The sequence below is a fragment of the Streptomyces sp. GESEQ-4 genome (assembly GCF_017948455.1).
Taxonomy (GTDB): Bacteria; Actinomycetota; Actinomycetes; order Streptomycetales; family Streptomycetaceae; genus Streptomyces.
In genome coordinates this window covers 114,308-159,042 of the sequence record NZ_JAFFSU010000019.1, presented here as the reverse complement: position 1 = coordinate 159,042, position 44,735 = coordinate 114,308, and the positions used below count along the sequence as shown (strand labels likewise).

Sequence of the window (44,735 nt, the reverse complement as noted above, 5' to 3'; positions counted from 1 at the left end):
GGTGGGGGTGGATCGTGGGGGGGGCGGTTGTGGTGGCGGGGGGGGGGGGGGGGGGGCGGTGCCGGGGGAGTCGCAAGGTGGAGAGCGCGGCGGATGTCACGTCGGGCGTCTTCAGTGAGCCCCTTGAGTCAGATGAGTCGGACGATGACTCGGAGGCGTACGACCTGCTGCCCGCCGAGGTCGATCCGCAACCGGCGTCGGACGATGACGAGGGCGGCCAGGAGGAGCTGGGGAAGGTGGCGCCGCCCGCGCAGTCACCGGAGGCCTGAACTCGCCCCCGCCGCCCCTACCCGTCCCATCCCTGGGGGCTGCGCCCCCAGACCCCCGCTTCGGCCCTGAACGGGCCTTGTCCTCAAACGCCGGACGGGCTGGAATGTGCGCACCGGTGCCGAGGAGTGCGTGCCCCCGGCGGGTGGGTGGGGGTTGGGGATGGCCGTTCTCGTCGTCAAGCGCCGGGCGGGCTGGAATGCGCGCACCGGTGCCGAGAAGCGATGCGCCCCCGACGGGCCGGACCGCGCTCCCGGCGTCGAGAAACGAGCGCGCCCACCGGGTGGGTGGGGGTTCGGGATGGCCGCTCTCGGCCTCCAGCCCTACCGGCCAGTTGTCGCTGTCACCGGCGCCTCCTCAGGCCTCAGGAAGCCGTCCCGAAGCCGCCCCCTCGAAGCGGCGGTTTCCCTCTCAGTTCTCCGTGCCCAGAACCCCCCGCAGCTCCTCCGGCAGGAGCTGGCTGCAGGACTGCTTGGCCTCGTTGGTGAGGGAGTCGCTGACGCAGGTGTAGTAGTCGCGGTAGACGAGCTGGGCGGTGAAGGTCGCGGCGACGAGGGCGATGGCGAGGGAGGAGGTGACGAGGCCGGTCACCGCGGCCGTGGTCTGGGGGCGGGCGTTGCCGCCGGCGGGGGCCGGGGTGTCCGGGTCGGCGGTGCGGGGCTTGGTCCGCAGAGCGGTGATTCCCCAGTACAGGGAGAGGGCGCCCAGCAGCAGGGCGACGTACGGCCAGCTGAAGAGGGCGAAGAAGAAGGCCCACATGCCGGAGAGGAGCGAATAGCGAGCGCGGCGCTGGGCCGGGTCCGCCGGGTCCCAGCGGAGGTTCGTGCCGGGGCCGCTGCCGCCGGGGCTGCCTTCCGGGTCGCCGCCGCCCTGATCGCCCCGGCCGCCCGTACGGTCGCCGAAGCCGCCCGAGGAGCGGCCGGGCTGGCGGTCGCTCCACTGGCTGCCCCACGGAGAGCGCGAGCCGTCCTCACGGTCACCGTCTCCGGAGGAGTCCTCGCCCGACGGGCGCCGCGGCTGCCACGGGCGGTCCGGCGTGCCCTCCGGCGGCGGCGCGAACGGGTTGTCCTCACCCGCCGAGCCGCCCTGCCCTTCGCCGTTCGGCTGGCCCGAGGGCGCGTCGGGCGGCGAGGCGGGGCGCTCCCGCAGAACCAGCACGGCGCTGCGCTCCCCTCCCTGCACCGACTGCTGGGGGAGCGTGAGGAGTCGCAGGCTGCGGTCCGGCATCAAGTGAGCGTCTTCCCCTTGGTGATAACGACGTGCTGACATCGACGTGCTGACAACAACATGCTGAACAACGACGTGCTGAACAACTGCTGAACGGGTCCGCGTGAGCGGTCCCTCCGTAAAACGCACCACCTACCGCCCGCGTTCCCCGGTCCGCTCCTCGCAGACGCTACCTTCCGGCCACGCCCCCGTCCCATGGGGGCCGCCCGGTGTGCCGGTATCGTTGCTGACGGTCGGCCGCTTCGTAGACTTCCCCGTATCCGGGGGCGCGAAGCATTCGTATGAACGTACATAGCCACTGACGTGCATCGTGTCGTGCATACCACCGGCCGTACGGAAAACGCTCCCCCGAGAAAGGGCCCCACCGTGGCCGCCAAGCCCGTGGCCAAGCGCCTTGTCGTGCTGGTCTCCGGATCCGGTACGAATCTGCAGGCGCTGCTCGATGCCATCGCCGAGACCGGCGTCGAGGCGTACGGCGCCGAGGTCGTCGCCGTCGGGGCCGACCGCGAGGGCATCGAGGGGCTGGCGCGGGCCGAGCGTGCCGGGCTGGCGACCTTTGTGCGGAAGGTCAAGGACTACGGGACCCGTGAGGAGTGGGACGCGGCGCTCACCGAGGCCGTGGCCGCGTACGAGCCCGACCTCGTCGTGTCGGCCGGGTTCATGAAGATCCTGGGGAAGGAATTCCTCGCGCGCTTCGGCGGGCGGACCGTCAACACGCACCCCGCCCTCCTCCCCAGTTTCCCCGGCGCCCACGGCGTCCGCGACACCCTCGCGTACGGCGCCAAGGTCACCGGCTGCACCGTCCACTTCGTCGACGACGGCGTCGACACCGGGCCGATCATCGCTCAGGGCGTGGTCGAGGTCCGGGACGAGGACGACGAGAGCGCTCTGCACGAGCGCATCAAGGAAGTCGAGCGAAGAATGCTCGTCGAGGTCGTGGGGCGGCTCGCCCGCAACGGCTATCGCATTGAGGGACGAAAGGTAGTTATCCCGTGACCGCCGAAGTGACCACGGAAGGCACACAGCGCCCGATCAAGCGTGCGCTCATCAGCGTCTACGACAAGACCGGGCTCGAAGACCTCGCCCGCGGGCTGCACGAGGCCGGGGTCGCACTCGTCTCCACCGGTTCCACGGCCGGCCGGATCGCCGCCGCAGGCGTGCCGGTCACCAAGGTCGAGGAACTCACCGGGTTCCCCGAGTGCCTGGACGGCCGGGTCAAGACGCTGCACCCGCGCGTGCACGCCGGGATCCTCGCCGATCTCCGGCTCGAGGACCATCGCAACCAGCTGACCGAGCTGGGAGTCGAGCCCTTCGATCTCGTCGTCGTGAACCTCTACCCCTTCACCGAGACCGTGGCCTCGGGCGCCTCGCCCGACGAGTGCGTCGAGCAGATCGACATCGGCGGTCCCTCCATGGTCCGGGCCGCCGCCAAGAACCACCCCTCCGTGGCGGTAGTCGTCAGCCCCGACCGCTACGGCGACGTGCTCAAGGCGGTCGCGGACGGCGGCTTCGACCTCACCGCGCGCAAGCGGCTCGCGGCAGAAGCGTTCCGGCACACCGCCGAGTACGACGTGGCGGTCGCGGGCTGGTTCGCGGGCGACTACGCAGGTGACGGTACGGAGTTCCCGGGCTTCATCGGCGTCACGTACGAGCGCAAGAACGTGCTGCGGTACGGCGAGAACCCGCACCAGCCCGCCGCCCTCTACACGGGAGGCTGCGGCGGTCTCGCCGAGGCGGAGCAGTTGCACGGCAAGGAGATGTCGTACAACAACTTCACCGACACCGATGCCGCGCGCCGGGCCGCGTACGACCACAGCGAGCCCTGCGTCGCGATCATCAAGCACGCCAACCCGTGCGGCATCGCGATCGGCGCGGACGTCGCCGAGGCGCACCGTAAGGCGCACGCCTGTGATCCGCTGTCCGCCTTCGGTGGTGTGATCGCCGTCAACCGTCCGGTGTCCGTGGCGATGGCCGAGCAGGTGGCCGAGATCTTCACCGAGGTCATCGTCGCCCCGGACTACGAGGACGGCGCGGTCGAGATTCTCGCCCGCAAGAAGAACATCCGCGTCCTTCGCTGCCCCGAAGGCCCGCAGCCCCCGGCCGAGTTCAAGCCGATCGACGGCGGCGGTCTCGCCCAGGTCAAGGACGTACTCCAGGCCGAGGGCGACGACCCCGCGAACTGGACCCTGGCGACCGGCGAGGCCCTGTCCGCCGACGAGTTGGCGGACCTCGCCTTCGCCTGGCGGGCCTGCCGGGCCGTGAAGTCCAACGCCATCCTGCTCGCCAAGGACGGCGCTTCGGTCGGCGTGGGGATGGGGCAGGTGAACCGGGTCGACTCCTGCAAGCTGGCCGTTGAGCGCGCCGGGGCCGAGCGGGCCCACGGTTCGTTCGTCGCGTCGGACGCGTTCTTCCCGTTCCCCGACAACATCGATGTCCTGAGCGCCGCCGGCGTCAAGGCCATCGTCCAGCCCGGCGGGTCCGTCCGTGACGAGCAGGTCGTGGAGGCCGCGCAGAAGGCCGGCATCACGATGTACTTCACGGGGACGCGGCACTTCTTCCACTGACGGACGAGTGCCGGCGGCGCTGCGCGGATCGATCGCTACGTCGAACTGCGCAGCGCGCCCCAGGTATTGGGCCCGACCTCGCCATCGACGGCCAGGCCCTTGTCGCTCTGGAACTGCTTGACCGCGGCCAGGGTGCCGTCGCCGAACTGGCCGTCCACGCCCGCGCTGCCGACGCTGTAGCCGCGCTTTTCCAGCATGCACTGCACCTGTGTGACGCGGCGGTTCTTGTCGCCGTACTGCGTCAGGTCGGTGCCGGAGTAGTGCGTGCACTGGGTGATCCACGGTGGATCGGCGGGCTTGGTGGGGGTCTTGGTCGGAGCGGCGCCGTTGTCGCCGCTGCTCCCGCCGCCGCTTCCATCGCCGGGAGCGGCGGTGACGGTGAGAGTGGGTTGTGCGCCGCCCGTGGTGCCGCCGGCTCCGGACGCTTCGCCGCCGCTGCTGTCGGCTGCTCCGCCCATGCCCTGTTGGTCCTCGCCCTCCTCCTTCTCCTTCCCGGACTCCTTCTCGGAGGGGGAGGGCGAGGGCGAGGTGGGAGAGGCTGACGTCGGCTCGTCGTCGAAGGCCGTGCTGCTGGAGGTCGTCGGGGAGGCGGAGGTCGGTTCGTCGCGCTCGGAGCGGGTGAGCAGGAAGGCACTGACGGCCACGGCGACGACGGCGACGCCCGCGACGACGGCGAGGTACGGCTTCCGTCGTGATCGGCGCGGGCTGTTCTCGCCGTTCCCGGTGGCGAGCGGGGTCTGTGGGAACGCGCCGTGCCCGTCCGGAGGCGTCGCAGGTCCGAAGGCGGGGCCGGGAGCAGGGGCGGGGGCGCGTTCCGCAGGGGCGCGGAAGTGGAGGGTCTGCTCGGCGGAGACCTGTTCCAGCACCTCGCAGGCCCGTTGCCGGGAGAGCAGCCGGCCGCCCAGGGGCTCCGGCCAGGAGTGTGCGTGGCCGTGCCCAGCGGCAGTGGCCGCGTCGAGCAGCTGCCGGGGGGTGGGCCGTCCGGCCGGGTCCTTGGCGAGACAGGCCGACAGGAGTTCCGCCAACGCGGGGTCCGCTGCCGCGAGTTCGGCCATGACGTCCGGCTTCGGCTCCTCGAAGGCGACCCGGTGCATCACGTCCACGCCGGTTCCGTCGCCGAAGGGGGCGTTGCCGGTGGTGGCGTACGTAAGGCTCCCCGCGAGCGAGAAGACATCGGAGGCGGTGTCGCAGCGGCCCTCGCGCAGATACTCGGGCGCCATGTAGGCCGGGGTGCCGACCCGGGCGCCGGTCGTGGTGATGGCGCTGCTGTCCGCGGCCTGCGAGATGCCGAAGTCGATGACATGTGCGCCCTGGAGGGACAGGAGCACGTTGGACGGCTTGAGATCACGGTGTACGACCCCGGCGGCGGTCATCGCCGACAGGGCCTGCCCGAGATCGGCGACCAGCCGCCACACCGCGGCCGGCCCCAGCACACCGCACTCGCGGACGGCTTCGGCGAGGTTGAGGCCGGGCAGGTACTGCGTGGCCATCCACAGCAGCGAGTCGTCGAACCCGGTGCCGAGCAGGTCCGGCGTGCGCGGAGTGTGCACCTGGGCATGCACGGAGGCCTCGCGCTCGAAACGACGCCGGAACCGAGGGTCTTCGGCGTACTCGGGCCGGATCACCTTGACGGCGGCGAGCCCCGGGCCGTCGTCGGCGGGGCGGGCCAGATAGACGTGGCCCATACCGCCGCTGCCGAGCAGCCCGAGCGGGACGTACGGTCCGACACGTCCGGGATCGGCGGCTCGCAGCGGCCTCGCACCCGCCTGTTGCAGCGCGGTGTCGCCGGCCGCGGGTGTGTACGGCGACTCGGGTGGCTGGTCTGTCATGGGTCCCCCGACCGTTTTGCCTGGCGCAACGTTCCCTTGTGTCACGCCAGTTGACGGTCGAGAGACTACCGTTCCGCACGTGCATGACGTGCATGGAGTGAAATCCGTGCGGGTGTCAGCAGTTGGCGTACGTGTAGGACGCGGGCTTCCAGCCGACGTTCGGGATGTTGATCCGGTAGACGCCGGTCGAGCTTCGGTAGAGGAAGAACGCGTTCGCGTCGCCGGTGTAGCGCAGCTTCGTCCGGTACGCGGAGCTGTCGTAGTCGGTCGACACGTACTCGATGTTCTTGTCGACCGCGCCGAAGGTATCGTTGCCGACCTTGCCGTCGATGGCCTCGAGCTCCAGCGTGCGCTGCAGGCTGATGGTGGCGGACCTCGTGTCGGAGCCGAACCGGCAGTCGATGTCGGCTTGGCGAAACGGGTCGCCGTTGCTCTTCTTGGCGCCCTCCGCCCACAGAACCCACTGCCAGAGAGCCGTGGCGTTGGTGTGGGCGTACGAACTGGTGGTCAGTGTCCCCTCGTCGCCGAAGTCGTCCTGGAACTGGTAGGCGCCGGAGACGTAGCCGTCGGAGGCGTTGGCGGAGGCGGGTGCCGCGCTGACGGCGAGCGCCCCGGTGACCACGGCGGCGATCACGGCGCTCAGTCCCGCCCGTCGGGTGGGGATCAGCATCATGTCTCTCCCTTTACGGCAGGGTGTCGCAGTGGCCGGTGGTGCTCTGCCACTTCAGCTTGTCGCGGGTGTTGGGGCCGTAGACGCCGTCGTCCTCAAGGCCCAGACGGGCCTGCACGATCTCCAGCTCTTCCTCGGTGATCCGTCCGAAGTGGCCGTCGACCTCCACATTGGTCCGCTTGTGGCAGTGCCGAAGCGCCTTCTGGATCGCCTCCACGTGGGAGCCGGAGGCACCGCGCGCGGTGATGCAGTTGACGGTGCTGCCGTAGGCGGGGATGTTGGCCAGCTCGTGGCCGTTTCCGCCGTTGATGAAACGGCCGAGCGTCTTGTTGCACCAGGAGGTGGCGGCGTTGGCCTGGCCGGCGGTACCGGCCACACCGAGACCGGCCAGCAGCATCGCGCCGGACGCCACACCCGCCTTGGCGCGCAGCATGCGGGACTTCTTCATGGTCTCCTCGTTTCCCGTCAGATCCGCGCGCAGCGCGTCGTGGTGCCGCGGGTGAACTCCCACTTCAGGTGGGTGCGGCTGTCCTTGCCGTAGATGCCGTCGCCCTCGATCTCCTCGGTGCGCTGGGCGGCTGCGAGGGCGTTCTTCGTGTTGGTGCCGAAGATCCCGTCGACCTTCAGATTGAAGTCCAGGTCGTCGCTGTAACAGATGTTCAGCGAGCGCTGGAGCATGGCGACGGAGGCGCTCTGCGCACCGCTGCCCATCGTGCAGTCCATGTTGGCCGTCAGACCGGCGACGGCGCCTGCTGTCGTGCGGGTGCCGCGGAAGTGCTTCATGTGTGATCCCCCGTTCCTTGCCTTGCGGTGCCTCGCGTTGTGGCGTGGCCATGGTGGGCGAGGGCGGCGGCTGGGAGGTACCTGAATAGTTCCAGGTACCGCGGGCGACGGATGTTCTCCAGGCTGATGCCTGTTCGTTTACTGAAACGGGGAGGACTAATGACACTGAGCCGAGTCAAGTACGGGGCGGCCATGGCTGTCGCTGCGGTGACTGTGACGATGTTCGCGGCCGCGCCCGCGACCGCCGCCGACAGCAAGACCTGGACGCGGTACTGCGGCGGTGACACCCGTACGTACACCGCGAAGGTCAGCGATCACGAGGCCACCACCAAGAGGAACAGTGGTGATTGCGCCGGCCTCGCCTACGTGCGGATCAAGGTGCAGGGGAGCTGGGGCACCTGGGCCAGCAGCAGTGGGACGGCCAAGAGGCTCAGCCCCGTGTACGAGATCGAGGCCTCGCAGCACAAGGACTGCAATTGCAGTACCGCCAACATCTACACCCTTTATCCGTAAGACTCATCCGGTCCCGGACCGAACGGGCGCTTCCCTGGCGGGAGGCGCCCGTTCGTCATGTGTGCAGTTCGCACCACACCGTCTTGCCGGCCGGTGTCAGCCACACGCCCCAGCGCCGGGTCATCGCGTCGAGGAGCAGGAGGCCGCGACCGGTCTCGTCGTCCTCGCTGGGATGGCGCGCGATGAGCCACGCGTGCGGGTCCGGGTCGGTGACCTCCAGGCGGGTACGGCCGTCCGGAGTGAGGAGCAGGCGGACGGTCACCGGGGTGCCCTCGCCGACGTGGTTGATCACGTTGGTCAGCAGCTCGCTGACGCAGAGCTGGAGTTCGGGGCAGGGTGCGCCCAGGTGCTCGCGTACGGCGCGGCGGACCTCCGGTACGGCCTTGGGGAGGGCGAGCAGTTCGAGGGCGAGGGGTTCGTTCACTGGCCGGCCGCCTTGCGCAGGGCGGTGATCAGGGCGCGGGCGGTGGCCTGGTTGCAGTTGCCGAGTGCGATGAGGGGGCGCGTGGGGACCCCTCCCGGAGCCGGATCCCTACGCTCGCGACATGTGCTCAGGACCGCAGGCAATCCGGCGCGGTGCCGGAACAGGTCTGCTGCGCCGCATGGCGGTGGCAGCGGCGGCGCTGCTGATCGTGACCTGTTGCGACAGCGGAGGCAGGGACGACGACACCAAGCCGCGCTCGGCACGCTGGCAACTCGACTACGCCACTACGTCCACCCGTGACACGAGCGTGACCGACATCGCTGCCGCGTCCCGGGACGAGGGCTGGGCCGTGGGCCAGGACATACCGGACGACGGCTTCGGCGAGTTCTTCCTGCTGCACCGCCACGGCACCGCCTGGAAACGTGCCGAGATGCCGCTGCAGCCGGTGAAGGGGGCGGAGTTCGACAACGACTACATGCACCTGGACGCCTCCAGCCCCGACAACGTATGGCTGTTTGCCAGTCAGATCACGGACAGCGTCGGCGGGTCCGTAGGAGAGCCGACGGCAGCGCGCTGGGACGGCCGCAGGTGGCGTACGACCTCCGTCGACTTCAGAGTGTGGGACGTCGCCGTCCTGGCGCCCGACGACGTGTGGGCGCTGGACGCGAACCGCGCGGTCGGGCTGCACCATTGGGACGGCGAGCGCTGGACCGTCCACGATCTGCCCGGCGAGGCCGTGGCACTGTCCGCGACCGGCCCGGACGACATCTGGGCGGTGGGCTCCCACGACGACCGACCTGCGACCATGCACTTCGACGGGAAGAAGTGGCGGTCGGTCCCCACGCCCGAGCTCCGTCTTCCCAGGCCGGTGGACGGGGACGCGTCGCTGTCCGACGTCGTGGCCGTTTCCCGGGACGACGTCTGGGCGTTCGGTTCGCCCGAGTACTGGACGGACGGCGCCGAGGTACGCGAGATGGCGTTCGCCCTGCACTGGGACGGCAAGCGCTGGCGGAAGGCCCCGAAGGCCATCGACACCACGCTGCGCAGCCAACCCGAACTCGGGACGTCGGGGACCCCTGACGGTGCGGGTGGGTTCGTCCTGAGCGGCGGGCTCCACCACACCGACGACGGCACACTGCACACGATCAAGCAGCCGAAGCCGGTCGCCGGCCGCTCCGGAAAGATCACCAAGGCGGACCGGCACCAGCGCTTCCAAATAAGCGACCTCCAACTCGTCCCCGGCACTCACGAGATCTGGGCGTCCGGCAATGTGAGCGTCGAGCTCAGCGACGGCACGACCTTCCTGCGCGGCGTCATCGCCTCCTACTCCACCGGCGGCTGACCCCGAGGGCCGACCCACCGTCCAGGCAACGCCACCAACCTCATGCGACAGCACATCCAGCTCACCCGTTCGTTGGTGCCTTCCGCAGCGCGCTCCACGTCATTGCCCCCACGGCCCCGTCCGCGTCCAGCCCCGCCCGCTTCTGGAAGGTCACCACGGCCCCATGGGTCAGGGGGCCGAAGTCGCCGTCCACCTCGCCGACTTCGGTGATGCCGTGCAGATGCCGGAGCAGGCACTGGAGTTCTCTGACCTGACTGCCGCCGTCGCCCTGCGCGATGGTGAAGTCCCATGTGCTGTTCCAGCCCGCGGTATAGCCGTTGCCGTACCTGGTGTCCTCGTACACCGTGGGCTTCGAGCAGCTGGGCGGCGCCGCGGCGGCCGGGACGTCGACCTGCAGGCCGTACGTCACTGCCGTCGGGCCGAGTACTGCCGCTGCCACGACCGCCCCGACCAGTACCGGACGCCGCCACCGGCGCGGCCGCAGTCGGGGCAGCCGGGCCGAGCGGGCCGTGCCGGCCGCCTCCTCCACCCGGCGCAGCAGCGTGGCGGTATCGGGGACGCGACTGATGCGCTCCGCGTGCGTGGAAGCCAGACAGTCCTGGACGATCTCCCGCCAGCCGTCGGGGAGTTCGGGTGAGAGGCGCAGCTCCCCGGTGCCGCGTGCGTAGCGCATCGCCGCGTCGGTGCGTGCCTCCGTGCTGCCGCCCGGCAGTGCGAAGGAGCTTGCAAGGACGACGTGGGCGAGGACGCCGAAGGCCCAGATGTCCGCGGAGGGGCGGATCTGTGTGCCGCGCTCGTCGATCTCGGGCCAGAGGAGTTCCGGTGGGGTGTAGTCCGGTGTGGCGAACGCCGGCGCATAGGCGTGGGTGCCTTCCATTTCGGCGGCCGTGTTGAAGTCGGCCAGCCGTACCGAACCGTCCTTCATCAGCAGGACGTTGGCCGGCTTCAGGTCGCCGTGCACCCAGCCGGCGTGATGCAGCTGGTGCAGACCCTCGCAGATCTGCGCGAGCAGGGCGGGTCCCGCCTCCGGCTTCGGTGCCTGCTCCAGTACCGCGTCCAGCGATCTCTCGGCCCGCTCCAGGACCAGCACGGTGGCGCCGTCCAGCTCCGGGTGTTCCGGGGCGTCGACCGTCATCGTGTCGTACATGCGGATCAAGCGAGGTGCGCGCAGCTTCCGCAGCAACTCCACCTCCCGATCGGCCAGTTCGCGCAGGTGGTGCAGCTGACGCGGAGTGCGGGTGCCGGTGGGAAGGAACTTGAGCGCCGCCTCGCGGGGCAGCTGCGGATTCCGCCCCCCGGCGAGCCGGGCCGCGTAGACGGTGGCGAACGCACCGGAAGCAAGCGGTTCACGCACCTCCCAGTGGCCGACCCGGTACCCCATCGGGACGGTGACGATGGACGACTGCCTGGTCATCGGACCACCTCGCGCGGGGCCACGCTGAGCATGGCGAGGTCGTCCTCGCGGACGAGGTCGAAGCGGAGGGCGAGCGAGACCAGCGACTCCTTCTTGCCGTTGACGCGCTGGCCGGGCTCGGCGGTGTCGGGGCCGGGGCGCAGGCGCAGTTTCAGGGCGAGGTAGTCGATGTTCCAGTAGACGGACGAGCGGCTGACCGTCGGCCAGGTGGGACGCAGGCGTTCCACCAGCTGCTCCACCGCCGGCAGCGGGACGTGCAGTTCGCCGCGCAGGCGGGGTTCGCACAGGGCGGCCAGCACCGCGAAGTAGCGCTTGGTGCGGTCGAGGGCGAACGCCGGGGCGGTCAGGGCTCCGGACAGATCTTGGCGGGTCACGCTGCGGAAGGAGTGGCGCGGCGCCCAGACGTCGAACGCGAGCAGATCTCCTGCGGCGGGCAGGACCACGCGCGAGAACTCGAACGGCACAGGCGCGTCCAGCCGGCCCGGCGTGACCTTGATGTGCTCGCCCGCGCCCTCCGGGTTCTCCACCACGTACGTCTGGTCCTCGCTGAGGTTGCTCAGCAGCCAGAAGTTCCGGAGCGCCTCGATCTCCCCCGCGACCCGGGGCACCCCTTCATGTGCGAGGGTGAGGCCGTCGTCGCTCTCGGCCCTGCCGAACGTGATGCGCTCGCCCGTAGCGATCCTGACCTGGTCGTTCACATGGCCGCACTCCGGCGGCACGACGATGACGCTGTGCATGGACATGGACTCGTCCCCCGATTCCATGAGGGGCGATCGCGACACGGGCGCAGGCGGAAATAAACATGCGCCTCATGCCCGTTGAGCCCCCGTTTATTACGTCTTGATCTCCGCTGCCTACGATCTCCCAGCCGACCGTGCCGAACCAATGCTGTTGCGCTGTAGAGCAAAAGCCGAGCTCAACGGGGGAAGCGACATGCTCCGCATTCATTTCGACGATGCCGATCTGGCGAGGACCACACTCGCCGCGGCGCCTGATCCGCTCTCGGAGATCGCCGCGAGTCTGCACCGATTGCAGTCACGGAGAGGGCGGTGGGCCTTCGCCGGGTGGTACCGGACGGCACGGCAGCAGCTGCGGGAGAAGGGGCTGGAGCGTGTCCTGCGGAGCGTTCTCCTGCCCATGTATCCAAGGGCCGCGTACTTTCCGGACTTTCTGACTCCCGCCGAGGCGGGGGGCGACCTGGATGCCGGACTGGAATCAATTCTGGCCACGCCTCCGCAACAGGTCCTGGATGAGATGGCCATCCTCGACCGGACCGTCGGAGCCCCCGCGTGGGCCGGACAACTGGCCGGGCCGGCAGCGCGCAAGGAGTTCGCGGGGATGCTGCGCGCGTACTACGGCGCGGTCATCGCCCCGTACGAGGAACAGGCACAGGCCCGGATCGAGGCTGAACGGGCGGCGCGGGCCCGTGGGCTCCTGGACGGCGGAGTCGACGGCATGCTCGCGGGACTCGGGCCCATGCTGCGCTGGCGCCCTCCCGTCCTGGAGGTCGTCTACCCCAAGCAGGTCGAGGACCGGGACCTGTATCTGAACGGACGTGGGCTGACCCTCGTCCCCTCGTACTTCAACTGGGGTGAGCCGGTCGCTTTCGCCGATCCGGAACTGCCGCCCGTGCTCCGGTACTCGCTGCTGCATGAGCCGAGCTCTCCGGATACCCCACACGGAGCCGACGCTTTCGACGCGCCCTTGACCTCCCTCCTCGGGCGTGCCCGTGCGGTCGCCCTGCGCGCCGCGTCCACCGGTGCCACGACCGGCGAGATCGCCCGCGCCGCCGGAGTCTCGGCATCCTCCGCCAGCAGACACGCCACCGTGTTGCGCGACGCGGGCCTCATCACCACCATCCGGATCGGGCCGACCGTGCTGCACACCCTCACGCCCGCGGGGGCCTCCCTGCTGCGCGCCGCCACACAGCGGACGTCCGGCTGATCGCAGGGCGGCAAGGCGCACCATGACGTAGAACGGCCTCCGGCCCTCCCCCGAGGGGACCGGAGGCCGCAGGGCGAAGTCCGCTACGGTTCGGCCGCGCCCCAAAGGGGCGCGGGGAACTGCGCGACCAGCCACGATGGCGCCGCGGTCGAACGACGGCACATCACGGCACACCCAGCGGAGCGCTTACGTGGTGACGCGGTAGGCGCTGACCCACGGGCCGATGTCGCCGTAGCCGGTGTCGTCGATGGTGATCGACCACCCGGTGCAGTCGGCGTGCTCCCACAGCTCCACCCTGGCGCTGCTCTCGGTGCGGGCGGATCGGATGTTGTCGTTCCAGTTGTCGCCGACGTAGGTGCACGCCCCCGTTTCTCCGGAGAACCAGCCGTCCAGACCCTCGAAGCTGTCCTCGGCGAAGGCGTGCCAGCTGGCGGCCGCCAGACGGGCATCGCCGGTGGACGAGTCGGACGACGCGTCGGCGGATGCGGTGCCGGCGCCGGCCGACAGCAGCCCGACCGCGGCGAGCGCGGCGGCAGCGGCGGTCACCCGCTTGAACCCGATTGACTTCTTCATGGTGTGTCCTTCCCTGAGACGTTCACCCACCCCCGTAGGCGGACGTCCTCACCCTCGCGCGGCAGGGACAGGGAGAGGTACCTCGGAACTCTCAGGGTCACTTCTTGCCCGGCGGCGTGTACTCCTTGAGGTAGTGGGCGACGCGGGCGGCGTAGTCGCGGTACTTCGGGGGAACACCGCCCGCGTTGTTCACCACCTTGGTCGACGTCCGGTAGGCGGCGGCCAGCAGGACCTGGCGGTCGCCGGACAGGCCGGACGGCTTGAGGCGGGGTTCCATGAAGCAGAGATAGCGGCCCACGGCCGGGATCGACTCGGCGGGGGTGAGGGGAGGTCTGGGGGTCTCCTTCGGCGGGACGCCGTCCGCGTTGATCCACCAGCGCAGGATGCTGGGTGTCCAGCGGGCGATGCCGTACTCGCCCTCCCCGCCCGCGCTCGGATCGGAGAGGTTCGGGTCGAAGTTGCTCTCCGCCTTCAGCACCGCGGCGATCAGCGCCGGGGTGACCTCCGGCTGCACGCAGTCGTGGGCGGAGTCGACGATCAGGCGGCGGTAGGCGACCGGGACGCCTTTGTCCGTACGGAGTTCCGCGGCGCCGTAGGTGGCGGCCGTGACCTTCTGGGGCTCGTCGTCCGGGGTATCGCCCCCGTCCGCCCAGCTGCTGATGCCGTAACCGAGCGCCGCCACGCCGACGGTGGCGATCGCGGCGGCCAGGGCGGTCGTACGGCGGGAGCGGCGGCCGGGGTGGAGGGCGCGGGGCAGGCGGGGGGAGCGGGTGGTGCCCGCGGCGGTCTCGACGCGGCGCAGCAACGCGTCCGTGCCGATCCGGTCGGCGTGTGTCCGGGTCAGGCATTCCCGCACGATCTCCCGCCAGGAATCCGGGAGTTGGGGCGACAGACGCAGTTCGTCGGTGCCGCGGGCGTAGGCGGCGGCCGCGTCGCGGCGGGCCGTCGGGGTGCCGCCGGGCAGCGGGAAGGAGCCGGTCAGGACCAGATGTGCCAGCACACCGAAGGCCCAGACGTCGGCCGACGGGCGGATACGGCGGCCCCGTTCGCCGATCTCCGACCAGAGCAGCTCGGGTGGGGTGTAGTCGGGGGTGGAGAAGGCGGGCGTGTACGCGTGCGTGCCCTCCAGCTCCGCCGCCATGTTGAAGTCGGCGAGGCGGGCCGAACCGTCCCGCATCAGCAGGACGTTGGCCGGCTTCAGATCTCCGTGCACCCATCCGGCGTGGTGCAACTGCGCCAGGCCCTCGCAGATCTGCGCCAGCAGGGCGGGCCCGGCGGCCGGGCGGGGGTCCGCCGCGAGCAGGGCCGACAGCGACCCCTCCGCCTTCTCCAGTACGAGGACGGTGGCGCCGTCGAGCGCGGGTACGGCCGGATCGTCGACGGTGAAGGTGTCGTACATCCGGATCAGCCGCGGCTGCTTCAGCCTGCGGTGCAACTCGACCTCGCGCTCGATCAGTTCGCGCAGATGGGCGAGTTGGCGCGGGGTGCCGGTGCCGGTGGGCAGGAACTTCAGGGCGGCCGTGCGGGGCAGATCGGCACCGGTGTCGGGGCCGGCCCGCCGCGCCTCGTAGACACTCCCGAACGCCCCCGTCGCGATCGGCGCCCGCACCTCCCACGGGCCCGCCCGGTAGCCCTTCGGCACCGGCACGGCGTACGGCTCGGTCACGGAGCCACCCGGCCGGGGGACGGGGCGGACAGGACCACGAGGTCGTCCTCGCGGACGAGGTCGAAGCGGAGGGCGAGGGAGACCAGGGACTCCTTCTTGCCGTTGAGGCGCGGGCCCGTGTCCGCCGTGTCCGGGCCGGGCTTCAGGCGCAGCTTCACGGCCAGGTAGTCGATGTTCCACTGCACCGAAGTGCGGGACGCAGCGGGCCAGTTGGGGCGCAGTCGTTCGACGACCTGGTCCATCGTGGGCAGCGGGGCGTGCGGTTCGCCGCGCAGGCGGGGTTCGCACAGGGCCGCGAGGACCGCGAAGTAGCGCTTGGTGCGGTCGACGGAGAACGCCGGGGCGGTGGTCGCGCCGTCCAGGCCTCCCGCGGTGCTGAGGTAGTCGTGGCGCGGCGCCCACACCTCGACCGGCAGCAGATCGCCGGCCGCGGGCAGCACGATCCGCGAGAACTCGAAGGGGACGGGCGCGTCCAGTCGCCCGGGTCCCACCTTGATGTGCTCGCCGGCGCCCTCCGGGTTCTCCACGACGTACGTCTGACGCGAACTGAGGTTGCTCAGCACCCAGAAGGCGCCCTGCGCGGCGATGGCGCCCGCTCTGCGCGAAACGCCGTCGTGGGCGATCTCCAGGTCGTTGTCGGCGCCGCGCCCGAAGGTGAGCCGTTCACCCGGGGCGAGTCGGAGCTGAGGGCGGTCGGGCTGGTCCGCCGCGCTCGGCGGCGGTACCACGATGATGCTGTACAAGGTGCGTCTCCCCGTGCCTGGCGGCTACGGGTTCAGAGTAGGGCGACGCGGCAGGGCCGTGCCTTCCCCTGGACGGGTGAGGCACGGCCCTGCCACATGATTGGCGCGAAAGCGTCAGTTCTGAAGGCGTCAGTCCAAGGCGTCAGTTCTGGACGACCATCGTGCCGGCCGCCTTGTCGTGCCAGCCCTGCTGGCGGCCCGACTTGTCCCAGAACGGGGACAGGTAGACCACGAGCTGGCCGATACCGCAGGCGAAGCTGCCGACGAGCGGGATGATCCAGCGGATGAAGGAGGAGCCAAGGCCGGGCTTCTGGCCGGTGTCGGCCTTCAGCACGCGGATGCCGACGGCGAGCTTGCCCAGGGTGGCGCCCATCAGGCCGACCATCAGCCACTCGTAGAGCAGGCTCGCGATGGCCAGCACGCCGAACACCGCGCCCAGCGACGCCACGATGTCCGAGGAGGCGTCGTTGATGCAGCTGTTGTAGTCGACCGCGTTCGGGTCGCAGTCCTGGGCGGCGCCGACGGAACCGGCGATACCCGCGAACGTGAGGATGCCGTAGAGCACGCCGATGATCAGGGCGTCGAGCAGGCGCGCACCGAACCGGCGGCCCATCGACGCGACCTGCGGATAACCCGGACCGCCGGGAGCACCCGGCATACCGGCGCCGCCCGGGTACTGGGGGTAGCCGTAGCCGCCCTGCGGAGGGACACCGCCGTGCGGTGCCTGCGGGTAGCCCTGCGGCGCCTGCGGTGCCTGGGGATAGCCGTAGCCGGGCTGACCCTGCTGGGGATAACCGTACCCGGGCTGCTGCTGCGGCTGTTGCGGCTGCTGAGGCTGCTGCGGGTTCTGTGGCTGACCGTAGGGATTGTTGGGCGAGCCGAAACTCATCTGGGTTCCTCCGTTGCGCAGGGTGGGGACGGTGCGGAGGCGCGGAGGAACATCAGATCTGAGCGGCTTGCCCCCCAACACGGACCGCGATATGGCGCCGCTCATCGTTCTTTATGGATGACTTATTTGTCCAGCCGTGTTCGCTGTGTGTTGTGCAAGTGCAACATCCACGAGCGGCCGGACCGGCGGCGGACGGGACCCGGATTGGAACCAGGGCCCGGTCATCCGGGAGGATGGAGCCATGACCGCCCAGATTCTCGATGGCAAGGCCACCGCAGCCGCGATCAAGTCCGACCTGACCGCCCGCGTGGCGGCGCTGAAGGAGGAGGGCGTCACGCCCGGCCTCGGCACGATCCTGGTCGGGGAGGACCCCGGCAGCCAGAAGTACGTCGCCGGCAAGCACCGCGACTGTGCCCAGGTCGGCATCGCCTCCATCCAGCGCGAGCTGCCCGCGACGGCGACGCAGGAGGAGATCGAGGCGGTGGTGCGGGAGCTGAACGAGGACCCCGCCTGCACCGGTTACATCGTCCAGCTGCCCCTGCCCAGGGGCATCGACGAGAACCGCATCCTGGAACTGATGGACCCGGACAAGGACGCGGACGGGCTCCACCCGATGAACCTCGGCCGGCTGGTGCTCAACGAGCCCGCGCCGCTGCCCTGCACCCCCAACGGCGTGCTCACCCTGCTGCGCCGCTACGGCGTGGAGATCAAGGGCGCCGAGGTCGTGGTCGTCGGCCGCGGTGTCACCATCGGCCGCCCGATGCCGCTGCTGCTGACCCGGCGCAGCGAGAACGCGACCGTGACCCAGTGCCACACGGGCACGCGGGACCTGTCGGCGCATCTGCGGAACGCCGACATCATCGTCGCCGCCGCCGGTTCCGCCCATCTGATCCGCCCCGAGGACGTCAAGCCTGGCGCCGCCGTTCTCGACGTCGGTGTCTCGCGCAGCGCCGAGGGCAAGATCGTCGGCGATGTCCACCCGGACGTCGCGAAGGTCGCCGGCTGGATCTCCCCCAACCCCGGCGGTGTCGGCCCGATGACCCGGGCGCAGTTGCTGGTCAACGTGGTCGAGGCGGCGGAGCGCAGTGTCGGCTGACGGCGACGAGGTGGAGAACGCGACGTCTGCCGGCGCCGGCGAGACGGTCGACGATCTCGAGGTGCGGGACGCGGTCAGCGCGCCCGATGCCGAGGGCAGGCCGCGGCGGGTCACTCGCCGGTTTCCGCTGTTCACGAGGGATACGGCACGTCCGGAAGGCGGGGGTCGCGCCGCGCCCGGGGACGCGCCGGCGCCGGCCCGGCAGTGGCCGATGCTGGCGGTGCTGTCGTTGGTGGGGGTGGGGCTGCTGGTGACGGCGCTCGATGCGTTTCGTATCGGCACGATGCTGATTGGCGTTGCTCTGTTGGGTGGGGCCGTGCTGCGGTTCGTGCTGCCGGGGGTGGGGATGCTGGCGGTTCGGTCGCGGTTCACGGATATCGCCACGTATGGGGGGTTGGGGCTGGCGATTGTGCTGCTGGCGTTGATGGTGCAGCCGAATCCTTGGCTGGAGATTCCGTTCTTGAAGGACACGCTGCATTTCACTGTGGATACGTAGGTTGTCGGTTCGCTGCGGGTGTGTGGGGGCTGGTCGCGCCCACGCGGCGGAGCCGCATATCGATACAGCCCCGCGCCCCTTCGGGGTGCTGCAGGAGGTGAGCGATGGGCGGGTGGCAGCCGTTGCCTGATGATCTGCCGCCGGAGGTACGGCACTTCGTGGAGCAGTTGCGGCAGGTGAAGGACCGGACCGGCCTCAGCCTGGTCGCGCTCGGTGCGCGTACCGCGTACAGCAAGTCCTCCTGGCACCGCTACCTCAACGCCACGCAGCCGCCGCCCCGGCAGGCCGTGGTCGCCCTGTGCCGGGTCGCGGGCGTGGACGCGGAGCGCCTGGGCGTGCGCTGGGAGATGGCGGTGGAGGCCTGGCCGCGACCGACGGGAACGCAGAAGGGCGACGGGGGCGAGGAGTACGAGGACGACCCCACGCGTCCGTGGTGGGACACACCGGACGAGGTGCCGGCCGCGGATCCGTCCCGTCGGCTGCTGGTGGTGGCCGCCGTGCTCGTACTGGTTCTGTTGGTGCTGACGGTGATCGGCGTCGTCGTCTTCGGATAGGGCCAGGTGTGCCGCCCGCGTGCCGGGTGAGGTCGGGCAGAGAGCTTCACCGGTGGGAGACTGGACCACGGTCCGGTGGGCGTGCGACGGTGCATGCCCTCGGCCCCGACGCACCCGTGCGCCCCCCACCCCGGGAACTGAGATCCTGACTGGGCGCATCCCTGTGGGTAGCCAGAACGGGGACTCGGCAGAGGGCACCTAGCGCGGGGGCACGAAACAGCACGAACCGGGGGGAAGAGGGGGGTAGCAATGCCTCGTTGGAGGGCCTTGCCGGATGAACTCGATCCGCAGGTCAGGGAGTTCGCGAGCCAGTTGCGGAGGCTGGTGGACCGCAGCGGCCTGAGCGTCGCCGCGGTGGCCGACCGCACGGGCTACAGCAAGACGTCCTGGGAGCGTTATCTCAACGGCCGGCTGCTCGCGCCCAAGGGTGCGATCGTGGCGCTGGCCGAGGTGACCGGGACCAATCCCATCCATCTGACGACCATGTGGGAGCTGGCCGAGCGTGCGTGGAGCCGTTCGGAGATGCGTCACGACATGACCATGGAGGCGATCCGGATCTCCCAGGCGCGTGCCGCGCTCGGCGAGTTCGGGGCGCCGCCCGCCAACGCGAAGAGCGGCAAGACGGCCCGTAAGAGCGGCAGCGCGACGGCGATGCCGGGGATCGCGGGCCCGGCGGGGGTGGCACCGACGGTGCCGCCGCAGCCGACGGGGTCGGAAGTGCGGGACGCGGAGCCCGGTATACCCGGGACGTCCGGTCGCGCGGGTGGGGGTAACTCGTGGGGGATGGCCGGGTATGCGGGGCCTTCGCAGGTTGGGGGCGCGCGAGCGGGGGGCGTGGGCGGGGGTGCGGGCGTGCCTGCGGGTGCTGCCGTGCCGGGAGCCGGTGTGCCGGGTGCTGCCGTGCCGGGGGCGTTCGGTGAGCCGCCGCAGGGGACTCGTCCGGGGGACGGTTCGCCGTCCGGCGGGGCGTCGGGGAAGCGCAAGGTGACGATGTTCCTCGCGGCGGTCGTCGGGGTGCTCGTCGTGGCCGCCGGCGCGTTCTTCTTCATGGAGCGCGGCGCCGACAAGCCCAAGGACACCGCCAAATCGCCCTCGCCGTCCGCCAGCTCCGGTCCCGTGCTGCCCGCCGGGGTCAAGTGCAGTGGCGCCGACTGCACGGGCAAGGACGCGGAGGCCATGGGGTGCAGTGGGGACCTGGTGACCACCGCGAAGACGGCGACTGTCGGTACGACCGTCGTCGAGGTGCGGTACAGCGAGACCTGCGGCGCGGCGTGGGGACGTATCACCGCGGCCGCGCAGGGCGATGAGGTGCAGGTGACGGTGGGGCAGGCCGAGCAGACGGGGTCCATCACCGCCGCCGGGGACGCGATCGCGTACACGCCGATGGTGGCCGTCAAGGATGCGGGCGAGGCGGAGGCGTGCGTGACGTTGGCCTCCGGCGAGCAGGGGTGTACGGAGTAGTTGGCGTACTTGGGGGTGCCGTGTGCTGGTGCGGGCGGGTGGGCGGATGGTTTCGCTCGCCCGCGCCGGCGGGGTGCCGCTGCGCCCACCCTCCCCCACTCTCGGCTTCGCTCGAGCGGGGGGACCCCCATCGCCCCAGCGGCACGACTGCCCGCAGCTACGTCGTGGGCCAAAAGAATTCCCGTGCGGCAGGAATGGCCGCCCGCATCGAGGGCAGGCGGAACATACCCCCACGGGAGTCCGGCTGTGTCGGTACCCCCACCTGGCGGCCGCTGTTGTCCCCCCTCTCCCGGGCATGGCGGCCGCCTTCTTTTGGGGGCTGTGGGGTGGGCCACAGGGGGCCGGACGTCCGGGATTGCGGATGCGCGATAGCCTGACCGGTGATCTCTCTTGACGCCAAGAGATCGATCATTCGGACCCCCGGGGCAGGGACGCCCCACCGCCAGCTGTCATACGGAGAACGCCATGACCCGCACTCCCGTGAACGTCACCGTCACCGGCGCGGCCGGCCAGATCGGTTACGCCCTGCTCTTCCGCATCGCCTCCGGCCAGCTGCTCGGCGCGGACGTGCCGGTCAAGCTGCGGCTTCTCGAGATCACCCCGGCGCTGAAGGCCGCCGAGGGCACCGCAATGGAGCTGGACGACTGCGCGTTCCCCCTCCTCCAGGGCATCGAGATCACCGACGACCCGAACGTCGCCTTCGACGGCGCCAACGTCGCCCTGCTCGTGGGCGCCCGCCCCCGCACCAAGGGCATGGAGCGCGGCGACCTCCTGGAGGCCAACGGCGGCATCTTCAAGCCGCAGGGCCAGGCCATCAACGCCCACGCCGCGGACGACATCAAGGTCCTGGTCGTCGGCAACCCGGCCAACACCAACGCGCTCATCGCGCAGGCCGCCGCCCCCGACGTACCGGCCGAGCGCTTCACCGCGATGACCCGCCTGGACCACAACCGCGCGCTGAGCCAGCTCGCGAAGAAGACGGGCGCCTCGGTCGCCGACATCAAGCGCCTGACCATCTGGGGCAACCACTCCGCCACTCAGTACCCGGACATCTTCCACGCCACGATCGCCGGCAAGAACGCCGCCGAGACCGTGAACGACGAGAAGTGGCTGGCCGAGGACTTCATCCCGACCGTCGCCAAGCGCGGCGCCGCCATCATCGAGGCCCGCGGCGCGTCCTCCGCGGCCTCCGCCGCCAACGCCGCCATCGACCACGTGTACAGCTGGGTCAACGGCACCGCCGACGGCGACTGGGTCTCCATGGGCATTCCGTCCGACGGTTCGTACGGCGTCCCGGAGGGCCTCATCTCCTCCTTCCCGGTCACCACCAAGGACGGCACGTACGAGATCGTCCAGGGCCTGGACATCAACGAGTTCTCCCGCGCCCGTATCGACGCCTCCGTCAAGGAGCTCGAGGAGGAGCGCGAGGCGGTCCGCGGCCTCGGCCTCATCTGAGCCGACACGTTCTCCCGATCCCCGGGCCGCGGTGCGCGCGGCCCGGGGATCAGTGCGTTCAGGGTTCGTCAGTCCCGTAGCCGCTTCTCGAACCAGTGGTGGGCGTAGACGTGGTCGACGTACGCCGGGATCTCCCGGTATCCGCACGCCCGGTACATCGCCTGCGCCTCCGTGAGCACCGCGTGCGTGTCCAGTCGTACGACGTCGAAGGCGCGGCGCCGGCCCTCCCGTTCCAGGGCGTCGAGGATCCGGCGGGCGAGCCCGAGGCGCCGGGCGTCGGGATGCACCCACACATGCCGGATCTCGCCGACGCCGTCTTCCAGCCGCCGCAGCGCCCCGCACCCCACCGGCCTGTCCTCCTCGTACGCAACGAAGAACGCCCCGGCGTCCCCGGACACCTCCTCGGGCCGTACGAGGTCGGACGTGTCGAACCCTTCCGGGAAGCGGTCGTCGATGTCGGCGGCGTAGGCGTCGAGGCAGGCCCGGGCGTCCTCGGAGGCGCCGTCGACGAGGTCGACGGTGATGGCGGCGAGGCGCAGCAGACGGCGGGTGGTGCTCATCGCCTCCGTGAGGTCGGCGCGCTGCCGGTCGGTGAGGCCGCCGAGGAGGTGGGCGACGAGGGCGTTGGCCCGGCGCTGCTGTTCCTTCAGCTCGACGTGCCCGGCCCGGGTCAGCTCGACCATCCGCAGCCGGTTGTCGTCGGGGTGCACGGCGATACGCACCATGCCCTGCGCCTCCAGGGCCTTCGCCATCCGGCTCAGGTACCCGGCGTCCAGGCCGAGCCGGCTCCTCAGCTCCCGCAGGGACACCCCGGCCGCGCTCTCGGAGATCTCGAACAGCAGCCGGGCCTCGCCGAGCGGACGGTCCTGGCCGAGGTAGTGGTCGTCGAGCGCGCCGATACGGCGCGTGAAGTAGCGGTTGAACCGGCGGAAGGCCGTCACGTGTTCCGTTGAGACCGGCTCAATACTGACTGGCTCCATACTTCTTTGACTTTAGTCAAAGGATGCGGGCTCGTCCACCGTGGGCCGGTGAGTGGGTCGGCCTCCCCGCATTCCGGTTCCCCTGGCCCCACCTGCCCCTCTATGCTGATGGATCGTCAACAACACTGTGAGTAAGGGCGTTTACACGCATCGGGGGAGCAGCGTGAGCACCGCATACGTGCCTCAGCAACCGCAGCCGACACCGGCCGGCGCGCCACCATCGGCACCCGCACCGCCCCACCCGCCGACACCGCCGCACGCCAGCGAGGCGACCCGGCTGCTGTGCGCGGGCACCTATCTGGATTCCGGTTACCGGGACCGGGTCATCGAGCAGCTGCACCTGAACGAACAGCGGATCGCGGCCCCGTCGCTCGGCTTCGACGCGGCCCGCGTGCTCGCACACGCGCTGCGCGCCCGGCGCCAGGAACTGCTGTGGGCCGGACTGATCGTCGGCCTATGGCTGGTGGGGCTGCCGCTGACCGGCGGACTGCTGGCCGGGTTCCTCGTCCCCAGCCTGCTGCTCGCGGTCGCCTCCTGGGTCCGCGGCAAGGAGACGCAGCCGCCGCTGTACCGACGGCTGCCCGCCTTCATGTTCCGCTGGTGGGGCCGCATCCTCTTCACGACGTTCCTGATCATCACCCTGGTCGCGGCGTTCGGCGGCGGGGACGACGAGTCGTACTCCTCCTCCTACTACGGCGACTCGTACTACGCCGGCGACTCCTCCACCTGGACCGACCTGCTGGCCCCGGACTTCTCCGACGCCGGTGGCATCCTCGAGCCCTGGCAGGCCTGGCTCACGCTCGGCGTGTTCGCGCTGATCGCGCTGTGCGTGGCCGGGCAGCGCGGCCAGTTCGCCAAGGTGCTGGCCGCCGAGCTGTCGCCGCAGCGCTTCCCGGACGCGGCCGGCGACCCCGCCGAGCAGGCCGAGGGGCAGCGCTTCCAGCGGCTCAAGGAACGCATCCGCGTCGAACAGCACGCGCCGCTGATCATGTACCACGAGAAGCGGCCGTTCTGCGGGGCCGGACTCGCCTACCAGACCTGGGTGCTCGCCGTCGAACTGCGCCCCGACGCCGCGAAGGACGAGCAGCTCCCGCTCAGCAACCGCACCGTCCTGGAGAAGATCCGCCCGCTGCTCGAACAGCTGCGGCTGCCCTCCGAGTTCGCCGGCCACACGGTCCGCGACCGGCTGCGCTGGCTGGAGATCGACGAGTGTGTGTTCCTGCCGGCCGAGGGGCTCGCGCGGCGCGAGGACGCGCCGTACAACGTGCCCGCCTTCGAGGAGCACCGGGCGCGGGCCGTCGAGGAAGGAGCCGAGAAGCGGCGGCACTTCCTGCGCATCCGGGTCGGCGGCTGGGAGGAGGAGCTGGTCGTCACGGTCTTCGTGCGCATCCACACCCAGGGCCGCATGCTCATGCTGGAGATCGCCCCGCATGTGCTGCTGCCGGTGCGTCAGGACTTCAAGGACGCCGACCGCACGGCGCACACCTTCCGGCACAACAACGCGCTCGGCAAGGCGGCGTGGGCGGTGGCCCGGGTGCCGGGTTCCGCGGCCCGGTCCCTGGCGACGCTGGGCAGGGGCCTGGTGTACGCGTGGAAGCTGCTCACCGGCGGACACTCGGGCGCCCTGCCCGACGGTCCTGCCCTGTCGGTGCGCGAGCTGGGCCAGGTGTCCGAGGGCTCGCTCTTCCAGGAGATGGACGTCTCCCGCTACCTCAAGAGCGTGCAGGACCGTGTCGCCCACGGCGTGCTGACCGCGCTGGCCGAATCCGGTTACCAGACCGGGGAGTTCGTCCAGAAGATCGTGAACATCAGCAATGGGGGCGTGAACATCGAGGGCGGCATCCATGGCAGCACGTTCGCGATGGGTGAGAAGGCCAGCGCCTCGTCCTCTACGACAACCGGCGGCGCCGCGCCGCAGAAGGGAACCGGCAGCGATGGCAACGGATGAGCCGAGCGTCAACATCAGCGGCGGGGTCCACGGCAGCACCTTCGCCATCGGCAACCAGGCGCACGCCGAGAGCCACCACGGTACGGCCGCGACGCGTGACCAGGTCGCCGAGGAACTGCTGAAGGCCGTGCGTGAACTGCGTGCCGACCTCACCCGGGTGCGCGCGAGCGACGAGACGGCCGCGCTGGCCGCCGCGCTCGCCGAGACGGAGGAGGAGATCGTCACGACCGGCCAGGCCGGTCCGACCCGCCTCGAACGCCTGCGGCAGCTGCTGAACGACTCCCAGGCGCTGGTCGGCCTCATCGCCTCCGCCGGGGCCGTGGCCGGTCTGCTGGGGATGGGGTGAGGGGGACGCCATGAGCGGGGGAGCGCGGTACTGGAACGAGGAGACACAGCGCTGGGAGGACGGTGACGGCAGCGGCACGTCGGCGACACCGGTTACGCCACCACCGGCCCGCCCCGGGTTCGCCCCGGAGTGGCCGCCGGGGGTGGGCCCGGGCCCGGCATCCGCGGGGACCCCCTCCGGCTCGCCGCCCGCCCCGCCGGTCTCCACCCCGGACGCTCCTTCCTCCCCGCCGGTCTCCACCCCCGACGCGGCCTCCGCCCCGCCGGTCTCCACCCCAGACGCCCCCTCCTTCCCGCCGCCCGTACCCCCTGCCGGGCCCGCCGGGGCCGCCTCCCAGGATGACGGGGTAGCCGAGGGCGTCGGCGGCCACGGCGGCGTCGTCGGCTGGCCCGGAGCCGGTGAGGGGAGTGCCTGGCACGGGCCGGGTGCCGCCGGTGGCCCGGCGGGGGCGTGGTCCGTGCCCGAGCATGTGGGCGCAGGCACAGGCACAGGCACGGGCGCGGGCGCGGGCCCGGGCGTGGCGTCGCCGGATGAGTGGCCGGGTGCGGTGACCGGTACGTCCTGGCCTGCCGTCGACCCTCAGTCCGCCCCGCCCGCTCCCGCCGGCGGGATGAGCCGTCGGCTCGTGTGGTCCGTGGTGGTCGGGGCCGCCGTCGTCGGGGTCGCCGTAAGCCTTGTGCTGACGTTGGTCGTCGGGGGAGGGGACGACGGCGACGAGCCGTCGGCCGCCACGAGCCCGTCCGCGGAGGCGGAAGCCGGTGGGTCGCAGCCGAGTGATCCGAGTGATCCGAGCGATCCGTACGCGTCGTCGCCGGACCCGTCGTTCACCGACGAGACGGCGTCGCCCTCCGCCTCGGTCCCCGTACTCCCCGTCGGGTACGAGCTGTACGAGGACCAGGAGGGCTTCCGGATCGCGAGGCCGGCCGGGTGGACGCGAAGCTCGGTGGACTCGCAGTACGGCATGGCCGTCGTCAACTACCGCAGCCCGGACAGCGAACGCCGGCTGCAGGTGTACCAGGTGGCGGAGGGGTCACCGGAGGAGTCCTTCCAGCTGTTCCTGTCCGACGAGACCCCGAAGGCGCCCGGATTCAAGCAACTGGACCTCAAGACCCTCGACGACGGCGAGTTCACGGGCACCCGGCTCGAGTACCTGGCCGACTCCCTCAAGGGCGAGCCCGATGTCGGCCCCTGGCATGTCTACGACGAGCGTTTCGTCGCCGAGGACGGCAACATCTACGCGATCGCCGCGTACGGCCTCGACTCGGACGGCCCCGAGGACGAGCTCCAGCTCCTGACCACCGCGGTGGAGGCGTTCTGCCCGCCCTACGCCTGCGAACCGGCGTCCATCGACTGAGGCGACCAACGGCCAAGGCGCCTGTTCAGTGATACGCCCCACTTTCGGCCATGCATTGCGCATGCATCAGCGCGGCCGGGGGCATGCGCTCACGGTCCCCGAGGGTGACACGCATGTGACTCAGGGGCACTGAACAGGAACGGAAGGCAATACCGATCATGGCAAGGCAGCAGGCGCAACGGACGATCCATGTCGACGGCCAGTGGCTGGAAGCGGTCTCCGGCGCCACCCGCGAGATCCTCGACCCGGCAGACGCCCTGCCCTTCGCCGTGGTCGCGGAGGGCGACGAGAAGGACACCGACCTGGCGGTCGCCGCGGCCCGCCGCGCCTTCGACGAGGGGGACTGGCCGCACACCCCCGTCGCCGAGCGCGCCGCGCTGCTGCGCCGCGTCGCCGACCTCCTCGTGCGCGACCGTGAACCGCTCGGGCTGCTGGAGAGCCGTGACGCGGGCAAGACCGTCGAAGAGGGCCGGATCGACATCGACTGCGTAGCCGACGCCTTCCGCTACTTCGCCGATCTGGTGGCGGCGGAGGGCGCGGGCCGGGTGGTCGACGCGGGCTCACCCGACATCCACAGCGTCGTGGTGCACGAGCCGGTCGGCGTCTGCGCGCTGATCACGCCCTGGAACTACCCCCTGTTGCAGGCCAGCTGGAAGATCGCCCCGGCACTCGCGGCCGGCAACACCTTCGTGATCAAGCCGAGCGAGATCACGCCGCTGACGACGATCGCCGTGATCGACCTGCTCGCGGAGGCCGGTCTGCCCGCCGGAGTGGCCAACATCGTCACCGGACCCGGCCACACGGTCGGCGCTCGCCTCGCCGAGCACCCCGACGTCGACCTCGTCTCCTTCACCGGCGGCCTGATCAGCGGCACGAAGGTCGCACAGGCCGCCGCCGTGACCGTCAAGAAGGTCGCCCTCGAACTCGGCGGCAAGAACCCCAACGTCGTCTTCGCCGACGCCTGCGCCACCGACGAGGACTTCGACACGGCCGTCGACCAGGCCCTCAACGCCGCCTTCATCCACAGCGGCCAGGTGTGCTCCGCGGGCGCCCGGCTCATCGTGGAGGAGTCGGTCCGCGAGCGCTTCGTCGCCGAACTCGCCCGCCGAGCCTCGAAGATCCGCCTCGGCCGCGGCACCGAGGACGGCGTGGAGTGCGGCCCGCTGGTCTCCGAGCAGCAGCGCGCGAAGACCGAGTCGTACGTCGCCTCCGCGCTGGAAGAGGGCGCGGTGCTGCGCTCCGGCGGCAAGCGCCCCGAGCCAAGCGCGGAACGCCCGGCGACCGGCTACTTCTACGAGCCGACGGTGCTCGACCAGTGCCACCGCGAGATGAAGGTCGTACGCGAAGAGGTCTTCGGTCCGGTCCTCACCGTCGAGACGTTCCGCACGGAGGACGAGGCGATCGCTCTCGCCAACGACACGGAGTACGGGCTGGCGGGCGCCGTCTGGACGACCGATGCGGGACGCGCGCGCCGGGTTGCCGCGCGGCTGCGGCACGGCACGGTCTGGATCAACGACTTCCATCCCTATCTGCCGCAGGCGGAGTGGGGTGGCTTCGGTAAGAGCGGGGTGGGGCGCGAGCTTGGTCCGGCGGGGCTGGCGGAGTATCGCGAGAGCAAGCATGTGTACCAGAACCTGGCGCCGAAGCCGGTTCGTTGGTTCGCCGGGTAGCTGTTCCGCTGGTAGGTCGTCTGCCGCTCCGTTGTGGCTGGTCGCGCAGTTCCCCGCGCCCCTTTGGGGCGCTTCCCGTCCCCCCTCTCTGGCCTGATCCCCTTGGAGTAACCACCCCATGTCCGAAAACCCCCACCTCTACGACTACGTCGTCATCGGCGGCGGCACCGCGGGCTCTGTCATCGCGTCCCGCCTCACCGAGAATCCGGATGTCACCGTCGCTGTCATCGAGGGCGGTCCCAGTGATGTCGGCCGGGACGATGTGCTGACGTTGCGTCGTTGGATGGGTCTGCTCGGTGGTGAGCTGGACTACGACTACCCGACGACCGAGCAGCCGCGCGGTAACTCGCACATCCGGCACAGCCGTGCCCGGGTGCTCGGGGGGTGTTCGAGTCACAACACGCTCATCGCGTTCAAGCCGCTGCCGTCCGACTGGGACGAGTGGGAGGCGGCCGGCGCTCAGGGGTGGGGCGCGGTGCCGATGGAGGCGTACTACGCCCGGCTGCTGAACAACATCGTCCCGGTCGACGAGAAGGACCGGAACGCCATCGCCCGCGACTTCGTCGACGCCGCCCAGGCCGCACTCGGCGTTCCGCGCGTGGAGGGCTTCAACAAGAAGCCGTTCACCGAGGGCGTCGGCTTCTTCGACCTCGCCTACCACCCGGAGAACAACAAGCGGTCGAGCGCGTCGGTGGCGTACCTCCACCCCGTGATGGACGAGCGCCCGAACCTGACGATCCTGCTGGAGACGTGGGCGCACCGGCTGGAGCTGGACGGCACGCGGGCGGAAGGCGTGCACGTACGGGACAAGGACGGCGCGGAGTTCGTCGTACGAGCCCGCAACGAGGTGCTGCTCTGCGCCGGCGCCGTGGACTCGCCGCGCCTGCTGCTCCACTCGGGCATCGGGCCCCGCAAGGACCTGGAAGCACTCGGTATCCCGGTCGTCCACGATCTGCCCGGTGTCGGTGAGAACCTGCTCGACCACCCGGAGTCGGTGATCGTCTGGGAGACGGACGGCCCCATCCCGGAGAACTCCGCGATGGACTCCGACGCGGGCCTGTTCGTGCGCCGCGACCCCGAACACGCGGGCCCGGACCTGATGTTCCACTTCTACCAGATCCCCTTCACGGACAATCCGGAGCGACTGGGCTACGAGCGCCCGGAGTTCGGCGTCTCGATGACCCCGAACATCCCCAAGCCGAAGTCCCGTGGCCGCCTGTACCTGACGAGCGCCGACCCCGCCGTGAAGCCCGCCCTCGACTTCCGTTACTTCACGGACGAGGACGACTACGACGGCCGGACGCTGGTCGACGGCATCCGCATCGCCCGCGAGATCGCCAAGACCGAGCCCCTCGCCGGCTGGCTGAAGCGTGAGGTGTGCCCCGGCCCGGAGATCCTCGGCGACGCGGAACTCAGCGAGTACGCCCGTAAGGTCGCGCACACCGTGTACCACCCGGCGGGCACCTGCCGTATGGGCGCGGAGGCCGACGAACTGGCGGTCGTCGACCCGCAGTTGAGGATTCGCGGCCTGGAGGGCATCCGGATCGCCGACGCGTCCGTGTTCCCGACGATGCCCGCCGTGAACCCGATGATCGGGGTGCTCATGGTCGGGGAGAAGGCCGTCGACCTGATCGGTGGTGGTGCGTGATGAGTACGACCCCGACCCCGACCCCGACCTCGACTCCGACCCCGACCTCGACCCCGACCCCGAACACGCCCGTCTTCTCCGTCCAGGGCCTGTGGAAGGTCTTCGGCCCGAAGGCGGACCGCGTCCCCACCGACCCGGAACTGGCGTCCCTCGAACCCGCCGACCTCCGCGCCCGCACCGGCTGCACGGCCGCCGTCCGTGACGTCTCCTTCGACGTCCGCAAGGGCGAGGTCTTCGTCGTCATGGGCCTGTCCGGCTCCGGCAAGTCCACCCTCGTCCGCTGTCTGACCCGCCTCATCGAGCCGACGTCCGGCACGATCGCCATCGACGGCGAGGACGTCCGCGCGATGGACAAGCCGCGGCTGCGCGAACTCCGCCGACACCGCGCCGCGATGGTCTTCCAGCACTTCGGCCTCCTCCCGCACCGCACCGTCCTCGACAACGTCGCCTACGGCCTGGAGATCCAGGGCGTGGGCAGGGCGGAGCGCCGCGCGCGAGCGGCGGAGGTGGTGGCCAAGGTCGGCCTGGACGGCATGGAACAGCGCAAGCCGAGCCAGCTGTCCGGCGGCCAGCGTCAGCGCGTGGGCCTGGCCCGGGCACTGGCGGTGGACCCTGAAGTCCTCCTCTTCGACGAGCCCTTCAGCGCGCTCGACCCCCTCATCCGGCGCGACATGCAGGAGGAGGTCATCCGCCTCCACCGCGAAGAGGGCCGCACGATGGTCTTCATCACCCACGACCTCAGCGAGGCCCTGAAGCTCGGCGACCGCATCGCCCTCATGCGCGACGGCCGCGTGGTCCAACTGGGCACGCCGGAGGAGATCGTGGGCTCCCCGGCCGACGAGTACGTACGGGAATTCGTACGGGATGTGCCGCGCGAGCACGTGATGACGGTACGGACGGCGATGCGGGCCGCGTCCGCGGACGAGGCGGGCAACGGCCCGGCGGTCGCGCCGGATGCCACAGTGTCGGAGGCGATCGAGGCGGTGGCACGGGCCGGGGCACCTGTGCGTGTGGTGGACGAAGGCCGGTGTGTGGGCGTCGTGGACTCGGACGCGCTGATTGGGGTCGTAGCGGGCGTAGCCGCGGGCGACGGCACCCGCGAATCCGCCGCCGCTGCGGGCAGTCGTGCCGCTGGGGCGGCACGGGTGGGCGCAGCGGCACCCGCCCAGCGCGGCCAAGCGACCCACCCCGACGCCGACCCCCACGCGGAGGCGGTCTGATGGCAACGCTCACCGCAACGCCCCCACGCAACCTCCCCACCCTCCTGAGAAACCGAGCCGCAGCCAAGCTCACCCTCCTCACCCTCACCGCAGCGATCCTCGTCCCCCTCGCCAACGCCCGCTGGACCGGCGGCGCCTGGCCCGACGCACTGACCGTCGACGTGTCCGACCCCCTCACCAGGACCAGCGACTGGATCATCGACAACCGGGACAGCCACCCCCTGTTCCTCTACTTCTTCGGCCACGTCAGCAACGCCGTCGTCGTCTCCGTACGCGCCGTCTACCTCCTCCTGCTGGCCGCCGGCTGGGCAGGCGTCACCGCGTTCGGCGCACTGATCGCCTGGCGGGTGGCCGGCGTGCGTCTGGCCCTCGGCACGGCCGCCGCGTTCCTCACCTGCGGTCTGCTCGGCATGTGGATCCCGACCATGCAGACCCTCGCCCTGATGGTCGTGGCGGTCCTCGCGTCGGTCGTGGTCGGCGCGCTCCTCGGTCTCGCCGGAGGCCTGTCCCCTCGTACGGACCGCGCCCTGCGCCCGGTCCTGGACACCATGCAGGTGCTGCCCGCCTTCGCGTACCTCCTCCCCGTCGTCCTGGTCTTCGGTATCGGCGTCCCCGCGGCCGTCCTCGCCACCGTCGTCTACGCCGCCCCGCCGATGGCCCGCCTCACCGCCCTCGGCCTGCGTGGCGCCGACAAGGAGGTGCTGGAGGCGGTCGAGTCGCTCGGCACCACCGCACGCCAGCGCCTGCTGACCGCCCGTATCCCGCTGGCCCGCAAGGAACTCCTCCTCGGCCTCAACCAGACGATCATGATGGCGCTGTCGATGGCGGTCATCGCGTCGGTGATCGGCGGCGGCGGTCTCGGTGACCGCGTCTACCAGGCGCTGGCCTCGGTCGACGTGGGCGTCGCGCTCGCGGCCGGAATCCCGATCGTGCTGCTCGCGGTCGTCCTGGACCGCGTGACCGGTGCGGCAGGCGAACAGCGGGGCGGGGACGGCCGTAAGGCGATATGGGCGTACGGCGCCGGCGGCGCCCTCGTCATCGCCCTCGCCGCCCGGTTCGCGGGCCGTGCCGACTGGCCGGACGCCTGGACGGTCGCCATCGCCGAACCGGTCAACCGGGTCGTCGACTGGATGACCGCACACCTCTACTCCGGCGTCCCCGTCATCGGCGGCACCGCCGACTGGGCCGCGCACTTCACCACCTGGGTCCTGGACCCGGTCCGTGACGGACTGCAGTGGCTGCCCTGGTGGTCGGTGCTGCTGATCGTCGCCGCGCTGGCCTGGCTGATCGGCACCTGGCGCACCGCGCTGACCGCCGTACTCGCCATGGCCGCGATCGGCGTACTCGGCGTCTGGGACTCCTCGCTCGACACCCTCTCCCAGGTTCTCGCGGCCGTGGCCGTCACCCTCGTCCTCGGCTTCGCGACCGGCATCGCGGCGGCCCGCAGCGACCGCGTCGAGCGGCTGCTCCGACCCGTCCTGGACGTCTTCCAGACGATGCCGCAGTTCGTCTACCTGATCCCGGTCGTCGCATTGTTCGGCGTGGGCCGCGCCCCTGCCGTCGCCGCGGCCGTCGTCTACGCGCTGCCGGCCGTCGTACGCATCACCGCGCAGGGCCTGCGCCAGGTCGACCCGGCCGCGCTGGAGTCGTCGAGTTCGCTCGGCGCGACGACCTGGCAGCAACTCCGCCAGGTCCAACTTCCCCTCGCCCGCCCGGCGTTGCTGCTCGCCCTCAACCAGGGTGTGGTCCTCGTCCTCGCCGTCGTCATCATCGGTGGCCTGGTCGGCGGCGGAGCCCTCGGCTACGACGTCGTGTTCGGGCTCGCGCAGGGCGATCTGGCGACCGGCCTGGTCGCGGGTGCCGCGATCGTGTGCCTCGGCCTGATGCTCGACCGGGTGACCCAGCCGACCGAACGCCGCGCGAAGAAGGGAGCGTGACATGCGACTTCGTACGACTGCCATCGTGGCCGGAGCGTCTTCGCTGCTGCTGCTCACCGGCTGCGGCGCCGCCGACATGACCAAGCAGGCCTCGCCCTTCGCCAACGCGCAGGGCGCCAAGACCGTCACCCTGTCCGTGCAGTCCTGGGTCGGCGCGCAGGCCAACGTCGCCGTCGCCCAGTACCTGCTCGAACACGAGCTGGGCTACCGCGTCGACACCGTCCAGATCGACGAGGTGCCCGCCTGGGACGCCCTCAGCCAGGGCCGCGTCGACGCGCTCCTGGAGGACTGGGGCCACCCGGAGGAGGAGCAGCGCTACGTCGCCGACAAGAAGACGATCGTGAACGGCGGCGGACTCGGCGTCACCGGGCACATCGGCTGGTACGTCCCGACGTACTTCGCCAAGCAGCACCCCGACGTCACCGACTGGAAGAACCTGAACAAGTACGCCTCCCAGTTGCGCACCGCCGAGAGCGGCGGCAAGGGCCAGCTGATGGACGGCTCGCCGTCCTACGTCACCAACGACAAGGCGCTGGTCAAGAACCTGAAGCTGAACTACCAGGTGGTCTTCGCCGGTTCGGAGGCCGCGCAGATCACCCAGATCAAACAGTTCGCCAAGGAGAAGAAGCCCTTCCTCACCTACTGGTACGCCCCCCAGTGGCTCTTCAAGAAGGTCCCCATGACCGAGGTGAAGCTCCCGGCGTACAAGGAGGGCTGCGACGCCGACCCGGAGAAGGTCGCCTGCGCCTATCCGCACACCCCGCTGCAGAAGTACCTCAACGCCGACTTCGCGAAGAACGGCGGCGAGGCGGCCCGGTTCCTGAAGAACTTCAAGTGGACCACCGAGGACCAGAACGAGGTCTCCCTGATGATCGCCGACCAGAAGCTCAGCCCGGAGGAGGCGGCGAAGAAGTGGGTGGACCGCCACGAGTCGACGTGGCGGGCGTGGCTGTCCCGGTAGCTCGGTAGCTCGGTAGCAGTACACCGGGCGCCCCTGTGGGAGGCGCCCGGTGTCGTCACCCGTGGTCTCCCGGTGTCCTCACCCGTGATCCCCCGGCGTGTAGTGCCCCGGCGTCATCCGGCAGGTCACGCCGAAGCGGTTCCAGGCGTTGATCACCGTGATCGCGGCGATCAGCTGGGCCAGCTCGGCCTCCTCGAACTGCTTCGCGGCGCTCTCGTAGACCTCGTCCGGCACGAAGCCGTCGGTCAGGACGGTCACGGCGTCCGTCAGCTCCAGCGCGGCCAGTTCCTTCTCCGTGTAGAAGTGCCGGGACTCCTCCCAGGCGCCCAGCTGGATGATCCGCTCGACGCTCTCGCCCGCGGCCAGCGCGTCCTTGCTGTGCATGTCGATGCAGAACGCGCAGCGGTTGAGCTGCGAGGCGCGGACCTTCACCAGCTCAAGGAGCTTGGGGTCGAGGCCCTTCCGGGAGGCCGCGTCGAGGCGGACCATCGCCTTGTAGACCTCGGGCGCGTGCTCGGCCCAGGCCAGCCGTGGGGTGTGCTCGGGGGCGTACGGAACGGGTTCGTGTGCGGTCATGGCCTCGATCCTAGGAGCGAAGCAGCCCAGGAGTATGGTCCATTTCCATGGCGGAATCCTGGGCCACTCTGGGCGTCGACCTGCATCTGGAACCGACCGGTACCGGCCTGCGCCGGGGCCTGACCGACGCCCTGCGCGAGGCGGTCCGCACCGGCCGCCTCGCCCCCGGCACCCGGCTGCCCTCCTCTCGCACCCTCGCCGCCGACCTGGGCATCGCCCGCAACACGGTCGCCGACTCCCCCACGCTCGAATTCGCTCGCGCGGGGGGACCCCCATCGCCGACCTCGTCGCCGAGGGCTGGCTCACCGCCCGCCAGGGCTCGGGCACCCGCGTCGGAGACCGTACGGTCGTCCCGCCGGCCGACCCGTCCCGCTCCCGCCGGGAGCAGCACCGTCCGGAGTACGACCTGCGCCCCGGCACCCCCGACCTCGCCTCCTTCCCCCGCGCCGCATGGCTCAAGGCCGCCCGCCGCGCTTTCACCGCCGCCCCGAGCGACGCCCTCGGCTACGGCGACCCCCGCGGCCGCGTCGAACTGCGCACCGCACTCGCCGGCTACCTCGCCCGAGCCCGCGGCGTGCGCACCGACCCCGACCGGATCCTGATTTGCTCCGGCTTCGCCCACGCCCTGGGGCTCCTCGCCACGGTCCTGCGGTCGCGCGGCACACGGACGGCCGCCGTGGAGGCGTACGGCCTTCCCCCGCACCGGGACCTGCTCACGGCCGCCGGCCTGCGCACCCGCCCCCTCCCCTTCGATGAACTCGGCACGGACATCGGCGAGTTGAGCGGCGTCGGCGCCGTACTCCTCACCCCCGCCCATCAGTTCCCCATGGGCGTGCCCCTGCACCGCGACCGACGGACGGCCCTCGTGGACTGGGCGCGGCGCACCGGCGGGCTGGTGCTGGAGGACGACTACGACGGCGAGTTCCGCTACGACCGCCAGCCCATAGGCGCCCTCCAGGATCTCGACCCGGACCGCGTGGTCCACCTCGGCACGGCCAGCAAGTCCCTCGCCCCCGCGCTGCGCCTGGCGTGGATGGTCCTGCCGCCCGGGCTGACGGAGGAGGCGGTGGCGGCGAAGGGCGGCCACGACACCTGCGGGGTGCTGGACCAGCTGACGCTGGCCGAGTTCATCACGTCCGGGGCCTACGACCGCCATGTACGCGCCGCCCGGCTGCGCTACCGGCGCCGCCGTGACGCCCTGGTCGCGGCCCTGGCGTCGCGGGCGCCGGAGGTCCGGGTCACCGGCATCGCGGCCGGCCTGCACGCCGTCCTGCGCCTCCCGCCCGGCACCGAGAAGTCCGTGCTCCAGGCCGCCACCTGGCAGGGCCTCGCCCTGCACGGACTGACCTACTTCCGCCACCGGGAGGCCGTGGCCGAGCCCTTGGACGCGCTGGTCGTGGGGTACGGCACACCACCGGACCATGCGTGGACGGGGGCGCTGGACGCGTTGTGCCGGGTGCTGCCGTAGGGCGGGCCCGGCTCAGGCTCTAGGGCGCACACCATTCCAAAGAGCACAAAGTGACTGTAGGGGAGGGGGTGAAGGGCGGCCCGACTGCGGGGCCTCTCTTACCGATCTCTAAGCTGACCGCCGAAGATCACGCATCAACGGATCGCACCACCAACGGGGAGACATGAACATGGCGGACACACGCCGGCAACTGCGCTCGGGCACGGTCGTACTGGGCGGCATGGGACTGCTCGCCGCAGCCTTGACCTCCTGCTCCTCCGACCCCGACAAGCGCTGCGTGGACCGCGACAGCTACCGCCTCGGCAAGGGCTACAACGTCGTCTCCGACAAGAACTGCAAGTCGGCCACGTCCGTCGACGGCGCCTACTACTACGGCGGCAAGAAGAAGGGCGCCTGGGTCAAGGGCGGCTCCTTCACGAAGTCCGGCAAGGGGTCCGGCAGTTCGTCGGGCAGTGGCGGGAGCAGCGGCAGCGGAGTCGACCGGGGCGGCTTCGGCAGCGACAAGGGCAGCTCCGGCGGCTGAACGGGAACGTACCGACACTCATGGAACGCCGCACCATCAAGCCCCGCCCCGACTGGCAGCAGACCGTCGAGGAACAGGGCCTCATCTATCCCCTCACCCGCCACCCCGACAACTCCCTGCGCCCCTACTGGGACGAGAGCGCCTACTACGTCTTCTCCCTCCCGGAAGTGGAGGCGCTGGAGGAGGTCGTCGAGGAACTGCACGGCATGTGCCTGGCAGCGGCCGAGCACATCGTGCGCGAGGACCGCTTCGCCGACCTCGGCATCAGCGACCCGCGCATCGTCGAGGCGGTCACCGAGGCCTGGCACCGCCGCACCGAACTCCCTTCCGTCTACGGCCGTTTCGACCTCCGCTACGACGGCACGGGCCCGGCGAAGCTCCTCGAGTACAACGCCGACACCCCCACCTCCCTCGTGGAGGCGGCCTCGCCCCAGTGGTTCTGGATGGAGGAACGCTTCCCGGGCGCCGACCAGTGGAACTCCCTCCACGAACGCCTCATCGACGCCTGGAAACAGCAGTCCGCGCTGCTCCCGCCCGGCAGCCCGCTCTACTTCGCGCACTCCTCGGCCGACGAACTCGGCGAGGACCTGATGACGGTCGCCTATCTGAAGGAGACGGCGGAACAGGCGGGTCTGGACACCGCCTGGATCTCCATGGAGGAGATCGGCTGGGACCGCCTCTCCGGCCGCTTCGTCGACAACCAACTCCGCTTCATCCGCAGCTGTTTCAAGCTCTATCCCTGGGAATGGCTCACCACCGACCGCTTCGCCGGCCATGTCCTCGGCACCCTCGACAACGGCGGCGGCACCGGCAGCACCCTGTGGATCGAACCGGCCTGGAAGATGCTGCTCAGCAACAAGGCCCTGCTGGCCATCCTCTGGGAGCTGTATCCGGACCACCCCAACCTGCTCCCCGCCTACCTCGACGGCCCCCGCGACCTGGCCACCACCACGGGCTACGTCGCCAAGCCCCTGCTGGGCCGGGAGGGCGCGGGCGTGACGATCCACGAGCCCCGCCCCAGAGACACCGACGCCGATCCAGCCGCACGCGAAGAGCCCTGCTGCTACCAGGAGTTGGCCCCCCTCCCCGACTTCGACGGCAACCGCGTCGTCCTCGGCGCCTGGGTCGTCGGGAACGAGTCGGCGGGCCTCGGCATCCGGGAGTCGTCGGGCCTGATCACAGACGAGTACGCGCGCTTTCTGCCGCACGTGATCCTCTAGACCACCAAAGACCACCTCTAGACCCCCAATACGCCCCGCAACTGCGCCAGCCCCCAGTCCAGGTCCTCCTTTCCGATCACCAGGGGCGGCGCGATGCGGATCGTCGCCCCCTGGGTGTCCTTCACCAGCACGCCCCGGTCCATCAGCTTCTCGGACACCTCCCGCCCCGTCCCGTACGCCCGGGCGATGTCGATGCCCGCCCACAGCCCGCGTCCCCGCACCTCCGTCACATGACCCGTGCCGACCAGCCCCGCCAGCTCCCGCTGCAGATGCTCGCCCAGCTCCGTGGCCCGCGCCTGGAACTCGCCCGTACGCAGCATCGCCAGCACCTCCAGCGCCACCGCACAGGCCAGCGGATTCCCGCCGAACGTCGACCCGTGCTCCCCGGGCCGGAACACCCCCAGCACCTCGGCACTCGACACCACGGCCGACACGGGCACGACGCCACCGCCGAGGGCCTTGCCCAGCACATACATGTCGGGCACCACCCCCTCGTGCTCGCACGCGAAGGTACGTCCCGTCCGCCCCAGCCCCGACTGGATCTCGTCGGCGACGAAGAGAACATTCCGCTCCCGCGCCAGCTCCCGCACCGCCGGCAGATAACCGCGCGGCGGCACGATCACCCCCGACTCGCCCTGGATCGGCTCCAGCAGCACCGCCACGGTGTTCTCGGTCATCGCCTCCCGCATCGCCGTCAGATCCCCGTACGGCACGATCGCGAAGCCCGGCGTGTACGGCCCGAAGTCCGCGCGCGCCTCCGGGTCCGTGGAGAAGCTGATGACCGTCGTCGTACGGCCGTGGAAATTGCCGCCCGCGACCACGATCTTCGCCATCTCCGCCGGCACGCCCTTGACCCGGTACCCCCACTTCCGGGCCGTCTTCACGGCCGTCTCCACCGCCTCCGCGCCGGTGTTCATCGGCAGCACCATCTCCATGCCGCACAGCTCCGCCAGCTCCGCGCAGAACGCGGCGAACCGGTCGTGATGAAACGCCCGGGACGTCAGCGTCACCCGCTCCAGCTGAGCCTTCGCCGCATCGATCAGCCGCCGGTTGCGGTGACCGAAATTGAGCGCCGAATACCCGGCCAGCAGATCCAGATACCGCCGCCCTTCGACATCCGTCATCCAGGCCCCGTCCGCCGTCGCCACGACGACCGGCAGCGGGTGGTAGTTGTGCGCGCTGTGGGCGTCGGCGGCTTCGATGAGGCTTTCCGTAGCAGTCACGGCAACTCCCGAACATGAGGCGGATCCCCTTCCTATCGTCGCTCGGATGCCGGACGCGGGAGCCAAGCCGACTCATGCGCCCGGTAGGCTGATCGCGGGCCGTGACTGGCGCGCTGGGATGGGACCGACCATCGGGGAGCGGCCCTCGACGGGCTGCACCTCGGGCCTGACGAGCGAGTGCCGTGCGCCTGGGCCGAACCGTGAACCGTGACCGCTTCAAGCCACGCCGCCCGGAGGCCGACCACATGTCAGACCAGCAGCCCCTCTCCACCGAGTCCACCGCCTTCCGCGCCGCCCTCGACGTGATCCGCGCCGTCGAGCCGCGCGTCGCCGACGCCATCGGCCAGGAGGTCCACGATCAGCGCGAGATGCTCAAGCTGATCGCCTCCGAGAACTACGCCTCCCCGGCCACCCTGCTCGCCATGGGCAACTGGTTCAGCGACAAGTACGCCGAGGGCACCATCGGCCGCCGCTTCTACGCCGGCTGCCGCAACGTCGACACCGTCGAGTCCCTCGCCGCCGAGCACGCCCGCGAACTCTTCGGCGCCCGCCACGCCTACGTCCAGCCGCACTCCGGCATCGACGCCAACCTCGTCGCCTTCTGGTCCGTCCTCGCCGCCCGCGTCGAGGCCCCCGCCCTGGAGAAGGCCGGCGTCCGCCAGGTCAACGACCTCTCCGAGGCCGACTGGGCCGAGCTCCGCCAGGCCTTCGGCAACCAGCGCATGCTCGGCATGTCCCTGGACGCCGGCGGCCACCTCACCCACGGCTTCCGCCCGAACATCTCCGGCAAGATGTTCGACCAGCGCTCCTACGGCACCGACCCGCAGACCGGACTGGTGGACTACGAGGCCCTGCGCGCCTCCGCCCGCGAGTTCAAGCCGCTGATCATCGTCGCCGGCTACTCCGCCTACCCCCGTCTCGTGAACTTCCGGATCATGCGGGAGATCGCCGACGAGGTCGGGGCGACCCTGATGGTGGACATGGCGCACTTCGCGGGCCTGGTGGCCGGCAAGGTCCTCACCGGCGACTTCGACCCCGTCCCGCACGCCCAGATCGTCACCACGACCACCCACAAGTCCCTCCGCGGCCCCCGCGGCGGCATGGTCCTGTGCGACGACTCCCTCAAGGACCAGGTCGACCGCGGCTGCCCGATGGTCCTCGGCGGCCCGCTCCCGCACGTCATGGCCGCCAAGGCCGTCGCCCTCGCCGAGGCCCGTCAGCCCTCCTTCCAGGACTACGCCCAGCGCATCGTCGACAACTCCCGCGCCCTCGCCGACGGCCTGATGCGCCGCGGCGCCACCCTCGTCACCGGCGGCACCGACAACCACCTCAACCTGATCGACGTCGCCTCCTCCTACGGCCTCACCGGCCGCCAGGCCGAGGCCGCCCTGCTCGAATCCGGCATCGTCACCAACCGCAACTCCATCCCCGCCGACCCCAACGGCGCCTGGTACACCTCCGGTATCCGCATCGGCACCCCCGCCCTGACCACCCGCGGCCTGGGCACCGCCGAGATGGACGAGGTCGCCGCCCTCATCGACCGCGTCCTCACCACCACGGAACCCGGCACCACCAAGTCGGGGGCCCCCTCCAAGGCCGCCCACATCCTCGACCCCAAGGTCGCCGACGAGATCTCCCACCGCGCGACCGACCTGGTCGCCGGCTTCCCGCTGTACCCGGAGATCGACCTCGGCTGAAGCTCAAGGATCGACGCTCAAAGATCGATCAGCTCCTGTCGTGGCTCCTCCCGCGGCGGCCCGGCCTCGTGCCCGGCCGCCGCGCGGCGTATCAGCAGCGTGCCGCCGACACCGGCACCGAACCCGACGGCCAGCCCCGGCAGCGCCCACCACCAGTCGGTGTCATCGGAGGCGGCCGTGGCGGCTGCCCGAGTCGTGGTGGCAGCGTTGTCCGCCGTGCCGCCCTGGTCCGCCGAACCGCCCTCGTCCGCAGCACCGGCGGATCCCGGGTTCGAGACCTTGTCGATCACGCCGAGCTTTGCGAACAGGGTGTGCAGTTGAGCCGGCTGCTGAGCCTTCCTCCACTGGTCGTTTCCCTTGGGCGGTGTGCCCATGGCCGTGTTGATCCATATGTCCTCGGCGTAGCTCACGATCACGGAGTCCTGCCGCCAGGGCGTCGCATCGTGGATCATCCACGTGATGTTGACGTACTCGCCCGAGGCGGCGGCACGCTCGCGGGCCCGCTTGTCCGTGTCGGGAGCCCGGTCCGTCTGATCGAGCAATGTCTGCAACTGGGCGTACTCCGAGGCCGAGGAGTAGAGCCCCGTGGCCTCCTGGGTCGTCGGCGAAGCCAGGAGCACGCTCGTCGGCCCGCCGGCGGACGCGGGAGGCGCGCCCAGGACGGCCAGGGTCAGCATCGCGGCCAATGTCCCTGCACTAGCGATCAGTTGACGCATTCTCACCATGAAGTCCCCCACCGGTCCGGTGCGGCCCGTCCGTGGGCCGCGTGTCACTTCTGGTACACCGCCCGACCCGCCGGGGTTCCCACCTTTCCCGCACTATTCGGATCCGGATTCAGAGGATTTCTCGAGCGACTTCGCGATCTCCACCGCCCGCTCCCTCGACGCCACTCCCTCCAGCCGCAGCGTCACGTCCTCGCCGTCCGTCCGGTGCATCCACAGCAGCGTCGGACCCGCTGTCCGCTCCTTGCGGGTGTAGCGGTCCCCGTTCTCGTCGACCAGCCAGAAGCTGAGCAGGTGTGGACGGGGGAACCACAGGGCCATGTCCGAACCCGATGTGCCGCCACCGCCCAGTTGCAGCCACTCCGGCTGTTCGCGCACCGTCTTGGCGAAGGAGACGTCCAGGCGGGCCGGGTATTCGTCCAGCCGGATCGTGCGCCCGTCCTCCTGACGGCACAACGTCACCAGGAACCGCCCCTGCGGCTCGGCCGTCACCGACACGGCGTCCGGCGTGCCGAACGCCTCCGGCACCAGCGGCGCGAACCCGGCCCGCCGCTCTGCCTGCGCCGGCGACACCGGCTTCCCGCATCCGGGCACCTCGGCACCCGGAGAAGGCTCCGCCGACGGGTCGTACCGCACCTCGACCCCGCCGAAGCCGAACCAGTCGAAGACCGTGGCCCGCACCGGAGGCGTGAGCACCAGCACCGTCAGCAGACCGCACAGGGCCGCGGTCAGGGAACGCCATCGCATCCGCGTCCACCGCCGGACCGCCCGCAGCCGCTCACCGGTGCCCGACGGCTCGGCCACCGGCACCGGCACCTGCTCGGCGAGTATCTGCTGCAGCACCCGCTCGACCATCGTCTCGGAACCGGCGGCCTCGGAACCGTCGTCCCCGGGCCGGTCCAGCGACCGACCCAGCGCCCTCAGCTCCTCCGGCAGCCGCGAGGCCTCGCCGCGACGCCGGCCGCCGTCCTGGTCGTCGTACGACTCCTGGCCGTCACTCATGCTCATCACCCCCTTCCCGAGGCTGGAAATCCGGCAGCAGCCTGCCCAGCTTCCGCAGGGCCCGGTTGAGCCGGGACTTCACCGTGCCCCTGGGCCAGCCCAGGGCCTGGGCCGTCTCGGACTCGTCCATCTCCAGCAGATAGCGGTAGGTGACGACCAGACGGTGCTCCTCGCTCAGCTTCTCCAGGGCGGCCTGCAGCGCGACCCGGCGCTCTATCTCCAGGGCCGCGACCGCCGGGTCCGCCGCGTCCGGTATCCGCGGCTGCGCCTCCACGAACGCCGCCTCACGGCCGGCGAGCGTGCGCTGGCGGGCCGCCGTGCGCACTGTGTTCCTCGTCTCATTGGCGACGATCGACAGCAGCCAGGGCTTGAACGCCGCGCCGTCCTGGAACCGGCCCAGCGCGCAGTACGCCTTCACGAAGGCCTGCTGCACCACGTCTTCCGCGTCCGCACCCGCCCCGAGCGCCGCGGCCGCACGCAGCGCGATGCCCGTATGGGCCCGCACCAGCTCCGCATACGCCTCCGGCTCTCCGGCGCGTACGCGTGCGATCACCGCGGCCTCATCGACGATGCGGCCCCCCTCCCGCGTCCTCACAGTCTTGTTACACCGCCGGGGCCGGATCGGTTCCCACCTGTTCCCGGCCAGTTCTCAGCCCGTTCCGGATCGCCCCCCGAGACCTGAGAGAATGGTGGACATGGCCCTTGATCGTCCTCGCGTGCTCTCCGGAATCCAGCCCACCGCAGGCTCGTTCCACCTCGGCAACTACCTCGGCGCCGTCCGTCAGTGGGTGGCCCTGCAGGAGACCCACGACGCGTTCTACATGGTCGTCGACCTGCACGCGCTCACGGTTCCGCAGGACCCGAAGGAGCTGCGGGCCAACACCCGCCTCGCCGCGGCGCAGCTGCTGGCCGCGGGACTCGACGCGGAGCGCTGCACGCTCTTCGTACAGAGCCATGTCCCCGAGCACGCCCAGCTCGCCTGGATCATGAACTGCCTCACCGGCTTCGGCGAGGCGTCCCGCATGACCCAGTTCAAGGACAAGTCCGCCAAGCAGGGCGCCGACCGTGCCAGCGTCGGCCTCTTCACGTACCCGATCCTCCAGGTCGCGGACATCCTGCTCTACCAGGCGAACGAGGTCCCGGTCGGCGAGGACCAGCGCCAGCACATCGAGCTCACCCGTGACCTCGCCGAGCGCTTCAACGGCCGCTTCGGCGAGACCTTCACGATCCCGAAGCCGTACATCCTCAGGGAGACGGCGAAGATCTACGACCTCCAGGAACCGTCGATCAAGATGAGCAAGTCGGCATCGACCCCGAAAGGGCTGATCAACCTGCTCGACGATCCCAAGGCCACCGCCAAGAAGGTCAAGAGCGCGGTCACCGACACGGACACCGTGATCCGCTTCGACGCGGAGAACAAGCCGGGCGTCAGCAACCTGCTCACCATCTACGCGACCCTCACGGGCGAGGGGATCGCGGACCTGGAGCAGAAGTACGACGGCAAGGGCTACGGCGCGCTCAAGACCGACCTCGCCGAGATCATGGTCGAGTTCGTGACGCCGTTCCGCGAGCGCACCCAGCAGTATCTGGACGACCCGGAGACGCTGGACTCGATCCTCGCCAAGGGCGCGGAGAAGGCGCGTGCCGTCGCCGCGGAGACCCTTTCCCAGGCGTACGACAGAGTGGGCTTCCTGCCCGCGAAGCACTGACAGGCGCTCAGGCGTACCACCGCACAGACGTACCACTGGGCAGAGCGCTGCACATCACTATGGTTGCGCCTGCCCACAACACACCCGTGGCCGTACAGTCGATAGCCGGACGGCTGGGCACGCACCCGAACATGACGACAGGAGACGACGTGGGGACCGTAACGATCGGTGTGTCGATCGCGGTCCCGGAGCCTCACGGCAGCCTGCTCCAGGAGCGGCGCGCGGGCTTCGGCGACGCCGCGGCGCACGGCATCCCCACGCACGTCACGCTGCTGCCGCCGACAGAGGTCGACGACGGCGAGCTGCCCGCGATCGAGACCCACCTCGTCGAGGTCGCGGCAGCCGCGCGCCCCTTCCCGATGCGGCTGTCCGGCACGGGCACCTTCCGCCCCCTGTCCCCGGTCGTGTTCGTCCAGGTCGTCGAGGGCGCCGCGGCCTGTACCTGGCTGCAGAAGCAGATCCGCGACGCGTCCGGCCCGGTCGCGCGCGAACTGCAGTTCCCGTACCACCCGCATGTCACCGTGGCGCACGGCATCGACGACGAGGCGATGGACCGCGCCTTCGAGGCACTCGCCGACTACACCGCCGCCTGGCCCTGCACCGGCTTCGCGCTCTACGAAC

The 44,735-nt window shown here is 70.7% G+C and carries 42 protein-coding genes and 1 pseudogene (1 of these 43 cut by a window edge); 25 read left to right on the top strand and 18 right to left on the bottom strand.

The window, feature by feature from the left end:
• The first annotated feature begins 77 nt into the window (after nucleotides 1–77).
• Nucleotides 78–269 (top strand): hypothetical protein, encoded by a 192-nt coding sequence (locus tag KCH48_RS30660; protein ID WP_210578258.1) that lies wholly within the window; start codon nucleotides 78–80, stop codon nucleotides 267–269.
• Between the two features lie 409 nt (nucleotides 270–678).
• Here KCH48_RS30660 and KCH48_RS30655 read toward each other — a convergent pair whose 3' ends face one another.
• Nucleotides 679–1,494: a hypothetical protein gene (locus KCH48_RS30655; RefSeq protein WP_210578256.1), complete on the bottom strand. Its 816-nt coding sequence runs from the start codon at nucleotides 1,492–1,494 to the stop codon at nucleotides 679–681.
• A gap of 366 nt (nucleotides 1,495–1,860) precedes the next feature.
• Between KCH48_RS30655 and purN the strand changes: the two genes are divergently transcribed.
• The gene (purN, locus tag KCH48_RS30650) at nucleotides 1,861–2,490 is read left to right on the top strand and encodes a phosphoribosylglycinamide formyltransferase (RefSeq protein WP_210578254.1); all 630 of its coding nucleotides are present in this window, start codon (nucleotides 1,861–1,863) and stop codon (nucleotides 2,488–2,490) included.
• Nucleotides 2,487–4,058 carry a bifunctional phosphoribosylaminoimidazolecarboxamide formyltransferase/IMP cyclohydrolase gene (gene purH, locus KCH48_RS30645; protein WP_374104730.1) on the top strand — a complete coding sequence of 524 codons (1,572 nt, stop codon included), beginning with the start codon at nucleotides 2,487–2,489 and terminating at the stop codon, nucleotides 4,056–4,058. Before purN ends, purH begins: the two co-directional genes overlap by 4 nt.
• Nucleotides 4,059–4,093: 35 nt before the next feature.
• Here the strand turns inward: purH and KCH48_RS30640 are convergent, their stop codons facing one another.
• From KCH48_RS30640 to KCH48_RS30625, 4 genes are all read right to left on the bottom strand, one after another.
• Nucleotides 4,094–5,887, bottom strand: coding sequence for a serine/threonine-protein kinase (locus tag KCH48_RS30640; RefSeq protein ID WP_210578252.1), 1,794 nt, complete (start codon nucleotides 5,885–5,887; stop codon nucleotides 4,094–4,096).
• A gap of 115 nt (nucleotides 5,888–6,002) precedes the next feature.
• Nucleotides 6,003–6,560: a hypothetical protein gene (locus tag KCH48_RS30635; protein WP_210578250.1), complete on the bottom strand. Its 558-nt coding sequence runs from the start codon at nucleotides 6,558–6,560 to the stop codon at nucleotides 6,003–6,005.
• A 10-nt stretch (nucleotides 6,561–6,570) separates the two neighbouring features.
• Nucleotides 6,571–7,005, bottom strand: a complete 435-nt coding sequence (locus KCH48_RS30630) for a peptidoglycan-binding protein (RefSeq protein ID WP_210578248.1) — start codon at nucleotides 7,003–7,005, stop codon at nucleotides 6,571–6,573.
• A gap of 17 nt (nucleotides 7,006–7,022) precedes the next feature.
• Entirely contained in the window at nucleotides 7,023–7,340 is a 318-nt protein-coding gene (locus KCH48_RS30625; RefSeq protein ID WP_210578246.1) for a peptidoglycan-binding protein, read from the bottom strand.
• A 159-nt stretch (nucleotides 7,341–7,499) separates the two neighbouring features.
• On the opposite strand from KCH48_RS30625, the gene KCH48_RS30620 reads away from it, so the two are divergent.
• Nucleotides 7,500–7,853: a hypothetical protein gene (locus tag KCH48_RS30620; protein ID WP_210578244.1), complete on the top strand. Its 354-nt coding sequence runs from the start codon at nucleotides 7,500–7,502 to the stop codon at nucleotides 7,851–7,853.
• A 55-nt stretch (nucleotides 7,854–7,908) separates the two neighbouring features.
• Here KCH48_RS30620 and KCH48_RS30615 read toward each other — a convergent pair whose 3' ends face one another.
• On the bottom strand, nucleotides 7,909–8,277 hold the full coding sequence (locus KCH48_RS30615; RefSeq protein WP_210578236.1) for an ATP-binding protein: 369 nt from the start codon (nucleotides 8,275–8,277) through the stop codon (nucleotides 7,909–7,911).
• 178 nt (nucleotides 8,278–8,455) lie between these two features.
• Here KCH48_RS30615 and KCH48_RS30610 point away from each other — a divergent pair, with 178 nt between their 5' ends.
• Nucleotides 8,456–9,619, top strand: a complete 1,164-nt coding sequence (locus KCH48_RS30610) for a hypothetical protein (RefSeq protein ID WP_210578234.1) — start codon at nucleotides 8,456–8,458, stop codon at nucleotides 9,617–9,619.
• Between the two features lie 61 nt (nucleotides 9,620–9,680).
• Here the strand turns inward: KCH48_RS30610 and KCH48_RS30605 are convergent, their stop codons facing one another.
• Together KCH48_RS30605 and KCH48_RS30600 are read right to left on the bottom strand one after the other, a co-directional pair.
• Nucleotides 9,681–11,033 carry a serine/threonine-protein kinase gene (locus KCH48_RS30605; RefSeq protein WP_210578232.1) on the bottom strand — a complete coding sequence of 451 codons (1,353 nt, stop codon included), beginning with the start codon at nucleotides 11,031–11,033 and terminating at the stop codon, nucleotides 9,681–9,683.
• A complete protein-coding gene (locus KCH48_RS30600; protein WP_210578299.1) occupies nucleotides 11,030–11,770 on the bottom strand; it encodes an FHA domain-containing protein in 741 nt (246 codons plus the stop codon). The genes KCH48_RS30605 and KCH48_RS30600 overlap by 4 nt, the downstream gene beginning before the upstream one ends.
• 196 nt (nucleotides 11,771–11,966) lie before the next feature.
• Between KCH48_RS30600 and KCH48_RS30595 the strand changes: the two genes are divergently transcribed.
• Nucleotides 11,967–12,977: a helix-turn-helix domain-containing protein gene (locus tag KCH48_RS30595; RefSeq protein ID WP_210578230.1), complete on the top strand. Its 1,011-nt coding sequence runs from the start codon at nucleotides 11,967–11,969 to the stop codon at nucleotides 12,975–12,977.
• A gap of 186 nt (nucleotides 12,978–13,163) precedes the next feature.
• Here the strand turns inward: KCH48_RS30595 and KCH48_RS30590 are convergent, their stop codons facing one another.
• The 4 genes from KCH48_RS30590 to KCH48_RS30575 form a co-directional block, all read right to left on the bottom strand.
• Nucleotides 13,164–13,550 (bottom strand): peptidase inhibitor family I36 protein, encoded by a 387-nt coding sequence (locus KCH48_RS30590; RefSeq protein WP_210578228.1) that lies wholly within the window; start codon nucleotides 13,548–13,550, stop codon nucleotides 13,164–13,166.
• Nucleotides 13,551–13,647: 97 nt separating this feature from the next.
• Nucleotides 13,648–15,216, bottom strand: a complete 1,569-nt coding sequence (locus KCH48_RS30585; protein WP_210578226.1) for a protein kinase — start codon at nucleotides 15,214–15,216, stop codon at nucleotides 13,648–13,650.
• A complete protein-coding gene (locus tag KCH48_RS30580; RefSeq protein ID WP_210578225.1) occupies nucleotides 15,213–15,959 on the bottom strand; it encodes an FHA domain-containing protein in 747 nt (248 codons plus the stop codon). Before KCH48_RS30580 ends, KCH48_RS30585 begins: the two co-directional genes overlap by 4 nt.
• A gap of 142 nt (nucleotides 15,960–16,101) precedes the next feature.
• Nucleotides 16,102–16,848 (bottom strand): RDD family protein, encoded by a 747-nt coding sequence (locus KCH48_RS30575; protein WP_210578223.1) that lies wholly within the window; start codon nucleotides 16,846–16,848, stop codon nucleotides 16,102–16,104.
• Between the two features lie 241 nt (nucleotides 16,849–17,089).
• Here KCH48_RS30575 and KCH48_RS30570 point away from each other — a divergent pair, with 241 nt between their 5' ends.
• The 5 genes from KCH48_RS30570 to KCH48_RS30550 all read left to right on the top strand — a co-directional run bounded on the left by KCH48_RS30570 (nucleotide 17,090) and on the right by KCH48_RS30550 (nucleotide 21,910).
• A complete protein-coding gene (locus KCH48_RS30570) occupies nucleotides 17,090–17,944 on the top strand; it encodes a bifunctional methylenetetrahydrofolate dehydrogenase/methenyltetrahydrofolate cyclohydrolase (protein ID WP_210578221.1) in 855 nt (284 codons plus the stop codon).
• Nucleotides 17,945–17,954: 10 nt separating this feature from the next.
• Complete coding sequence (locus KCH48_RS30565) at nucleotides 17,955–18,440, top strand: DUF3017 domain-containing protein (RefSeq protein ID WP_307840991.1); 486 nt, start codon at nucleotides 17,955–17,957, stop codon at nucleotides 18,438–18,440.
• Between the two features lie 104 nt (nucleotides 18,441–18,544).
• Nucleotides 18,545–18,994: a helix-turn-helix transcriptional regulator gene (locus tag KCH48_RS30560; RefSeq protein ID WP_210578211.1), complete on the top strand. Its 450-nt coding sequence runs from the start codon at nucleotides 18,545–18,547 to the stop codon at nucleotides 18,992–18,994.
• Nucleotides 18,995–19,261: 267 nt separating this feature from the next.
• Nucleotides 19,262–20,455 (top strand): XRE family transcriptional regulator, encoded by a 1,194-nt coding sequence (locus tag KCH48_RS30555; protein ID WP_246886113.1) that lies wholly within the window; start codon nucleotides 19,262–19,264, stop codon nucleotides 20,453–20,455.
• A 465-nt stretch (nucleotides 20,456–20,920) separates the two neighbouring features.
• Complete coding sequence (locus KCH48_RS30550; protein WP_210578207.1) at nucleotides 20,921–21,910, top strand: malate dehydrogenase; 990 nt, start codon at nucleotides 20,921–20,923, stop codon at nucleotides 21,908–21,910.
• A gap of 68 nt (nucleotides 21,911–21,978) precedes the next feature.
• Here the strand turns inward: KCH48_RS30550 and KCH48_RS30545 are convergent, their stop codons facing one another.
• Nucleotides 21,979–22,890: a helix-turn-helix domain-containing GNAT family N-acetyltransferase gene (locus KCH48_RS30545; RefSeq protein ID WP_210578205.1), complete on the bottom strand. Its 912-nt coding sequence runs from the start codon at nucleotides 22,888–22,890 to the stop codon at nucleotides 21,979–21,981.
• A 163-nt stretch (nucleotides 22,891–23,053) separates the two neighbouring features.
• Here KCH48_RS30545 and KCH48_RS30540 point away from each other — a divergent pair, with 163 nt between their 5' ends.
• The 8 genes from KCH48_RS30540 to KCH48_RS30505 all read left to right on the top strand — a co-directional run bounded on the left by KCH48_RS30540 (nucleotide 23,054) and on the right by KCH48_RS30505 (nucleotide 33,974).
• The gene (locus KCH48_RS30540; protein ID WP_307840989.1) at nucleotides 23,054–24,838 is read left to right on the top strand and encodes a hypothetical protein; all 1,785 of its coding nucleotides are present in this window, start codon (nucleotides 23,054–23,056) and stop codon (nucleotides 24,836–24,838) included.
• Nucleotides 24,825–25,184, top strand: a complete 360-nt coding sequence (locus tag KCH48_RS30535; protein WP_210578204.1) for a hypothetical protein — start codon at nucleotides 24,825–24,827, stop codon at nucleotides 25,182–25,184. Before KCH48_RS30540 ends, KCH48_RS30535 begins: the two co-directional genes overlap by 14 nt.
• A gap of 10 nt (nucleotides 25,185–25,194) precedes the next feature.
• The gene (locus tag KCH48_RS42475; protein ID WP_246886112.1) at nucleotides 25,195–26,538 is read left to right on the top strand and encodes a hypothetical protein; all 1,344 of its coding nucleotides are present in this window, start codon (nucleotides 25,195–25,197) and stop codon (nucleotides 26,536–26,538) included.
• A 158-nt stretch (nucleotides 26,539–26,696) separates the two neighbouring features.
• On the top strand, nucleotides 26,697–28,208 hold the full coding sequence (locus KCH48_RS30525; protein WP_210578202.1) for an aldehyde dehydrogenase family protein: 1,512 nt from the start codon (nucleotides 26,697–26,699) through the stop codon (nucleotides 28,206–28,208).
• A gap of 118 nt (nucleotides 28,209–28,326) precedes the next feature.
• The gene (locus tag KCH48_RS30520; RefSeq protein ID WP_210578200.1) at nucleotides 28,327–29,856 is read left to right on the top strand and encodes a GMC family oxidoreductase; all 1,530 of its coding nucleotides are present in this window, start codon (nucleotides 28,327–28,329) and stop codon (nucleotides 29,854–29,856) included.
• Nucleotides 29,856–31,076 (top strand): glycine betaine/L-proline ABC transporter ATP-binding protein, encoded by a 1,221-nt coding sequence (locus tag KCH48_RS30515; RefSeq protein WP_210578198.1) that lies wholly within the window; start codon nucleotides 29,856–29,858, stop codon nucleotides 31,074–31,076. The genes KCH48_RS30520 and KCH48_RS30515 overlap by 1 nt, the downstream gene beginning before the upstream one ends.
• The gene (locus tag KCH48_RS30510) at nucleotides 31,076–33,013 is read left to right on the top strand and encodes a proline/glycine betaine ABC transporter permease (RefSeq protein WP_210578192.1); all 1,938 of its coding nucleotides are present in this window, start codon (nucleotides 31,076–31,078) and stop codon (nucleotides 33,011–33,013) included. The genes KCH48_RS30515 and KCH48_RS30510 overlap by 1 nt, the downstream gene beginning before the upstream one ends.
• Before the next feature lies 1 nt (nucleotide 33,014).
• Nucleotides 33,015–33,974 carry an ABC transporter substrate-binding protein gene (locus KCH48_RS30505; RefSeq protein WP_210578190.1) on the top strand — a complete coding sequence of 320 codons (960 nt, stop codon included), beginning with the start codon at nucleotides 33,015–33,017 and terminating at the stop codon, nucleotides 33,972–33,974.
• Between the two features lie 78 nt (nucleotides 33,975–34,052).
• On the opposite strand, the gene KCH48_RS30500 is transcribed toward KCH48_RS30505, so the two are convergent.
• Nucleotides 34,053–34,550 (bottom strand): carboxymuconolactone decarboxylase family protein, encoded by a 498-nt coding sequence (locus KCH48_RS30500; RefSeq protein WP_210578188.1) that lies wholly within the window; start codon nucleotides 34,548–34,550, stop codon nucleotides 34,053–34,055.
• A 47-nt stretch (nucleotides 34,551–34,597) separates the two neighbouring features.
• Here KCH48_RS30500 and KCH48_RS30495 point away from each other — a divergent pair.
• The 3 genes and pseudogenes from KCH48_RS30495 to KCH48_RS30485 all read left to right on the top strand — a co-directional run bounded on the left by KCH48_RS30495 (nucleotide 34,598) and on the right by KCH48_RS30485 (nucleotide 37,761).
• Nucleotides 34,598–36,018, top strand: a pseudogene (locus KCH48_RS30495) (PLP-dependent aminotransferase family protein).
• Between the two features lie 169 nt (nucleotides 36,019–36,187).
• Nucleotides 36,188–36,541 carry a hypothetical protein gene (locus KCH48_RS30490; protein WP_210578186.1) on the top strand — a complete coding sequence of 118 codons (354 nt, stop codon included), beginning with the start codon at nucleotides 36,188–36,190 and terminating at the stop codon, nucleotides 36,539–36,541.
• Between the two features lie 20 nt (nucleotides 36,542–36,561).
• On the top strand, nucleotides 36,562–37,761 hold the full coding sequence (locus KCH48_RS30485; protein ID WP_210578184.1) for a glutathionylspermidine synthase family protein: 1,200 nt from the start codon (nucleotides 36,562–36,564) through the stop codon (nucleotides 37,759–37,761).
• Between the two features lie 17 nt (nucleotides 37,762–37,778).
• On the opposite strand, the gene rocD is transcribed toward KCH48_RS30485, so the two are convergent.
• Nucleotides 37,779–38,984, bottom strand: a complete 1,206-nt coding sequence (rocD, locus tag KCH48_RS30480; RefSeq protein ID WP_210578176.1) for an ornithine--oxo-acid transaminase — start codon at nucleotides 38,982–38,984, stop codon at nucleotides 37,779–37,781.
• A 245-nt stretch (nucleotides 38,985–39,229) separates the two neighbouring features.
• Here rocD and KCH48_RS30475 point away from each other — a divergent pair, with 245 nt between their 5' ends.
• Nucleotides 39,230–40,681 carry a glycine hydroxymethyltransferase gene (locus KCH48_RS30475; RefSeq protein ID WP_210578174.1) on the top strand — a complete coding sequence of 484 codons (1,452 nt, stop codon included), beginning with the start codon at nucleotides 39,230–39,232 and terminating at the stop codon, nucleotides 40,679–40,681.
• A 17-nt stretch (nucleotides 40,682–40,698) separates the two neighbouring features.
• Here the strand turns inward: KCH48_RS30475 and KCH48_RS30470 are convergent, their stop codons facing one another.
• The 3 genes from KCH48_RS30470 to KCH48_RS30460 form a co-directional block, all read right to left on the bottom strand.
• Nucleotides 40,699–41,358, bottom strand: coding sequence for a hypothetical protein (locus tag KCH48_RS30470; protein WP_210578303.1), 660 nt, complete (start codon nucleotides 41,356–41,358; stop codon nucleotides 40,699–40,701).
• Between the two features lie 141 nt (nucleotides 41,359–41,499).
• Complete coding sequence (locus KCH48_RS30465) at nucleotides 41,500–42,411, bottom strand: hypothetical protein (RefSeq protein ID WP_374104729.1); 912 nt, start codon at nucleotides 42,409–42,411, stop codon at nucleotides 41,500–41,502.
• Nucleotides 42,398–42,958, bottom strand: coding sequence for an RNA polymerase sigma factor (locus KCH48_RS30460; protein ID WP_307840988.1), 561 nt, complete (start codon nucleotides 42,956–42,958; stop codon nucleotides 42,398–42,400). Before KCH48_RS30460 ends, KCH48_RS30465 begins: the two co-directional genes overlap by 14 nt.
• A gap of 142 nt (nucleotides 42,959–43,100) precedes the next feature.
• On the opposite strand from KCH48_RS30460, the gene trpS reads away from it, so the two are divergent.
• Together trpS and KCH48_RS30450 are read left to right on the top strand one after the other, a co-directional pair.
• Nucleotides 43,101–44,114 carry a tryptophan--tRNA ligase gene (gene trpS, locus KCH48_RS30455; RefSeq protein WP_210578168.1) on the top strand — a complete coding sequence of 338 codons (1,014 nt, stop codon included), beginning with the start codon at nucleotides 43,101–43,103 and terminating at the stop codon, nucleotides 44,112–44,114.
• Between the two features lie 149 nt (nucleotides 44,115–44,263).
• Nucleotides 44,264–44,735 carry the 5' portion of a 2'-5' RNA ligase family protein gene (locus tag KCH48_RS30450; RefSeq protein WP_210578166.1) on the top strand. It continues 107 nt past the right edge of the window, so 472 of the gene's 579 nt are visible here — the first part of the coding sequence; the start codon lies at nucleotides 44,264–44,266; its stop codon lies beyond the right edge, outside the window.

Bases quoted from the DNA above. Each gene is read 5' to 3' on its own strand.
- KCH48_RS30655 (WP_210578256.1), bottom strand. From the start codon at position 1,494: ATGCCGGACCGCAGCCTGCGACTCCTCACGCTCCCCCAGCAGTCGGTG.
- KCH48_RS30640 (WP_210578252.1), bottom strand. From the start codon at position 5,887: ATGACAGACCAGCCACCCGAGTCGCCGTACACACCCGCGGCCGGCGAC.
- KCH48_RS30635 (WP_210578250.1), bottom strand. From the start codon at position 6,560: ATGATGCTGATCCCCACCCGACGGGCGGGACTGAGCGCCGTGATCGCC.
- KCH48_RS30630 (WP_210578248.1), bottom strand. From the start codon at position 7,005: ATGAAGAAGTCCCGCATGCTGCGCGCCAAGGCGGGTGTGGCGTCCGGC.
- KCH48_RS30625 (WP_210578246.1), bottom strand. From the start codon at position 7,340: ATGAAGCACTTCCGCGGCACCCGCACGACAGCAGGCGCCGTCGCCGGT.
- KCH48_RS30620 (WP_210578244.1), top strand. From the start codon at position 7,500: ATGACACTGAGCCGAGTCAAGTACGGGGCGGCCATGGCTGTCGCTGCG.
- KCH48_RS30610 (WP_210578234.1), top strand. From the start codon at position 8,456: ATGGCGGTGGCAGCGGCGGCGCTGCTGATCGTGACCTGTTGCGACAGC.
- KCH48_RS30605 (WP_210578232.1), bottom strand. From the start codon at position 11,033: ATGACCAGGCAGTCGTCCATCGTCACCGTCCCGATGGGGTACCGGGTC.
- KCH48_RS30600 (WP_210578299.1), bottom strand. From the start codon at position 11,770: ATGCACAGCGTCATCGTCGTGCCGCCGGAGTGCGGCCATGTGAACGAC.
- KCH48_RS30595 (WP_210578230.1), top strand. From the start codon at position 11,967: ATGCTCCGCATTCATTTCGACGATGCCGATCTGGCGAGGACCACACTC.
- KCH48_RS30590 (WP_210578228.1), bottom strand. From the start codon at position 13,550: ATGAAGAAGTCAATCGGGTTCAAGCGGGTGACCGCCGCTGCCGCCGCG.
- KCH48_RS30575 (WP_210578223.1), bottom strand. From the start codon at position 16,848: ATGAGTTTCGGCTCGCCCAACAATCCCTACGGTCAGCCACAGAACCCG.
- KCH48_RS30570 (WP_210578221.1), top strand. From the start codon at position 17,090: ATGACCGCCCAGATTCTCGATGGCAAGGCCACCGCAGCCGCGATCAAG.
- KCH48_RS30560 (WP_210578211.1), top strand. From the start codon at position 18,545: ATGGGCGGGTGGCAGCCGTTGCCTGATGATCTGCCGCCGGAGGTACGG.
- KCH48_RS30550 (WP_210578207.1), top strand. From the start codon at position 20,921: ATGACCCGCACTCCCGTGAACGTCACCGTCACCGGCGCGGCCGGCCAG.
- KCH48_RS30545 (WP_210578205.1), bottom strand. From the start codon at position 22,890: ATGGAGCCAGTCAGTATTGAGCCGGTCTCAACGGAACACGTGACGGCC.
- KCH48_RS30535 (WP_210578204.1), top strand. From the start codon at position 24,825: ATGGCAACGGATGAGCCGAGCGTCAACATCAGCGGCGGGGTCCACGGC.
- KCH48_RS42475 (WP_246886112.1), top strand. From the start codon at position 25,195: ATGAGCGGGGGAGCGCGGTACTGGAACGAGGAGACACAGCGCTGGGAG.
- KCH48_RS30525 (WP_210578202.1), top strand. From the start codon at position 26,697: ATGGCAAGGCAGCAGGCGCAACGGACGATCCATGTCGACGGCCAGTGG.
- KCH48_RS30520 (WP_210578200.1), top strand. From the start codon at position 28,327: ATGTCCGAAAACCCCCACCTCTACGACTACGTCGTCATCGGCGGCGGC.
- KCH48_RS30515 (WP_210578198.1), top strand. From the start codon at position 29,856: ATGAGTACGACCCCGACCCCGACCCCGACCTCGACTCCGACCCCGACC.
- KCH48_RS30510 (WP_210578192.1), top strand. From the start codon at position 31,076: ATGGCAACGCTCACCGCAACGCCCCCACGCAACCTCCCCACCCTCCTG.
- KCH48_RS30505 (WP_210578190.1), top strand. From the start codon at position 33,015: ATGCGACTTCGTACGACTGCCATCGTGGCCGGAGCGTCTTCGCTGCTG.
- KCH48_RS30500 (WP_210578188.1), bottom strand. From the start codon at position 34,550: ATGACCGCACACGAACCCGTTCCGTACGCCCCCGAGCACACCCCACGG.
- KCH48_RS30490 (WP_210578186.1), top strand. From the start codon at position 36,188: ATGGCGGACACACGCCGGCAACTGCGCTCGGGCACGGTCGTACTGGGC.
- KCH48_RS30485 (WP_210578184.1), top strand. From the start codon at position 36,562: ATGGAACGCCGCACCATCAAGCCCCGCCCCGACTGGCAGCAGACCGTC.
- KCH48_RS30475 (WP_210578174.1), top strand. From the start codon at position 39,230: ATGTCAGACCAGCAGCCCCTCTCCACCGAGTCCACCGCCTTCCGCGCC.
- KCH48_RS30470 (WP_210578303.1), bottom strand. From the start codon at position 41,358: ATGCTGACCCTGGCCGTCCTGGGCGCGCCTCCCGCGTCCGCCGGCGGG.
- KCH48_RS30465 (WP_374104729.1), bottom strand. From the start codon at position 42,411: ATGAGCATGAGTGACGGCCAGGAGTCGTACGACGACCAGGACGGCGGC.
- trpS (WP_210578168.1), top strand. From the start codon at position 43,101: ATGGCCCTTGATCGTCCTCGCGTGCTCTCCGGAATCCAGCCCACCGCA.